This is a genomic window from Pseudoxanthomonas sp. SL93 (assembly GCF_026625825.1).
Taxonomy (GTDB): domain Bacteria; phylum Pseudomonadota; class Gammaproteobacteria; order Xanthomonadales; family Xanthomonadaceae; genus Pseudoxanthomonas_A.
On record NZ_CP113065.1, the window covers coordinates 2,713,000 to 2,770,239 of the forward strand.

At 64.8% G+C, this 57,240-nt stretch carries 52 protein-coding genes (1 of these 52 only partly in view); 40 read left to right on the forward strand and 12 right to left on the reverse strand.

All coding sequences use genetic code 11. The features are described from left to right. From cls to OVA13_RS12920, 15 genes are all read left to right on the forward strand, one after another. Positions 1-607 carry the final stretch of a cardiolipin synthase gene (gene cls / locus OVA13_RS12850; RefSeq protein ID WP_267790859.1) on the forward strand. Its footprint begins 806 nt before the window's first position, so 607 of the gene's 1,413 nt are visible here — the last part of the coding sequence; its start codon lies beyond the left edge, outside the window; it ends in the stop codon at positions 605-607. Positions 608-672: 65 nt separating this feature from the next. Beyond that, positions 673-2,073, forward strand: a complete 1,401-nt coding sequence (locus tag OVA13_RS12855; protein ID WP_267790860.1) for an FAD/NAD(P)-binding protein — start codon at positions 673-675, stop codon at positions 2,071-2,073. 76 nt (positions 2,074-2,149) lie between these two features. Beyond that, positions 2,150-5,647: a hybrid sensor histidine kinase/response regulator gene (locus OVA13_RS12860; RefSeq protein WP_267790861.1), complete on the forward strand. Its 3,498-nt coding sequence runs from the start codon at positions 2,150-2,152 to the stop codon at positions 5,645-5,647. 1,333 nt (positions 5,648-6,980) lie between these two features. Then, the gene (locus OVA13_RS12865) at positions 6,981-7,481 is read left to right on the forward strand and encodes a hypothetical protein (protein ID WP_267790862.1); all 501 of its coding nucleotides are present in this window, start codon (positions 6,981-6,983) and stop codon (positions 7,479-7,481) included. A gap of 71 nt (positions 7,482-7,552) precedes the next feature. Next, positions 7,553-8,026, forward strand: a complete 474-nt coding sequence (locus tag OVA13_RS12870; RefSeq protein ID WP_267790863.1) for a hypothetical protein — start codon at positions 7,553-7,555, stop codon at positions 8,024-8,026. Positions 8,027-8,102: 76 nt separating this feature from the next. Then, the gene (locus OVA13_RS12875; protein ID WP_267790864.1) at positions 8,103-8,552 is read left to right on the forward strand and encodes a hypothetical protein; all 450 of its coding nucleotides are present in this window, start codon (positions 8,103-8,105) and stop codon (positions 8,550-8,552) included. Between the two features lie 408 nt (positions 8,553-8,960). Continuing rightward, the gene (locus tag OVA13_RS12880; RefSeq protein WP_267790865.1) at positions 8,961-9,398 is read left to right on the forward strand and encodes a hypothetical protein; all 438 of its coding nucleotides are present in this window, start codon (positions 8,961-8,963) and stop codon (positions 9,396-9,398) included. Positions 9,399-9,813: 415 nt separating this feature from the next. Further along, the gene (locus OVA13_RS12885) at positions 9,814-10,185 is read left to right on the forward strand and encodes a hypothetical protein (protein ID WP_267790866.1); all 372 of its coding nucleotides are present in this window, start codon (positions 9,814-9,816) and stop codon (positions 10,183-10,185) included. A gap of 521 nt (positions 10,186-10,706) precedes the next feature. After that, on the forward strand, positions 10,707-11,057 hold the full coding sequence (locus tag OVA13_RS12890; RefSeq protein ID WP_267790867.1) for a hypothetical protein: 351 nt from the start codon (positions 10,707-10,709) through the stop codon (positions 11,055-11,057). Between the two features lie 1,577 nt (positions 11,058-12,634). Beyond that, positions 12,635-12,952, forward strand: coding sequence for a hypothetical protein (locus tag OVA13_RS12895; protein WP_267790868.1), 318 nt, complete (start codon positions 12,635-12,637; stop codon positions 12,950-12,952). 627 nt (positions 12,953-13,579) lie between these two features. Then, a complete protein-coding gene (locus OVA13_RS12900) occupies positions 13,580-14,002 on the forward strand; it encodes a DUF7832 domain-containing protein (RefSeq protein ID WP_267790869.1) in 423 nt (140 codons plus the stop codon). Between the two features lie 291 nt (positions 14,003-14,293). Further along, complete coding sequence (locus tag OVA13_RS12905) at positions 14,294-14,674, forward strand: hypothetical protein (protein WP_267790870.1); 381 nt, start codon at positions 14,294-14,296, stop codon at positions 14,672-14,674. 539 nt (positions 14,675-15,213) lie between these two features. Further along, entirely contained in the window at positions 15,214-15,525 is a 312-nt protein-coding gene (locus OVA13_RS12910) for a hypothetical protein (RefSeq protein WP_267790871.1), read from the forward strand. Between the two features lie 3,077 nt (positions 15,526-18,602). Further along, entirely contained in the window at positions 18,603-19,076 is a 474-nt protein-coding gene (locus tag OVA13_RS12915; RefSeq protein ID WP_267790872.1) for a hypothetical protein, read from the forward strand. Between the two features lie 382 nt (positions 19,077-19,458). Continuing rightward, positions 19,459-19,818 carry a hypothetical protein gene (locus tag OVA13_RS12920; RefSeq protein WP_267790873.1) on the forward strand — a complete coding sequence of 120 codons (360 nt, stop codon included), beginning with the start codon at positions 19,459-19,461 and terminating at the stop codon, positions 19,816-19,818. A gap of 665 nt (positions 19,819-20,483) precedes the next feature. Here OVA13_RS12920 and OVA13_RS12925 read toward each other — a convergent pair. Beyond that, positions 20,484-20,639, reverse strand: a complete 156-nt coding sequence (locus tag OVA13_RS12925; protein ID WP_267790874.1) for a hypothetical protein — start codon at positions 20,637-20,639, stop codon at positions 20,484-20,486. Positions 20,640-20,804: 165 nt separating this feature from the next. Between OVA13_RS12925 and OVA13_RS12930 the strand changes: the two genes are divergently transcribed. From OVA13_RS12930 to OVA13_RS12945, 4 genes are all read left to right on the forward strand, one after another. Further along, on the forward strand, positions 20,805-21,104 hold the full coding sequence (locus tag OVA13_RS12930) for a hypothetical protein (protein ID WP_267790875.1): 300 nt from the start codon (positions 20,805-20,807) through the stop codon (positions 21,102-21,104). An 815-nt stretch (positions 21,105-21,919) separates the two neighbouring features. Then, entirely contained in the window at positions 21,920-22,267 is a 348-nt protein-coding gene (locus OVA13_RS12935; protein ID WP_267790876.1) for a TfoX/Sxy family protein, read from the forward strand. A 90-nt stretch (positions 22,268-22,357) separates the two neighbouring features. After that, on the forward strand, positions 22,358-22,741 hold the full coding sequence (locus OVA13_RS12940) for a YbjQ family protein (protein WP_267790877.1): 384 nt from the start codon (positions 22,358-22,360) through the stop codon (positions 22,739-22,741). A gap of 112 nt (positions 22,742-22,853) precedes the next feature. Beyond that, positions 22,854-23,441: a hypothetical protein gene (locus OVA13_RS12945; protein ID WP_267790878.1), complete on the forward strand. Its 588-nt coding sequence runs from the start codon at positions 22,854-22,856 to the stop codon at positions 23,439-23,441. 120 nt (positions 23,442-23,561) lie between these two features. Here OVA13_RS12945 and OVA13_RS12950 read toward each other — a convergent pair whose 3' ends face one another. Continuing rightward, the gene (locus OVA13_RS12950) at positions 23,562-24,230 is read right to left on the reverse strand and encodes a response regulator transcription factor (protein WP_267790879.1); all 669 of its coding nucleotides are present in this window, start codon (positions 24,228-24,230) and stop codon (positions 23,562-23,564) included. 108 nt (positions 24,231-24,338) lie between these two features. Then, positions 24,339-26,282 carry an acetate--CoA ligase gene (acs, locus tag OVA13_RS12955; RefSeq protein WP_267790880.1) on the reverse strand — a complete coding sequence of 648 codons (1,944 nt, stop codon included), beginning with the start codon at positions 26,280-26,282 and terminating at the stop codon, positions 24,339-24,341. Positions 26,283-26,588: 306 nt separating this feature from the next. Between acs and OVA13_RS12960 the strand changes: the two genes are divergently transcribed. The 3 genes from OVA13_RS12960 (at position 26,589) to OVA13_RS12970 (ending at position 30,161) form a co-directional block, all read left to right on the forward strand. Next, the gene (locus tag OVA13_RS12960; protein ID WP_267790881.1) at positions 26,589-27,974 is read left to right on the forward strand and encodes a DcaP family trimeric outer membrane transporter; all 1,386 of its coding nucleotides are present in this window, start codon (positions 26,589-26,591) and stop codon (positions 27,972-27,974) included. 11 nt (positions 27,975-27,985) lie between these two features. Further along, positions 27,986-29,647: an MFS transporter gene (locus tag OVA13_RS12965; protein ID WP_267790882.1), complete on the forward strand. Its 1,662-nt coding sequence runs from the start codon at positions 27,986-27,988 to the stop codon at positions 29,645-29,647. Positions 29,648-29,780: 133 nt separating this feature from the next. Next, positions 29,781-30,161: a tautomerase family protein gene (locus OVA13_RS12970; protein ID WP_267790883.1), complete on the forward strand. Its 381-nt coding sequence runs from the start codon at positions 29,781-29,783 to the stop codon at positions 30,159-30,161. A gap of 3 nt (positions 30,162-30,164) precedes the next feature. On the opposite strand, the gene OVA13_RS12975 is transcribed toward OVA13_RS12970, so the two are convergent. Beyond that, positions 30,165-30,497 carry a calcium-dependent protein kinase 21 gene (locus tag OVA13_RS12975; RefSeq protein WP_267790884.1) on the reverse strand — a complete coding sequence of 111 codons (333 nt, stop codon included), beginning with the start codon at positions 30,495-30,497 and terminating at the stop codon, positions 30,165-30,167. Between the two features lie 122 nt (positions 30,498-30,619). Here OVA13_RS12975 and OVA13_RS12980 point away from each other — a divergent pair, with 122 nt between their 5' ends. From OVA13_RS12980 to OVA13_RS12995, 4 genes are all read left to right on the forward strand, one after another. Then, positions 30,620-31,453 carry an ABC transporter ATP-binding protein gene (locus OVA13_RS12980; RefSeq protein ID WP_267790885.1) on the forward strand — a complete coding sequence of 278 codons (834 nt, stop codon included), beginning with the start codon at positions 30,620-30,622 and terminating at the stop codon, positions 31,451-31,453. Next, positions 31,446-32,273, forward strand: a complete 828-nt coding sequence (mutM, locus tag OVA13_RS12985) for a bifunctional DNA-formamidopyrimidine glycosylase/DNA-(apurinic or apyrimidinic site) lyase (RefSeq protein ID WP_267790886.1) — start codon at positions 31,446-31,448, stop codon at positions 32,271-32,273. Before OVA13_RS12980 ends, mutM begins: the two co-directional genes overlap by 8 nt. Before the next feature lie 84 nt (positions 32,274-32,357). Further along, a complete protein-coding gene (locus OVA13_RS12990) occupies positions 32,358-32,924 on the forward strand; it encodes an ECF-type sigma factor (protein WP_267790887.1) in 567 nt (188 codons plus the stop codon). Between the two features lie 21 nt (positions 32,925-32,945). Next, a complete protein-coding gene (locus tag OVA13_RS12995; RefSeq protein WP_267790888.1) occupies positions 32,946-35,750 on the forward strand; it encodes a serine/threonine-protein kinase in 2,805 nt (934 codons plus the stop codon). A 10-nt stretch (positions 35,751-35,760) separates the two neighbouring features. Here OVA13_RS12995 and OVA13_RS13000 read toward each other — a convergent pair whose 3' ends face one another. The 3 genes from OVA13_RS13000 to OVA13_RS13010 form a co-directional block, all read right to left on the reverse strand. Beyond that, entirely contained in the window at positions 35,761-36,384 is a 624-nt protein-coding gene (locus tag OVA13_RS13000; protein ID WP_267790889.1) for a thymidine kinase, read from the reverse strand. Positions 36,385-36,445: 61 nt separating this feature from the next. Continuing rightward, entirely contained in the window at positions 36,446-37,072 is a 627-nt protein-coding gene (locus tag OVA13_RS13005) for an SEL1-like repeat protein (protein ID WP_267790890.1), read from the reverse strand. 470 nt (positions 37,073-37,542) lie between these two features. Further along, complete coding sequence (locus OVA13_RS13010) at positions 37,543-38,358, reverse strand: SEL1-like repeat protein (protein ID WP_267790891.1); 816 nt, start codon at positions 38,356-38,358, stop codon at positions 37,543-37,545. A gap of 191 nt (positions 38,359-38,549) precedes the next feature. Between OVA13_RS13010 and OVA13_RS13015 the strand changes: the two genes are divergently transcribed. The 3 genes from OVA13_RS13015 to OVA13_RS13025 all read left to right on the forward strand — a co-directional run bounded on the left by OVA13_RS13015 (position 38,550) and on the right by OVA13_RS13025 (position 41,699). Continuing rightward, complete coding sequence (locus OVA13_RS13015; RefSeq protein WP_267790892.1) at positions 38,550-40,526, forward strand: UvrD-helicase domain-containing protein; 1,977 nt, start codon at positions 38,550-38,552, stop codon at positions 40,524-40,526. 53 nt (positions 40,527-40,579) lie between these two features. Next, a complete protein-coding gene (locus tag OVA13_RS13020) occupies positions 40,580-40,960 on the forward strand; it encodes a VOC family protein (protein ID WP_267790893.1) in 381 nt (126 codons plus the stop codon). A gap of 190 nt (positions 40,961-41,150) precedes the next feature. After that, positions 41,151-41,699 carry a DinB family protein gene (locus tag OVA13_RS13025; protein ID WP_267790894.1) on the forward strand — a complete coding sequence of 183 codons (549 nt, stop codon included), beginning with the start codon at positions 41,151-41,153 and terminating at the stop codon, positions 41,697-41,699. A 3-nt stretch (positions 41,700-41,702) separates the two neighbouring features. Here OVA13_RS13025 and OVA13_RS13030 read toward each other — a convergent pair whose 3' ends face one another. After that, positions 41,703-42,368 (reverse strand): YceH family protein, encoded by a 666-nt coding sequence (locus OVA13_RS13030; protein ID WP_267790895.1) that lies wholly within the window; start codon positions 42,366-42,368, stop codon positions 41,703-41,705. Positions 42,369-42,493: 125 nt separating this feature from the next. On the opposite strand from OVA13_RS13030, the gene OVA13_RS13035 reads away from it, so the two are divergent. The 5 genes from OVA13_RS13035 (at position 42,494) to plsB (ending at position 48,435) form a co-directional block, all read left to right on the forward strand. Next, positions 42,494-43,393 (forward strand): 5'-nucleotidase, lipoprotein e(P4) family, encoded by a 900-nt coding sequence (locus tag OVA13_RS13035; RefSeq protein WP_267790896.1) that lies wholly within the window; start codon positions 42,494-42,496, stop codon positions 43,391-43,393. Beyond that, positions 43,390-44,115 carry an orotidine-5'-phosphate decarboxylase gene (gene pyrF / locus OVA13_RS13040; protein WP_267790897.1) on the forward strand — a complete coding sequence of 242 codons (726 nt, stop codon included), beginning with the start codon at positions 43,390-43,392 and terminating at the stop codon, positions 44,113-44,115. Before OVA13_RS13035 ends, pyrF begins: the two co-directional genes overlap by 4 nt. Before the next feature lie 264 nt (positions 44,116-44,379). Then, positions 44,380-45,321: a hypothetical protein gene (locus OVA13_RS13045; protein ID WP_267790898.1), complete on the forward strand. Its 942-nt coding sequence runs from the start codon at positions 44,380-44,382 to the stop codon at positions 45,319-45,321. Next, positions 45,318-45,695 carry an excalibur calcium-binding domain-containing protein gene (locus OVA13_RS13050; RefSeq protein ID WP_267790899.1) on the forward strand — a complete coding sequence of 126 codons (378 nt, stop codon included), beginning with the start codon at positions 45,318-45,320 and terminating at the stop codon, positions 45,693-45,695. Before OVA13_RS13045 ends, OVA13_RS13050 begins: the two co-directional genes overlap by 4 nt. Positions 45,696-45,756: 61 nt before the next feature. Continuing rightward, positions 45,757-48,435, forward strand: coding sequence for a glycerol-3-phosphate 1-O-acyltransferase PlsB (plsB, locus tag OVA13_RS13055; RefSeq protein ID WP_267790900.1), 2,679 nt, complete (start codon positions 45,757-45,759; stop codon positions 48,433-48,435). Between the two features lie 6 nt (positions 48,436-48,441). Here the strand turns inward: plsB and OVA13_RS13060 are convergent, their stop codons facing one another. Further along, positions 48,442-49,164, reverse strand: a complete 723-nt coding sequence (locus OVA13_RS13060) for an N-acyl amino acid synthase FeeM domain-containing protein (RefSeq protein WP_267790901.1) — start codon at positions 49,162-49,164, stop codon at positions 48,442-48,444. A 391-nt stretch (positions 49,165-49,555) separates the two neighbouring features. Between OVA13_RS13060 and OVA13_RS13065 the strand changes: the two genes are divergently transcribed. Next, positions 49,556-50,524, forward strand: a complete 969-nt coding sequence (locus tag OVA13_RS13065; RefSeq protein ID WP_267790902.1) for a HEAT repeat domain-containing protein — start codon at positions 49,556-49,558, stop codon at positions 50,522-50,524. A 55-nt stretch (positions 50,525-50,579) separates the two neighbouring features. Here the strand turns inward: OVA13_RS13065 and OVA13_RS13070 are convergent, their stop codons facing one another. Next, entirely contained in the window at positions 50,580-50,786 is a 207-nt protein-coding gene (locus OVA13_RS13070) for a YdcH family protein (protein WP_267793533.1), read from the reverse strand. 64 nt (positions 50,787-50,850) lie between these two features. Between OVA13_RS13070 and ttcA the strand changes: the two genes are divergently transcribed. From ttcA to OVA13_RS13090, 4 genes are all read left to right on the forward strand, one after another. Then, positions 50,851-51,765, forward strand: a complete 915-nt coding sequence (ttcA, locus tag OVA13_RS13075; RefSeq protein ID WP_267790903.1) for a tRNA 2-thiocytidine(32) synthetase TtcA — start codon at positions 50,851-50,853, stop codon at positions 51,763-51,765. Positions 51,766-51,836: 71 nt separating this feature from the next. Beyond that, positions 51,837-52,742: a recombination-associated protein RdgC gene (locus OVA13_RS13080; RefSeq protein WP_267790904.1), complete on the forward strand. Its 906-nt coding sequence runs from the start codon at positions 51,837-51,839 to the stop codon at positions 52,740-52,742. 49 nt (positions 52,743-52,791) lie between these two features. Then, positions 52,792-53,583: a M48 family metallopeptidase gene (locus OVA13_RS13085; protein WP_267790905.1), complete on the forward strand. Its 792-nt coding sequence runs from the start codon at positions 52,792-52,794 to the stop codon at positions 53,581-53,583. 143 nt (positions 53,584-53,726) lie between these two features. Further along, a complete protein-coding gene (locus OVA13_RS13090) occupies positions 53,727-54,311 on the forward strand; it encodes a hypothetical protein (protein ID WP_267790906.1) in 585 nt (194 codons plus the stop codon). Positions 54,312-54,314: 3 nt separating this feature from the next. On the opposite strand, the gene OVA13_RS13095 is transcribed toward OVA13_RS13090, so the two are convergent. After that, positions 54,315-55,163 (reverse strand): alpha/beta fold hydrolase, encoded by an 849-nt coding sequence (locus OVA13_RS13095; protein WP_267790907.1) that lies wholly within the window; start codon positions 55,161-55,163, stop codon positions 54,315-54,317. After that, positions 55,160-56,122, reverse strand: a complete 963-nt coding sequence (gene hemH / locus OVA13_RS13100) for a ferrochelatase (RefSeq protein ID WP_267790908.1) — start codon at positions 56,120-56,122, stop codon at positions 55,160-55,162. The genes OVA13_RS13095 and hemH overlap by 4 nt, the downstream gene beginning before the upstream one ends. 170 nt (positions 56,123-56,292) lie before the next feature. On the opposite strand from hemH, the gene OVA13_RS13105 reads away from it, so the two are divergent. Beyond that, positions 56,293-57,168 (forward strand): lipid-binding SYLF domain-containing protein, encoded by an 876-nt coding sequence (locus OVA13_RS13105; protein WP_267790909.1) that lies wholly within the window; start codon positions 56,293-56,295, stop codon positions 57,166-57,168. The last annotated feature ends 72 nt before the right edge of the window (positions 57,169-57,240 follow it).

Consider the following 57,240-nt stretch of genomic DNA (forward strand, 5'->3'; position numbering starts at 1 on the left):
GTACATCGAAACCGGCGAACGCCTGGCGGTGCAGCCGGCCTGCGACGTGCAGCCGCCGGACGTCGCCGCGCAGCTCGTGCCCAGCGGGCCGGCGTACCCGTTCGAGAATGCCCGCGACACCGTCAATGCCCTGATCCACCTCGCCCGGCACAGGATCGTGCTGACCACGCCCTACTTCGTGCCGGACGACGCCACGCTCAGCGCGCTGCGCATCGCCGCGCTGTCCGGCGTGGACGTGCAGCTCGTGCTGTCGGCCACCAACAACCAGACGCTGACCGCCTGGGCGCAGCAGTCCTATTACGAGGAACTGCTGGCCTGCGGGGTGAAGATCGCGCTGTACCGGCCGCACTTCCTGCACGCCAAGCACCTGACCGTCGACGATGACATCGCCCTGGTGGGATCGATCAACCTGGACATCCGCTCGTTCGCGCTGAACGCCGAGATCGGCCTGGTCTGCTACGGACCGGACGTGGTGTCGCGCATCCGCGCGGTGGAAGCGGACTACCTGGCCCACGCCGATACCGTCGACGCCGCGGCATGGCGCGCGCGTCCCGGCTGGCAGCGCAGCCGCGAAGGCATCGCGCGGCTGGCCGACTCGCTGATGTAGTCCAGGCTGCCTGCGCCGTGCCGCGGTGCGATGGGATGCCCGACGCCATCGCCTACAATACGGCCATGACCGGTCCGGCCCCAGCAACGCCCCTGCCACCCTGCGACATCGCGATCATCGGCGGCGGCGCGGGTGGCGTGCTCACCGCCATCCACGCGCTGCATGCGGCCACCACGCCGGCCCGCATCGTGATGATCGAACCGCATGCCACGCTCGCGCGCGGCGTCGCCTATGCCACGCCCTATGCCGAGCACCTGCTCAACGTGCCGGCCAAGCGCATGAGCGCTTTCGACGGCGTGCCGGAAGACTTCCTCGATTTCGTCGTCGACACCACACCCGCCGAGGAGGCGGACCGCGACGCGCTTGGCTGCGCCTACATCGAGCGGCGCCGCTACGGCGATTACCTGCGCGACCGCCTTCGACGCGCGATCGAGGCCAGTCCTGCCACTCTGCAGGTCGTGCAGGACCACGTGGACGGCATGGATGTCCGCGATGATGGCGTGACGCTGTTGCTCGCTCACCACGGCACCTTGCAGGCCGCGGGTGCGGTACTCGCCGTCGGCAACACGCCCAAGCCGTTGCCGGCACGTGGGGCGCCGCAACTGCCCGCAGGCACGTCGCTGCCGGCATGGGACTTCGCCGGCGTGAAGGCGATCGCGGCCGATGCGGACATCTGCATCGTCGGCTCCGGCCTGAGCATGGTGGACACCGTGCTGAGCCTGGCCGACCACGGGCATCGCGGCCGCATCCGCGTGCTGTCGCGCCACGCGCTGCTGCCGCTGTCGCACACCGCGCACGCCGTGGCCGATTTCGACGCCGAACCACTGCTGGCCATGGGCCTGCGCCAGCGCATGCGCTTCCTGCGCCAGGCCGCGCGGGATGCCGCCGCGCAAGGCCTGCCCTGGCAGGCGGTGATGGAACGCATCCGCCCGCACGGCCAGGCGCTGTGGCAGTCCATGCCGGTCAGCGACCAGCGCCGCTTCCTGCGCCACGTGGTGCGCCTGTGGGACGTGCATCGCCACCGCATCGCACCGCAGGTGCACGCGCAGCTGCAGGCCATGCTCGACCGCGGCCAGCTGCAGCTGCACCGCGGCCGCCTGGATACCGTGGTCGGCCACGCCGGCCGCGTGCGCGTGACCACCCGCCTGCGCGACGGCCGCGCGGAACAGTTCGACGTGGACTGCGTGGTCAACGCCACCGGCGTGGAACTGCGCGCGCAGACCATGCGCAACCCATTGCTGCACGACCTGCTGGGCAAGGGCCACGCCCAGCCCGGCCCACACGGCATCGGCCTGAAGGCCGCACGCGACGGCCGGCTGGTGGATGCGGACGGCGGGACGCTGCCGCGCGTGTTCGCCATCGGCAGCCTGCGCATTGGCTGCGTGTGGGAAAGCATCGCGGTACCCGAACTGCGCGGGCAGGCCGAGACCGCGGCGCGCGAACTGCTGGCGCTGTCCGGCCACTGAGCCCGGCCCTGCGGCCTTACGCAGGAAGCAGCACGCAGTACACTCGACGGCAGGTTGAGCGCCGGGGGAGAGGGCGTTGGTTTCCAGCTGGATCCTGCTGTTGGTGTCCATCGGCTACGCGGCGCTGCTGTTCGGCGTGGCGTGGTGGGGCGACCGTCGCCCGATGTACCCCGACCGCCCCTGGCTGCGGCCGGTGGTCTACAGCCTGGCGCTGGCGGTGTACTGCTCCTCGTGGACCTTCTACGGCGCGGTCGGCAGCGCGGTGCGCAACGGCCTGGGCTACCTGCCCATCTACCTGGGCCCGGTCCTGCTGCTGCTATTCGGCTGGCGCATCATCGAACGGCTCGCGCTGATCGCGCGCAGCGAGAACACCGTCTCCATCGCCGACTTCATTTCCTCGCGCTACGGCCGCTCGCGCCGGCTCGCCGCGCTGGTCACGGTGATCGCGCTGATCGGCGTGGTGCCGTACCTCGCGTTGCAGTACAAGGCCGTGGCGATGAGCCTGAGCGTGCTCAGCGGCGAAGGTGGTGACAGTGCGCATGGTTTCTTCACCGATCCGGCGCTGTACGTGGCCCTGCTGATGGCGCTGTTCGCCGCGTTGTTCGGCACCCGCCAGGTCGATGCCACCGAGCACCATCACGGCATGATGCTGGCGATCTCGCTGGAGTCGGTGGTCAAGCTGGTGGCGATGATCGCCGTCGGTGTGTTCGCCTACCTGTGGCTGGATGGCAACGCCATCCGCGTGACCGATTCCGCGCGCACGCTGTTCGAGAACGCGCCGCCGGTCGGCTTCATCGCGCAGACGCTGCTCGGTTTCCTGGCCATCGTCTGCCTGCCACGGCAGTTCCACGTGGCCGTGGTGGAATGCAGCGACGTGGGCGACATCCGCAAGGCGCGCTGGCTGTTCGGCGGTTACCTGGTGCTGTTCTCGCTGATGGTGGTGCCCGTCGCGGCCGCCGGCGTGGCGCTGTTCGGCGGGACCGACGTGGCCCACGACAGCTACGTCCTGGCGTTGCCGCTGGCGGAAGGGCGCACGGCGCTGGCGATCATCGCCTACGTGGGCGGCTTCTCGGCGGCCACCGGCATGGTCATCGTGGCCAGCATCGCGCTGGCCACCATGGTCAGCAACGACCTGGTCATGCCGGTGCTGCTGCGGCGTGGCTGGGCCCAGCACCACGCCGAAGCGGACGTCGCTTCGCGGGTGTTGTGGATCCGCCGCCTGGCCATCCTGCTGCTGGCGCTCACCGCGTACAGCTATTACCGCAGCAGCAGCAACGACAGCACGCTGGCGTCGTATGGCCTGATGGCGTTCGCGGCGGTGGCGCAGTTCGCGCCCGCGCTGATCGGCGGCCTGTACTGGCGCGGCGCCAGCCGACGCGGCGTGGAAGTGGGCATGGTGCTGGGCTTCGCCACGTGGATCTACACGCTGCTGCTGCCGACGATGACGCAGGCCGGCTGGTTCGATTCGCACTGGCTGCACGCCGGTCCGTTCGGCATCAGCTGGCTGCGGCCACAGCAACTGTTCGGACTGATCGGCTGGGACACGCTGACCCACGGCACGTTCTGGTCGCTGCTGGTCAACACGGGCGCGATGATGATCGTATCCGCGCGCTCGCGCCCCGGCGTGGACGAACGCCTGCGTGCGGCGCCGTTCCTGGACCCGTACGCGCAGCGCCCGGCACTGATCGCGGGCGAGTGGCCGGGCAGCGTGCGGGTCGGCGACCTGCAGACCCTGGCCGAGCGCGTGGTGGGCGAGCGCCACGCACGCCGCGCCTTCAACGAACATGCACAGGTGCTGGGCCGCGAGCTGCAGCCCAACGCACCGGCGGACCGCGCGTGGGTGCAGTTCACCGAGCGTCTGCTGGCAGCGGCCATCGGCGCGGCCTCCGCGCGCATCGTGCTGACCAGCGTGCTGCGGGGTTCGGGCATGGAACTGGGCGAAGTGGTGGCGGTGCTGGACCAGGCGGGTCAGGAACTGCGCTTCAACCGCGAGATCCTGTCCACCACGCTGGAAAACATCAGCGCCGGCGTCAGCGTGGTCGACCCGGCGATGCGGCTGGTCGCGTGGAACCGGCGCTACCAGCAGATGTTCGGCTATCCCGACGGCATGCTGTACGTGGGTCGCCCGGTCGCCGACCTGATCCGCTACAACGCCGAACGCGGCGAGCTGGGCGAAGGCGATGTCGACGAACAGGTCAACAAGCGCATCCGCTACATGCGCGCGGGCTCACCGCACATCTTCGAGCGCGTGCGCGCCGACGGCCAGGTCATCGAGATGCGCGGGCAGCCGCTGCCGGGTGGCGGTTACGTCACCAGCTACAACGACATCACCGATTTCAAGCACGCCGAAGCGCTGCTGCTGGAAACGAACGAGACGCTGGAGCAGCGCGTGGCCGAGCGCAGCCACGCGGCGGAAACCGCGCAGCAGTCGCGTACGCGCTTCCTGGCCGCGATCAGCCATGACGTACTGCAACCGCTGAATGCGGCGCGCCTGTTCGTCAGCGCCCTGCGCGACAGCGAACAGGGCGCCGACCCGCAGGCGCAGGAGCGCCAGCACTTGGCCGAACGCGTCGATGCCTCGCTGCGCGCGGCCGAAGAGCTGCTGGATGGCCTGCTGGACGTGTCGCGCCTGGATGCAGGCGGCCTGCACACGCAGATCACCGACTTCGACGTGGGCGAGCTGCTGCGCGAACTGGCCGCGCAGTACGCCCCGGTCGCGGCCGGTCGCGGATTGAAGCTGCGCGTGCACGCGCGCGCCATCCCGGTGCGCAGCGACCGCCGCCTGCTGCGCCGGGTGCTGCAGAACTTCCTGGCCAATGCGCTGCGCTACACGCGCGAGGGACGCATCGTCATCGGCATGCGCGTGCACGGCGACGACATCCTCCTGCAGGTCTGGGACACCGGCCCGGGCATTCCCGACAACCACATGCGGCAGATCTACGACGAGTTCCATCGCTACCAGCAGCCGTTTGACTGGGGCGAACGGGGTCTTGGCCTGGGTCTGTCGATCTGCCAGCGCATCTCCCGCTTGCTGCAGCACGAGCTGGATGCGCGCAGCACGGTGGACCGCGGCAGCATGTTCTCCATCGTCGTGCCGCGCGGCGCCCCGCTCAGCGAACGTCGCACGTCGGCGCGCCGTGCCGCGCTTGCCAACGATTCGCTGGCGGGCATGCGCGTGCTGTGCGTGGACAACGACCGCGAGATCATCGACGGCATGCGCGCGTTGCTGGGGCGCTGGCAGGTGGAGGTGATCACCGCCACCACGGTGGACGAGGCGCTGGAGCAGATTGCGCAGGCCCCCACGGTGATGCTGGTGGATTACCACCTGCACGACCGCCTGGATGGCCTGGCCACGCTGGACGCCCTGCGCGCCGCCAGCCCCGGCCCGATCGCCGGCGCCCTGCTCACCGCCGACGGCCGCGACGAACTGAAACGCGAAGCACGAGAGCGCGGCTACCGCTTGCTGACAAAGCCGGTAAAGCCCGCATCACTGCGCGCCTTCCTGGCAGCGCATTACGTGCCGGGGCAGGTGCCGGTGGGTGAGTCGGCCGCCCCGATATTGGGCAATCCGTGATCGTGTTATGCCTGCGAAGCCAGTGAAAGCCGCTGCAACTGTGCCGAACAGGAGGTCTAAATCCCGCAAGCATCGGCGAATTTCGACCATCGCCGGCCATGCCAGCGCACGACCCTGCAGAATGATTAGCACCGCGCATCCGCGGGCGTAACACGCTACGCCACCTCACTCCGCATAACGCATCGGCCCGCCGCGCAAGGATTTCCGCGCTCTATCGCCAAGGCATTGCTTCAGAACGCTTTCTAACCGGTTGACGCAATCGGTAACGCACACCCAGAATCGTGCTACACCCCATTGAGGGGTCTAATAGGTGTTAGGCGGCTATGGAGAGTAGCGACGAGGCTAGTCTGAGAGACATTGCTGAGAGGCTCTTGGCAAACGACTTCCATGCCTATATCAGACATGATGGCGCCACCCCTTTGCTCTTTGCGCTCGGTGCCAAGAAGTCTCATTCCGTTGACTTCCGACGCAGAGACAAGGCTTTAGTAATTGAGTACTGGTATGGACACCCGGACGATGACTTCATCTCAGAGCAGGTGGTACCCACATTTGAGGCGGCCTTTGGTCCCATCAGCGCATGGCTTGCCCGGGACGCCGCCTAACAATTCATTCAAGCCGAACCCGCTTCGCGGGTCGGCTTAATTCTGGTGTTAGCCATCATGCCCACTTCCCCGCAAGTCATTGATGTAAGGCCGCCGACGCCAGATGAGCTTGATGCGCTCAGCACCTTTAGTACGATTAGTCTCGTCGTTGCTGTTCTGGCCTTTCTCTGTGTTGCAGTAGCCGCCTCTCTTGTAGCCGCCAAAACACGCCTCCCTGGGCGGTATGGAGTTCTCGCCAGTATTCTCCTGCTCCCAATTTGGTGGATTTTCGAGCAGTCAATGGGTGGCAGCTTAGAGATGACTTTCGGTCCAGCAGCGCTTCTAGTGGCTGTAATCGTGTACGCACTCTTTGCCACTTTGTTCTCTGTTAGCTTTGTGCGGATGTGCGTGAATTTTCTCAGGCACGCGCCAAGCAGCCATAATGATGGCTAACAATTCATTCAAGCCGAACCCGCTTTGCGGGTCGGCTTAATTCAGGTGTTAGGCCGTTGGGTTGGCGCGTCAAGGTGGCATCGCTTGCCTTCGGCGACGGCGTCGTAGTTCGCCCATCCGGTGCTCTTCGGACGGGTTCCCAGGCAAGCGCCTCACCGGTTGGAGCCCGTGCACCCCACCCCAGCGGCTCGCCTGCATCCGGCGCCTCTTTCTGGTACAACGCTCGCCTAACAATTCATTCAAGCCGAACCCGCTTCGCGGGTCGGCTTAACTCAGGTGTTAGGCCGCTAAGGAACTACATGAGACACTTGATTCTTCTGTCCCTATTGCTGACATCTACCTTTACTTTTGCTCAATCAGTCCCTCCTCATGCCGATGTAAGGCAATACCTCGTCGTCGTTGCACACCAAATGAGGATTGCTCAGAGCTTTAAACACGGAATTAACGCAGAAAAGACCAGATCGGGCTCCATTAGCGGACAAGCACAGGCCGCCCTGCAGATGGATGACAAGCAGCTTGAGGAGCTATTTGCAGACGTCCTGGCCTCCAAAATCTCCATCCAGGAGGCGAGGGAGGCATATGAGTTTCACAGTTCGGTCGCAGGCGAGGCCTTGATAGCGTCGCAAGCAAGAGACCCAATGAATCCCAGTCCGACGCTCAACCTCACCCCACCACAGATTGTTGCAATCAACGCCTATATGAGCAGCCCAACCGGCAAAAAACTGGGTGCCCTTATCTCTAGCTCAGCCACATGGGATGAGTTCTCCACCAAGGTCACAGACGCGCTTGAGCGCCCCTAGCACGCGGCCTAACAATTCATTCAAGCCGAACCCGCTTCGCGGGTCGGCTTAATTCAGGTGTTAGGGCGCACATGAGAGCTGCCGGAATCTCCATAATAACAACCGCGCTACTTGCAACCACCGGGTGTTCTACACTCGTCGGTGAGAAGGATCATCTTTGTGCTGAAATGGCAAGATTTGCCAACGCCACGCAACTTGGTACCGAGAGGTCAGTTGAGCTGAGAACAGACTGGAGCAACTTCAGCAAGTCTTGCGCACACGATGGATATGAGCCTGGCAAGGTCTTCTGCCAATGGCTCATGAGTAACACTTCAACCGAGTTCGCTCACATAAACATTGGTCGTGCTCTGGCTTGCCTTGATCCATCCGCCAACTATGCAAGTACAGGCCGCGCATCTCCCAGCTATCTGACGGGAAAAGTGGAGTCGTATTACGCCAAACACGCGGATGAGAACGTACGCATTGAGATTGAGTATGCTGCTGGCATAGAGGGGGAGTGCCCCACACTCAAGATCACTGCTGAGCGCTGGGAGTTGGACGAGTGATGCGCCCTAACAATTCATTCAAGCCGAACCCGCTTCGCGGGTCGGCTTAATTCAGGCGTTAGGGCGCAGGAGCAACATGACCGCATCTCAACCCTCAAAAGATCAGCTGCACCTGGCAAGCATGCTCGGTATCGACATATCTGCCGACACATTTGACGTGGCGGCGGCCCGCCTGCTTGATCGCGTTGCCTCAGCAATCGGCCACGAGCCAGCCGACCTTTCTAGCGAGCGCCAACGTGCCTTCGCCGAGTCGCTCGGTTATGACGTGGCGCTAGATTCAAAGCGTGTTGCAAGCGCCAAGATTGGCGAGGCCCTGCTTGCAAACAACCTCGGCGCAATCAAGTCGCTGAACCTCCAAGCCGGCGATCGTGTGATCCGCCTAACCCAGTTTGAGCACGCCGGGGAGCTTCGATCCTTTGAGCAAGAGTTCATCGTTTCTTCAATTCAGCCAAATGGCCGGGTATTCTTCAAGGGTGGCAACGGCCAGGGCGCTTGGCCCACTCAGCTCAGAAAGCCTGCGCCCTAACAGTTCATTCAAGCCGAACCCGCTTCGCGGGTCGGCTTAATTCAGGTGTTAGGGCTGCTCATGACCTGCAACGTATGTGACCCAAACGGCACTCACGCCACCGGCGGCTTCACAACGCACGCCCAGTTTCAGACGGAAGAGTCCAGGATCGCCGACCTGACCTCTCGCGGCCTTGCCACTACAGTTCCCGGGGCAACTGGTTTCGAGTTGATCTACAGCTGTAACTCGTGCGGTCAATCCTGGGAGTTGATTGCTCCAGATTGGCCTCTGCGCGGATACCTTCGTAAAATTTCATCAAGGGAGCCGCGGTTAACTGCTCTGCGCGCCAAGTTTGGTCGGACGCAGCCCTAACAATTAATTCAAGCCGAACCCGCTTCGCGGGTCGGCTTAATTCAGGTGTTAGCGCCCATGAGAATCATCGCTGCAACGGTCGCATCCATCCTTGTTGCCGCGGGCTGTTCCGGCCAGGCGCCCCAGCTCCCCCAAGCCGACCGGTCGCCCAACCCGATAGGCTCATTCTTTGTGGGGGTGGATTCTTCCAAGCTGCCTGAGCCTGCTCGATCCGCAGTTGTATCTGCGGAGAGGGACATTGATCTGGTGCTTCGCGGCCATCCGCCTGCCTGCAAGGATTCCCCGGACAGTGGCGAGTCAGATGGCGGCACACTGCACTACAAATGCAAACACTACGACCTCACTGTTATGCGCAGCATCTATCAGGTAGGGGATGTTTATGGGTTTATCTATGGGCCTATCGTCACGTTCCCCGGCGACTATCCGATTTCATACGTTCGTTTTTATAGTAGCCAGGAACTCAGCGCGTTGCTCAAACAGCGGGCTGGGCGCTAACAATTCATTCAAGCCGAAGCCGCTTCGCGGCTCGGCTTAATTCAGGTGTTAGGCGCCATGAAAGCAGTGCGACTACTGCTAATAGTTCTTTTGCTCGCGAGTTGCTCCGGCACAGGCCCCGGCCCCGGCCCCGGCCAAGATCAGCTTCATGCTGACTTCCTTACACTACATCCTGGCTGTCAGCTTCTCTCCTCCTCTGCCGGCGAGGGAGACAGTGACAATGTCTACATCTGGTTAACCTATACCTGCGGCCCGTCCGGGCAGGTCCACCGTACGGAGACGCTGTATCAGCAAGTAGGTGACGAGTGGGTGCTAAATCGAGAGGCGTCGCTTCGGTGATCCGCGTGGCGCCTAACAATTCATTCAAGCCGAACCCGCTTCGCGGGTCGGCTTAATTCAAGGTGTTAGGTGTCGCATGAGCATGCCGCTGCCCATAGATGTTGTAGTCCTCGCCTCGTCAGAGGCTGGGCTTCATTGGGTAAGGACGGTATCTGGACTCAAAAAGCCCGGAGTTTCGCCGCGCTATTTGATGGCCACGATAGAAAGATCAGACAAGTTTCCTAGCTTCTCAAGCATTGATCCAGCTGGCATCGGATTCTGGATTGCGCTGGACCAGCCCTCCAAGCTCAAGTGCCAGGAGACGGTCGCTAGACTCCAGTCAGATACACAGTACAGCCGCGGATTCTATGACGTGCATTTGCCAGATCCTGTTGTAGTTGCAACTGACATGGCTGATCTTCAACGGATCGTTGACGATGTCTGGGAGGCGTTCTGTGCAACATCCTGAGGCGGCACCTAACAATTCATTCAAGCCGAACCCGCTTCGCGGGTCGGCTTAATTCGGGTGTTAGGCCCCATGAAAGAGCACCAAATCTATCTAATCGGCGGGGGCGACGACGAATCCGGCATTCTTACGCCTGATCGTCGGGGTGACGAATGCTGCTTGTCATTCTTATTCCGTGGCAAGCGCATTGATGCGTCTGCTTATGACTTTTTCGATGCATTCTGCGGCATCCGAAGGCTGTTGGAGGCGGACTCGCTTATACCCTTTTGCTACGGTGCAAGTCTCAATGTCTACCCATCCCGCATGTCGCGGCAAATGGCCTCGGGCACAGTTGCGTACGTTTTGACTTTTGGCAAATCGGCTGAGACCCGTGTACACATCTTCGATTCTGGCCCGGACGTAACGCCGGCCTCTGTAGACAATCAAAAGAGCTTCTATGCTGATTGGGTCGCGTCGCTGGGGCCTAACAATTCATTCAATCCGAACCCGCTTCGCGGGTCGGCTTAATTCTGGTGTTAGGCGGCATGAAAGCAGACTCGCTACTGTTGGCTATTGAAATCGGCTGGTGGGTGGTGGCGCTCGGCCTTCCCATACTCCTGCTCGCTGCAATTCGCCTTCCCCGCAAATGGCGATGGCGCGTTCCCGCTGTCGTGCTCGTCTCTTGGTCGGCATTGGTTCTCTACACTAGCGAGGTCTATTTCCCTACCGGCGTCGCACATGCCACTCAACTGGGGATTGATAATCCGTATCAAGGATTCGATAACAATAATTTCGTCCCAGTCCTGGTACTTGGCTGGTTGCTTCCGCTTACGGCCTGCACAATTGCCGCATTCGGACGTTTAGCGCTCCAAAAGCACCGAGGCGGCAAGGAGTGACCCTGCCGCCTAACAATTCATTCAAGCCGAACCCGTTTCGCGGGTCGGCTTAATTCAAGTGTTAGGCCCGTCAGGAAAGATCGTGGCGATTGGTAATAACAACAACCTGGAACTGAAAGACTGCCCGGCATGTCGCGGCACCGGCAACGTCAAATGCCCGGACTGTCACGGCAAGGGAAAGCCTTATGACTGTCAAACTTGTTGGGGTACATCTAGCGAGCCTCGAGAGGGGCGTCACGTTCCATGCTCCAGGTGCCACGGTTCGGGGCAGGTTCGGCGTGTCTAGTCCGGCGGACGTGCCTAACAATTCATTCAAGCCGAACCCGCTTCGCGGGTCGGCTTAACTCAGGTGTTAGGCCGCAGGACAACCTATGGCGCTTTTCGCAGTAATAGGTCTGATTGTCGTCATCGCAGGCGTTGCGCTCTGCTTCTATGGCCATTTGATCGGCCTTATCCTGATCCTAGTTGGGGCATTCCTGGTCGACTTGTTTAAGGATCAAGCTATGGCCGCAGCTGTCTCAAAACATCGCAACAGCAATCGATCCTCATCCAAGCGTGACTGATAAGATGGCAACGTTAGCAACCGGGCTGCGGCCTAACAATTCATTCAAGCCGAACCCGCTTCGCGGGTCGGCTTAATTCAAGGTGTTAGGTGCCGCGAACGGATATGCGAACCCTGCAGGAAATCCTCAAGTCCACTTCGGACGCGTTGTTCCCCGCAGATCTTGGGGAGCGCGAGGTCTCCCTCGACAGCCAAGACTGCAATGGAGATACGCCCCTGCACGTATTGACCTGGCGAGGGGACTCTGCGGGGGCGAAGGCTCTGATTGCGGCAGGAGCCGCACCAAATGGCACTGGCGACATGGGTGAGACCCCTCTGCACGTCGCGGTTCGGCAGGAGAATTCCGAGCTAGTCGAGGCACTTCTTGAGGCAGGTGCCGATCCCGACATCCGGTCGGAGTTTGGCAAGACCCCGCGAGAAATGGCCGTTGCAAAAAGTGGTGCCGTTGCCGAGTTGCTACGGCGGGCGGCACCTAACAATTCATTCAAGCCGAACCCGCTTCGCGGGTCGGCTTAATTCCGGTGTTAGGCGGCTATGGCGAGTACGACGCAACTCAGTACTGGAACCCGAGTCATCGGCTGGCTGTGGCTTCTCATGGCTCCAGCCATTGCGGGAATGGCGTTCATCTCGACAGTTAAGTCGGATACGACCTATTGGATCCAAGTCGCTGCTTTCTCAATTGTGGCGCTAGCCGGCGCGGTCGGAGGCGTAGCAACTGGACTTCGCTACCTCTGGGGGGTTCGCGTGCTTCACCTACTCTCATGGATTGGGTTTACGTATTACGTCGGATCCGGGCTGCTCGGTCTCTTCTTTTCAGCGTCCTCGGGTAAGTTCTCCCCGGTGGTGTTTCTCATCGTAGGGCTGATAATGGCGCCCGGACTCGGCTTTGCCGTGCTTGCAGTGGCGCTGCGCTCCAGCCTTCGAGCTCAGAGTACGCCGCCTAACAATTCGTCCAAGCCGACGCCGCTTCGCGGCGCGGCTTAACTCAGGTGTTAGGCCGCTGATGACAGTTGTAATGATCTACGGGTTCCAAGGTCGCTTTTCCGGTGATTCCAAGTACACCTGGAGCCACCCCGACGTTGGTGCCACTCACAAATGCATGCTCTTCCTTAGGCAGCAATCTGAGGCCCACGACTTCGAGGCAGCGCTAGACGAGTGTGGTCGATACGGCTTTACAAATATTGAAAACATGCGCGGCGGCAAGCTCCAGATTGACGTCCTAAACACGGACCTCTATCGGGGATTCGCTGGCTTCTATGAAGAAGCTCTGAGTTCGGGGGCCGCTCTGGTCTACTATCCTCACAAGGATGCGGCAGATGGCGACGCGGCCTAACAATTCATTCAAGCCGAACCCGCTTCGCGGGTCGGCTTAATTCTGGTGTTAGAGCGCGCAATGAGATCATCTCGCCATTACCCGTACTCGCCAAAATCAGCCCTATCGCTGAGGCAGGGCGAGTTCTGGCCGATACGTTTGAGGGACGGATCATTCGCCTGCGGAGTCGTGGTGCAACCGGCCTCTCGCACCCCCGGAGGATCGCGAGTCATGTTCCTTGCAGGGCTCTTGGATTGGAATGGCCCCACTGCACCATGTGCGAGCGAAATCTGTTCAGCCAATTGTCTAGATCAAGGTGAGCTGCACTACCAATGCATTGGAGACATGGGTAGTGAGATTGTCGGTGTGCGCACTGAAAATCTAGATCTCATTGAACCTTGGCTTTTTCGCCGGGCTGTCTATCATCGCAATAGTGAGCTTATGAAGGGACTAGATCCAGTGCGACCACAGGTCGCATCAGATGAGATATATCCAGTTCTTTTAGTCTGGGGCCACATTGCAATGATTATCCGTGCTGAAATGCATTTCCTAAAGAGCGATAGCGCCTAAACCTCAGCGGGCGCGCTCTAACAATTCATTCAAGCCGAAGCCGCTTCGCGGCTCGGCTTAATTCAGGTGTTAGCCCTCATGAAATATGACGACGCGTCATGGCACTACGGTGGCAACTTCCCATCTGATCTACCAGACTCGGCTGGTGCAACCCATACGGGAATGTTCCTGGTTTGGGCGGTTCTAGCCGGACTGGGCGGTGAATTGTTCACGGTGGAGGAGCCTGAGCTAGTTAGAGAGCTTCGCGGTCGCACAACCACCCCCGGCGCCTTCTTCCTAAAAGTTTGTGACGGTAAGCTCACCAACGAGGATTTTAGCGATCGTGGCAACGAGTTCGCCGTCGCCTACTATGAGGATGGACAGTTTCTGGCGGACTACGAGGCGACGCTGGGCAGCGGCTTAGCCACCCCGTACCACGTGCCGGATACTTGGGAGAGCTTTGATACATTGCGCGCCCGTTTGGACGAGCGCCTTGCCCGTTGGGCAGGTGCTGAGGGCTAACAATTCATTCAAGCCGAACCCGCTTCGCGGGTCGGCTTAATTCAGGTGTTAGGCCGTTGGGTTGGTGCTTCAAAGTGGCAGCACCGGCCTTCGGCAACGAGGTCATAGTTCACCCTTCCGGTCGCTCTTCGGACGGGGTCCCAGGCAAGCGCCTCGCCGGTCAGAGCCCGTGCACCCCACCCCAGCGGCTCGCCTGCATCCGGCGCCTCTTTCTGGTACAACTTTGGCCTAACAATTCATTCAAGCCGAACCCGCTTCGCGGGTCGGCTTAACTCAGGTGTTAGGCATCAAGTGAAAGAGTTCAGCCGTTCACCTAATAAGCGGGAGCGCATAGCCGGCATCAGCGTGAGCACTTTGCTAGCAGCGCTGTTTGGCTCGCTATCCGTCTTTCTTGCAACTCGCGGCGTTTGGCTGGTTGCAGGGATATGCGGCGCTCTGGCTTTAGGATTTCTAGTGATGCTCTATCGCGCCGCATTTGGCGCCCCGCGCAGCCTCAACCACAAGGAGACGCGAGTGGTTGCTTGGGGCTTCGTCGTGCTTGGTTTTTGCGGCTTCGCTATGGCTCTGATGATCAATGGATCGATGACGCACAGACTCATGGTCCTAGGCGCATCGCTCACCTTCTTTTCGGCAGGCATTGCAGGTGCGAGGTCTCGTGGCCATGATGCCTAACAATTCATTCAAGCCGAACCCGCTTCGCGGGTCGGCTTAATTCAGGTGTTAGGCCGCACACGAACATGGTCGATGGCTCAAGAAATCAGTTTCCGCTCTGGAAGGCGTTCTGGATTGTCTGTCCGGCGACGTATCTCATTGCAATCGCGCTATTTGCGCTCACAAACTTCGTCACGGATCGCCTTGGCGGTCACAATGTCGAGATCATTGCTGGGCAAGAGGTGCGTTCTGTCAGTGCGGAGTCGTTCAAGTACGCTTGGTACAACAGCGTAGCGATCCAGGTCATTGCCGCGCTCCACGCTTGCCTATGCACTTTTATCGTTCTTCGTTACAGGCGCAGTACTCGCAGTAGATGGCTTGCAGCCCTCTCCATCGCAGCTGTCCTTATATACCTCGGCTACACCTTGTACTGTACATACGGCTTGTTCCACCCGGATCCTAATCTTTGGCCGATCACTTACTAGTGCAGGTACGGCCTAACAATTCATTCAAGCCGAACCCGCTTCGCGGGTCGGCTTAATTCCGGTGTTAGGCACCACATGAGCCATCCCGACAAGCCACTAAAGATCCTGTTCGGCATCGTTTGCATCGGCTTCCTAATATTGTTCAGCCTGCTGATAGCGTTCTCGATTTCACAACCAGAGGACGTCGGATTCTTCGTCAAGTTAGTCATTGTCGTCGCAACCGTTGGGTGCTACTTCGCGCTCTTCGCTCTTTGGATTTATTGGCTCCGCTACTTCTGGCGGACTTCCCAAACCGGACAGTTCTGGCTTTGCCTTCTTGTGCCGTACTTCCATGCGGCGTACAAAACGGCAAAGTATCTTCGGGCACCGCCCTCGGGTGGCGCCTAACAATTCATTCAAGCCGAAGCCGCTTCGCGGCTCGGCTTGATTCAGGTGTTAGGCCGTTGAGTTGGCGCTTCAGAGTGGCATCGCTGGCCTTCGGCGACGGCGTCGTAGTTCACCCTTCCGGTCGCTCTTCGGACGGGCTCCCAGGCAAGCGCCTCTCCGGTCGGACCCCGCGCACCCCACCCCAGCGGCTCGTCTGCATCCGGCGCCTCTTTCTGGTACAACGCTGGCCTAACAATTCATTCAAGCCGAAGCCGCTTCGCGGCTCGGCATAATTCAGGTGTTAGGCTGCACATGAGCAATCCTTACCAGCCTCCACAAGCGGCGCTGTCACCTGCTCCACGAGCTTGGCGCTTCGGCCATTCGTTCACAGCGTTTGCTTCCGGACTAGTAGTACCGCCCCTAGCCGTCTACCTTACGGCCCGTCTCATATTTCCCGACGTCGCGCTAGCTCGAGGCAACTCAACGTTTTGGGGAGCTGTTATCTTAGGTAGCATGCTAGCTGCGGCGGCTGTCTATCGGCACAAGCGCATTTCCTTGTGGCTCGCTGTCGCAGTTGGACCTGTCATCGTTCTCGTACTTGCTCTCGCGCCTGCGGTATGGTCAGAGGTGCTGGGTGCAGCCTAACAATTCATTCAAGCCGAACCCGCTTCGCGGGTCGGCTTAATTCAGGTGTTAGGCGCCACGGCAGGCATGGCCGATCTTTGGGACTCAATCGCAGCAAATGACTGGCGCGACATACCTTGTGTCGTCGGTCGGCCGGCAACGGAAGCTGACGTCGCTGCTGGTTCCGCAGTCTTCTACGTACCTGGTGAGTCCGCCGCAGCCTCAATGGCTCTCCCTTGCTGTGCCATCCAAGTGCTTGAGGATGGCTCGGAGCAGCCTGTTGTCATTATTCAAGCGGAGCTTGCACCTCACGGCACCGTCTTGGGCGTCCGCCCCCTCTCTGGCGGCAACGGCATTTGCATGGCTACGGAGGTCCGCTTGCTTCCTGCAGGGTTTGGGTCGTAGGGTGGCGCCTAACAATTCATTCAAGCCGAACCCGCTTCGCGGGTCGGCTTAATTCAGGTGTTAGGGCGCACATGAAGCAATCGCGCAGCTCGAAGGTAAAGCAGGTTGCTCTGTTCGCGCTTGCAGGGCCTCCGATTGGAGCGCTTCTCTGGCAGATTGTCGTTGCGATCACTGCCGAGTTCCCACGAGACTATTCGTTGGGGTCGTGGATCTCCACTTGGGCAGGGCTTAGTGTGTTTGCCTACCTCTGGGGCTTTGCTCCCGCATTCCTCACGGGCGTTGTCGCTGTCTACATGCGCAGTACTTCGCCGGGAGTCGGCGCTCGGTCTCGTATCCTCCGTCTCGCGGCCACGGTAGGGAGTGGCGGCCTCCTGAGCTGGACTCTCCCGCAGGTATTCCCTGGCGGAGATGCGGGCGTAACGGAGGCGGCACTGGGGGCGGCAACCGCTTTCGTCTGTGCAGGCTTGGCAGAGTGGTGGGTGCGCCCTAACAATTCATTCAAGCCGAACCCGCTTCGCGGGTCGGCTTAATTCAGGTGTTAGGCCCCATGATATTCGCTGCAGCGACCGACGAGAACACGCTGTTCGTATTCGCTTCAATCTCGGAGGCAATCGCGTACTGCGAGAGTATCGACGTGGAGGATGGCGGCTGGATCTTCTGGGATCACGCAGGCAACGCTTTGAGCGCGGAGTTCCTCACTCCAAACCATCGCGGCAGATTCACCGTTGGTGGGCACATATCGGCTGGTCCAGGTATCGGGCAAGCCCACGCTGACAGAGTCTATTGCCAGCATCCATCACATCAATGGCAACCCATATTTTTCCACTCTTTCTGCGGTCCATGAGCATCTCGCAACCCCGACCCAGGTGCCCCAGCATGGAGCCTAACAATTCATTCAAGCCGAACCCGCTTCGCGGGTCGGCTTAACTCAGGTGTTAGGCCTCAATGAAAGCACCACCTGAAGTTGAGCTTCTTCTTGGAGTATTGTTAGTCGTCAACGCCAGCGTCACAATCTGGGCGGCTGCTTTTCGGCCAAAACTACTGAGCCATTGGCTGCTACGCCCTCGTTGGTTTGGTGCTGGCGGCCCGCGAGCAGGTCGGGTTGGTGCCACATTCGGCGCGCTAGTTTGGCTTGGTATTGGTCTATGGCTTGTGCGGCTTTCCATCAGCCACGCGAGTTGAGGCCTAACATTTCATTCAAGCCGAACCCGCTTCGCGGGTCGGCTTAATTCAGGTGTTAGACCCGTATGGACACATCGCCAAAGTCGACGACTCAGATTGTCCGAGAGGGATTCAATCGTGCCTGCGCTGATTTCACCAAGCGCTCCATGCCATTCGGATTTTCTAGATTCAGGACGAGATTCTGGTCGCGGCAAGCTGATGGCTTCACCGACGTCATCCACTTCCATCGTTCGGGCGTCAGCTATGGAGCGCCACGCAACAACTCTATTGGTATCCGCGTCCACTATGCATCGCACAGGGGACAACTTCCCGATCCGTTAGCCCTCAATGGCCCCTGTAGCGACAAGCTACGAGATAGTAGGGGCTATGCCTACCATTTGAGGTTCAATGCGTTGACATGGAGCACATATGATCGTTGTCTCGATGACCTCGTGCGCGTGCTGCAGGATCACGGCCTGCCTTGGTTTTCCGAGCAACGGGTCTAACAATTCATTCAAGCCGAACCCGCTTCGCGGGTCGGCTTAATTCTGGTGTTAGGCGTCAATGACAGATTGCCTCAACAGAGTTGTCAAATGCGGTACGCACGGCTCGGTGGGGTGTGCTTTCGTTTGTCAGCATTTAGCTGCGGCAGACGCTGGTAGCATTGGTTTCAATGCGCCGGCGCCTGAGCCAGGAGACACCGAACTGATAGCTTGGTGTGATGAGTGCGAAGTGATGGTTGTAGAACAGCAAGGCTGGAGTGACGCAGTTGCAGAGTTCTCAATGTTGGCGGTTATTTGTGAGTTCTGCTTCGTATCCATCAAACAGGCGCAGGTAGTTGACGCCTAACAGTTCATTCAAGCCGAACCCGCTTCGCGGGTCGGCTTAATTCAGGTGTTAGGGCGCACATGAGAGCTGCCGGAATCTCCATAATAACAACCGCGCTACTTGCAACCACCGGGTGTTCTACACTCGTCGGTGAGAAGGATCATCTTTGTACTGAAATGGCAAGATTTGCCAACGCCACGCAACTTGGTACCGAGAGGTCAGTTGAGCTGAGAACAGACTGGAGCAACTTCAGCAAGTCTTGCGCACACGATGGATATGAGCCTGGCAAGGTCTTCTGCCAATGGCTCATGAGTAACACTTCAACCGAGTTCGCTCACATAAACATTGGTCGTGCTCTGGCTTGCCTTGATCCATCCGCCAACTATGCAAGTACAGGCCGCGCATCTCCCAGCTATCTGACGGGAAAAGTGGAGTCGTATTACGCCAAACACGCGGATGAGAACGTACGCATTGAGATTGAGTATGCTGCTGGCATAGAGGGGGAGTGCCCCACACTCAAGATCACTGCTGAGCGCTGGGAGTTGGACGAGTGATGCGCCCTAACAATTCATTCAAGCCGAACCCGCTTCGCGGGTCGGCTTAATTCAGGTGTTAGGCCCCTTATGCGCGATCCCCAACGAATTGAGCAGATCCTTGGAGTGCTGCGAGAGATCTGGGAGCGCGAGCCGGACCTGCGCCTCGGTCAGATCGTTGTAAACGCTATTCTGCCTAGCGATCCCTGCCCTCAAATCTTCAGTGCCGAGGATGATGTGTTGCTTGCTGGGCTGCACGAGTATCGTAGTCGAGTGTTCAGAGCCGACCCAAGTGGCAGCTAGGCGAGTATCGGGCTCCGACTGTACGCGGTCGGGGCCTAACAATTCATTCAAGCCGAACCCGCTTCGCGGGTCGGCTTAATTCTGGTGTTAGGCCTCTCAAATGGATTCCTACCCTTCAGAGTCAGATTTAGTTGCAGCTCTGGATCACCGCGATGGATTAGTGCGGCTATGCGCCGCCGGAAAGCTGTCGTTCTCGGACTTTTGCGATGGATACGACAATTTCTACTGGGCATATGCGCTTGACGGTCACGAGTCGGACTTCCAGGGGCTTGCCCTGCTCGCCAAGTACGCTGGCCGCATTGCCCCGCACCAGGTTGTTGCTGAGACCATCCTTGCCAAGGTCTGTGATGACGCAGACGCAACAAGAGAGAGTTATCGCTTGGCCGGCCGCTTTGGCTCCGCAGAGGCGATCGCAAGACTTAAGCTTGTTGCGGCGGGCCTCCCGGGTGGAGAGGCCTAACAATTCATTCAAGCCGAACCCGCTTCGCGGGTCGGCTTAACTCAGGTGTTAGGTGCCTTATGAAGCTCGCGATGTTGCTCGTAGCGCTGGTGCCTGCCCTCAGCGGTTGCGTTAGCTATCCGCCCGATCCCAATGTTGCCGAGTTACTCCGCGATTGTACGGAGGAGCTCGGGGGCTGGGCCGGTAGACCTGCAATCGACATTCCGCTCGATGAACGCAAGGCCATACTCAATGCAGCAAGCCAATGGGCTATTCGCAATGAGTATCTTCCTTGTAACGTCACAGTTTGTGGTGCCGTGATAGATGCCAATCCTAGCCACGTCTCTGTTTACCTGACCGGATACGGAGACTTGAATCCTTCGGCAGAGGTTAAGTTATCTAGGGGGCGATATACATTGCTTAAGGAGCAGTTCTACCACTCTGCATGTCCTGGTGGTATTTACGGGCCTACACGTGGCGGCACCTAACAATTCATTCAAGCCGAACCGCATCAGGGCGGCGCCTAAGTGCACGCCTTCGGCTATATTCGCACCCAGTCGCCGCCCTGCTGCGGGTCGGCTTAATTCAGGCGTTAGAGGGCGGCAATGAGATCTTTGTCCGTGCAAGTACAACCAGAGCGTTCCCCTGGCATCGATATGGTCGCTCTGACCACATCGTTTCGGACTCTAGTTGGCGGGATTGATCTCGTTCGGAGCCATTCCTTCGACAACGGCAATGACAATGGCGCGTACTACAACTTCACATTCGGCACGGATCGCCCAGCCGAGCTTTGGCGCTTGATCCAAGACTCCGTATTTCAGGCCCCTGAGCATCGCCGTCACCTAGCATCGTCCGCCATGGCTATGTGCTCCAGCGAGGGTGGTTGGCATAGGTACTCTCAGCTCTATCATTGGGATCCAGAGGTGCCCGTTGTCTCCGTTCCCGCCCTCTAACAATTCATTCAAGCCGAACCCGCTTCGCGGCTCGGCTTAATTCAGGTGTTAGGCATGGACGCAGATCACAGCAAACTGACGAAGCCTCCCGTATCGCTTCTTCTCTACTACTTGGCGCTTGGACTCCTACCAGTCTGGATTGTCGCCGGATACATCCTCTACGACTCACAGTACGGACTTACTCTCCCCTGGTTCTTATTGTTCCTGCCCTTCACCATTTTCATGGCGGCCATCGGCTTCGGCGTACACCTTTACCTTCGCCGATCTTGGGACGCCACATCCTGCTACGCTCTTGGGACAACGGTGTTCTTTGCGATCCCTCTGATTGCCCTACTCATCGTGAAGGTCCTCTGAGCCATGCCTAACAATTCATTCAAGCCGAACCCGCTTCGCGGGTCGGCTTAATTCAGGTGTTAGCTGCCATGGAAGATGTAGTTGCAACGGAGCCAGGTGCACGGCTGATGAACCTCTCGCAAGACCGGTTCACTGGGCGGCCTGTCTTTGGCCACCCAGCTGCATACCGTTGCGCCGCGTGCGGCACTTCCACTCGGTTCGAGCTTGGCCGCAAGAACCCCGAGCCCTTTACGTCAAACATCCATGCGGCATTGGATGCCGCGTCCGGCCCGGCAGTGCCGTGGGAGACGGATTACACTGACTTCTGTTGCCTAGGGTGCGGTCTTCCAGTTCGGGTGGCGCACGAGATTCATGAGTTCGCAATGTCGTCTTATCGTTACCTGCCGCTCCGCGTGTATGAGTACGTCGGTGGCAGCTAACAATTCATTCAAGCCGAACCCGCTTCGCGGGTCGGCTTAATTCAGGTGTTAGATGGCTATGAGAGAAAATCACCGACCAAGCATACGAAACCCGGCAATTCTCTTTGCATGGATCGCGGCTCTTGCGGCTCTACTTTGGCGGGCATACTACGAGCGGTATCACAAGTACGCTGACTGCATTGATGCGCTAACCAACTCGAGCTGCATCACTCCAGACGGCGCCAATGTGACTTCCGGGGGTGTTTTCTGGGGGTTCCTAGCGCTCCCTTTCAGTTTTGCAGCAGCCATTCTCCTTTGTGTGATTGTTTTTCGTTTGGTGCGCAGGCGATCGCGTGGCGCCATCTAACAATTCATTCAAGCCGAACCCGCTTCGCGGCATGACTTAATTCAGGCGACATGGCCACCGATCGCGACTTCATCGACTACGTAGCGGAGCAGATCGCGCTTGGCAGCCGGCTGACCTACAGGAAGATGTTCGGCGAGTACGCGCTTTATGTGGACGAGAAGGTGGTGGCGTTCGTCTGCGACAACAGCGTCTTCATCAAGCCTTCCGCTGCCGTGGCTCTCCTGGGCGCGGAGCTGCCGAAGCGGCCGCCGTATCCGGGTGCCAAGGACTACCCGGTTGTGGATGAACTGCTGGATGACACCGACGCGATCCGTGCGCTGATGCTCGAGACGGCCGCGCTGATGCCCGCGCCGAAACCGAAGAAGGCCGCCGCCGCACCGCGCAAGCCACACAAGTAGCGCCGCCCGTGCCCGCCCCGCTGCGTGCCGATGCGCCGTCACGACATGTTTCAATGCGGGCCTGACACCACACTCCACCCGGGACCCCCCATGGCAGACCCCTACAATTCTTCGACCTCCCGCACCACGGCCGTGCTGCTGAATGACGCGATGGTCACGACCGCGCTGGAACTTCCCGGCTACCGCACCACGCGCAGCCTGGGCGTGGTGCGTGGCATCACCGTGCGCTCCCGCTCGATCGTCGGCAACTTCCTGGGTGGGCTGCAGACGCTGTTCGGGGGCAACATCACCATCTATACGGAGCTGTGCGAACAGGCGCGCTACGACACGTACCGCGACATGGTGCAGCACGCCAGGCAGCTTGGCGCCAACGCCATCATCGCCGTGCGGTACGACGCCACGGAGCTGATGTCCGGCCTGACCGAGGTGCTGTGCTATGGCACTGCGGTGGTGGTGGAGTCGCAGGATGACTGACGGTGCATTCCCGTCGGAACCTCCTTGCGGATGCATCGATCACGCGACCCCAGCCGCAGGAAGTGGATTTCGGTTGCGCTGGGGCACGGCGCTTCCGTTGTTGGTGGCCGTCATGTCCGCCTGCAGCAGCAACGCCTTCCAGAGAGATGGCGTCAGCCAGGACGCTTGCACCTTCGACAGGGCCGCCATGCTCGCGCTGGACGAGCAGAAGTTCGATCAGGATCTCAGCGTTGGCGGCGGTGGCTGGCGTGCGCTCGCCTCAAGGCAGACGTGTGAACTGGCAGCGGCGGACCTGATTGCAGACTATCGGTCTGCGCATGGATCGGTATCCCCGCTGCTGTTCTGGCACGAGGGACAGCTCAGAGCGTTCTCGGGGCAGTACACGCAGGCCATCGCCCTTTTCAAACAGTCGTACAAGCCCAGGCAACAAGACTTCGGCTGGAACGCCTATGCGGATGCGACCATCGCGTTCCTGCGCGGCGACCGCCTGGCACTGGACGCGGCACTGGTCGAGATGAAGGCAACGCCCGCGCCGCCCGGCGAAACCCTGAAGGAAGGAAAGCTGGAAATGACGCTGCCCGATGGAACGAAGACCACGATGCCCTGGCCCTTGAATGTGGAGGTCGTGGAAGGCTTGCAGCGCTGCCTGGGAAAACCATATCGGGAAGCTTATGGACCTGCCTGCCGACGGGAAGAATGAAGCGCGTTGGTATTTGCGTGAGAAAGCGGGTCTTTTGACTCACTCATCGGATTCTGTATGAGTGGCGCAGCCTGTTCCGTCGGTCACGGCGTCGGTTAGAGCACCGCCCAAGGCCTGGCCTCAGCCATCCTCGTCCGGCGGCAGCACGATGCCGTCCGGCTCCACGGCCAGGCGGCCGGCGGCGAGCACGGCCTGGGTGCGGTTGGTGACGCCCAGCTTGCGGAGGATGGCGGTGACGTGCGCCTTGATGGTGGCTTCGGACACGCCCAGGTCGTAGGCGATCTGCTTGTTGAGGCGGCCGGCGCCGAGCATCTGCAGCACCTTGAACTGCTGCGGCGTCAGGTCGCGCAGGCGCTGCGCGATCTCCTGTTCGTCGCGTGAGGTCGCCGGCGCGTTGTGCGCCTCATCCGGCGCCCAACGCTCGCCTTCCAGCACCGCACCGATGGCTTCGCCGATGGTGTCCGAATCGGCCGACTTGGGGATGAACCCAAGCGCGCCGTGGTCCAGTGCACGTCGCATCACCGCGGGCTCTTCGCGTGCCGACACGATGACCACCGGCAGCTGCGGGTGCAGCGCGCGCAGGTGCACCAGCGCGTTGAAGCCATGCGCGCCCGGCATGTTGAGGTCCATCAGCAGCAGGTCCGCGTCCGGGTGCGCATCGACCAGCACGTACAGCGCATCGACGCTGTCGGCTTCGTGCAGCTTGACGCCCGGCAGCACGCGCTGCACGGCCCCGCGAAGTGCTTCACGGAACAGCGGGTGGTCGTCGGCGATCAGCAGGGTCGGCATGGCATGGCGTTCCATCGGGGGAGAAAGGGTAGTCCGTACTGCGTTGTCTGCACAGGGCGGACGGCCGTCCGTCCTGTGCGCCTCCATCCGCCCTCCCCTGCGGATGGCTTACTTCACCTTGCGCTCTTCCACCAGCGAGGCGACGACGGAGGGGTCCGCCAGCGTCGACGTATCGCCGAGCTGGTCGGGCGCGTTCTCGGCGATCTTGCGCAGGATGCGGCGCATGATCTTGCCCGAGCGCGTCTTCGGCAGGCCGGGCGCCCACTGCAGGTGGTCGGGCGTGGCGATGGGGCCGATTTCCTTGCGCACCCACGCGACGAGTTCCTTCAGCAGCTCGTCGCTCTGCGTTTCGCCGGCCTTGAGGGTGACGTAGGCGTAGATGCCCTGCCCCTTGATGTCGTGCGGGAAGCCGACCACGGCCGCTTCGGCGACCTTGGGATGCGCGACCAGTGCGCTTTCCACCTCGGCGGTACCGATGCGATGGCCGGAGACGTTGATGACGTCATCGACGCGGCCGGTGATCCAGTAATAGCCGTCGGCGTCGCGACGGCAGCCGTCGCCGGTGAAGTAGGTGCCGGGGTAGGTGCGGAAATACGTGTCGATGAAGCGCTGGTGGTCGCCGTACACGGAGCGCATCTGGCCCGGCCAGGAATCCAGCAGCACCAGATTGCCTTCGGTGGCGCCTTCCAGCTGCTCGCCATTGGCATCGACCAGCGCCGGGCGCACGCCGAAGAACGGCAGCGTGGCCGAGCCGGGCTTGAGGTCGATGGCGCCGGCCAGCGGGGTGATCAGGATGCCGCCGGTCTCGGTCTGCCACCAGGTATCGACGATCGGGCAGCGGCCATCGCCGACCACGTCGTAGTACCAGCGCCAGGCTTCCGGATTGATCGGCTCGCCCACGCTGCCCAGCAGGCGCAGCGAGGCGCGCGAGGTCTTCTTCACCGGCGCCTCGCCTTCGCGCATCAGCGCGCGGATCGCGGTGGGCGCGGTGTAGAAGATGGTGACCTTGTGCTTGTCGATGACGTCCCAGAAGCGCGACACGTTGGGATAGTTGGGTACGCCTTCGAACATCACCGCGGTGGCGCCGTTGGCCAGCGGGCCGTAGACGATGTAACTGTGGCCGGTGACCCAGCCCACGTCGGCGGTGCACCAGTAGATGTCGTCCTCGCGCAGGTCGAACACGGCTTCGTGCGTGTACGCCGCGTACAGCAGGTAGCCGCCGGTGGTATGCAGCACGCCCTTCGGCTTACCCGTGGAACCGGAGGTGTAGAGGATGAAGAGCGGGTCTTCGGCATTCATGCGCTCGGGCTCGCACTCGGCCGGCTGCGCGTCGACGACGGCATCGAACCAGCGGTCGCGCGGCATCTGCATGTCCACCGCGCCGCCGGTGTGGCGCACGACCAGGACGGTCTCGACGGAGTTGGTGCCCGGCAGCTTCAGTGCGGCGTCGACGTTCGCCTTCAACGGCACTTTCTTGCCGCCGCGCAGGCCCTCATCGGCGGTGATGATCAGCTTGCTGCCGCAGTCGGCCACGCGGTCGGCGATGGAATTGGGCGCGAACCCGCCGAACACCACCGAGTGGATGGCGCCGATGCGCGCGCAGGCCAGCATGGCCACCGCCGCATCCGGGATCATCGGCAGGTAGATGGTGACGCGGTCGCCCTTCTGCACGCCCAGCGCGCGCAGCGCGTTGGCCAGCCTGCAGGTGCGCTCGTACAGCTCGCGGTAGGTGACGCCATAGGACGGCGTGTCCGGACCATCCGGTTCGAACAGCAGCGCGACCTTGTCCCCGCGCTCGGCCAGCTGGCGGTCGAGGCAGTTGACGCTGGCATTGAGTTCACCGTCGGCGAACCAGCGGATGCGGAATTCGTCCAGGGCGTAGCTGACATCCTTGATCTGCGTCGGCTTCCTGAACCACTCAAGGCGTTCCGCGGCCTTGCCCCAGAACGCCTCCGGATCGTCGATCGAGGCCTGGTAGTCGCGCTGATACTGCTCGCGCGTGATGCGCGCGCTGGCGGCGAATTCCGGATTGACCGGATACAGATCAGTCATGGCGTCCTCCCGAAGACGTTCAAGTGAAGCAGGTGATTCTGACAGCAAGGCACGATGGGCCGCGAGACCCGGGGGCAGGCCGCGAGTTTGACGCATTCCACCGTGCGGCATTGCAGCAACCGGCTTAGACCTTGGTCTTAAATCCATGGCCCTTGCCACGCCGGTCGCGCCGGAGAGCGCGCAACGGCGGGAATCGGGGCCGACGGGGATGCACTTACGACTAATGGCGAATAGGCGACAGCGAGGCTCTGGCGCAAGTCTGCGGTCCAGCCGCGCAACGCGGCCATTAGCCTTTCGGGAGGGGTTATGACCAAACGTTCCGCACTCATGGTGCGACGGCCACTGGCCGCCGCGCTCTTCGTCGCACTGATCGCGCCGGGCATGGCCTTCGCACAGACCGCCAAGGAGAAAGCCCTGGAGGCCCGCGTGGCCGAACTGGAGCGGCAGGTGCAGTTGCTGCTCTCGTCGCAGCAACAGCAGCAGACCCTGATCACCACCACTCAGGAACAGGTGACGCAGGTGCAGGCCAAGCAGGCGGCGCTGCCGGCGCCCGTGCCGGCCGGCAAGCAACCGATCCAGAACACCACCATCATGACCGCCGCCAATCCGGGCACGGCGTTCTCGTACGGTGGCTTCATCAAGATGGACGCCATGGTGACCGACACCAGCGACGGCCGCATCGCCGATGGTTCGTCCGGCCGCCTGTTCTACGTGCCCAGCACGATTCCCGTCGGCGGCGCGACCGCGGATGGCGGCGACCCGTACACCGATTTCCACGCGCAGTTCTCGCGCTTCTGGTTGAGCGCGGACCACGTGACCGACAGCGGTGACAAGTTCAAGGGCTACGTGGAAATGGACTTCTTCGGTGGCGGCAGCAATGCGCTGGCCGGCAACGAAGTGGCCACCAACACCTACGCGGTGAGCCTGCGCCAGGCCTACGTGACCTGGAACAACTGGCTGGCCGGCCAGACCTGGTCCAACTTCATGGACGTGGCCGCGCTGCCGGATGCGGTGGACTTCGTCGGTCCCACCGACGGCACGGTCTTCGTGCGGCAGGCGCAGTTGCGCTACACCAAGGGCCCGTGGTCGGTGTCGGTGGAGAACCCGCAGACCACCGTCACGCCCTACCTGGGCGGCACGCGCTTCAACAGCGGCGACAACGTCATGCCTGACGTCACCGCCCGCTGGCAGGCCAAGGGCGACTGGGGTCATTTCAGCGTGGCCGGCCTGCTGCGCCAGTTCAAGGCACTGGAGGAAACCGACACCGGTGCGGCGGTCAGCGTGTCGGGCAAGTTCAACCTGGGCAAGAGCGACGACCTGCGCTACGCGGTCAACGCCGGCCAGGGCATCGGCCGCTACCTGGGCTTCGGCATCGGCAGCGACGTGGTCACCGATGCCGGTGGCGACATCGAGGCGCTGGATGGCTACGGCGGCTTCGTCGCCTGGCGCCATGTGTTCAGCCCGAAAGTCCGCACCAACGTGATGTACTCGGCGGCGCATTTCGACAACGACATCGCCATCACCGGGTTCGGCGTCACCGAGCGCACGCAGTCGATGCACGCCAACATCATCTATTCGCCGTTCCCGAAACTGGACATCGGCGCGGAGCTGATCTACGGACAACGTTCGCTTGAGGATGAGCGCGAAGGCGACCTGAAGCGCCTGCACACCCACGTCAAGTACACCTTCTGAGGGGAATCCACATGAGCTCCACCAGCATTCCGCAAGCCGGCGGCAGCGAGCTGACGCAAGGCCATAAAAAGGTCATTTTCGCGTCGAGCCTCGGCACCGTGTTCGAGTGGTACGACTTCTATCTTTACGGGTCGTTGGCCGTCATCATCGCCAAGCAGTTCTTCAGCGGTGTCAACGAAACCACCGGCATGATCTTCGCGCTGCTGGCGTTCGCCGCGGGCTTCTTCGTGCGTCCGTTCGGCGCGGCGTTCTTCGGCAGCCTGGGCGACCGCATCGGCCGCAAGTACACGTTCCTGGTCACCATCCTGATCATGGGCATCTCGACCTTCCTGGTCGGCGTGCTGCCCAACTACGCGACGATAGGCTTCGCAGCGCCGGTGATCCTGATCATCCTGCGCCTGGCACAGGGCCTGGCGATGGGCGGCGAATACGGTGGCGCGGCCACCTACGTGGCCGAGCATGCACCACCGGGCAAGCGTGGCCTGTACACCAGCTTCATCCAGACCACCGCCACGCTGGGGCTGTTCCTGTCGCTGGCGGTGATCCTGGCCTGCCGTCTGTCGCTGGGCACCGAGGCGTTCGAGGACTGGGGCTGGCGCATTCCGTTCCTGGGTTCCATCGTGCTGCTGGGCGTCTCCGTGTGGATCCGCCTGCAGCTGGCCGAGTCGCCCTTGTTCCAGCAGATGAAGGCCGAGGGCAAGGGCTCGAAGAAGCCCTTCCGCGACAGCCTGCAGGGCGGCAACCTGAAGCTGATGCTGCTGGTGCTGTTCGGCGCCACCGCCGGCCAGGCCGTGGTGTGGTACGGCGGCCAGTTCTACGCGCTGTTCTTCCTGCAGAGCATGATCAAGGTGGACCCGACCGTGTCCTACCTGCTCATCGCCGGTGCGCTGCTGCTGGCCACGCCATTCTTCCTGTTCTTCGGCTGGCTGTCGGACAAGATCGGCCGCAAGAAGATCATCATGGCCGGCTGCCTGCTGGCCGCGCTGACCTACTTCCCGATCTTCAAGGGCATCACCCACTACGCCAACCCGGCCATCGCAGAAGCCCGCAGTTCGTCGCCCGCCATCGTCATCGCCGATCCGGAGACCTGCAGCTTCCAGTTCGATCCGGTCGGCATCCGCAAGTTCACCAGCTCGTGCGACGTGGCCACGGCCGCGCTGACGAAGGCCGGCGTACCGCATGAAATCCAGCCGGGTCCGGCAGGTCAGATCGCGCAGGTGCAGGTGGGCGGCAACCAGGTGCAGTCCTACGAGGCCGCCGGGCTCTCGAAGGATGACGCCAAGGCCAAGTCCGGCGAATTCGGCACGGCGCTTAAGGGCGCGCTGACGTCGGCCGGCTATCCGGAGAAGGCGGACACCGCGCGCATCAACATCCCGATGACGCTGTTCCTGCTGTGGGTGCTGGTGATCTACGTGACCATGGTCTACGGCCCGATCGCCGCGTACCTGGTGGAACTGTTCCCCACGCGCATCCGCTACACCTCCATGTCGCTGCCGTACCACATCGGCAACGGCTGGTTCGGTGGCTTCCTGCCGGCGATCTCCTTCGCGCTGGTGGCGGGCACGGGCAACCTGTACTACGGCCTGTGGTATCCGATCGGCATCGCGGTGATGACGCTGATCATCGGCACGCTGTTCCTGCGCGAGACCAACCAGGTCGACATCACCAAGTAGGCCATGTTCCTCCCCCGCGCCGGACGCTGTCCGGCGCACCCCCGACGCCGGCCCTCGTGGCCGGCGTTTTCTTGTGCGCCACGCCGCCGCGGCCTGCGTACCATGGACCCCCGACGACCCACCGGAGCATGCAATGCCGCTGATCACCCTGACTGTGCGCAAGCCCAAGGACGACGCCTTCAAGTCCGCCGTGCTGGAGGCCGTGCATGCGGCGCTGGTGGCGTCCGGCGTTCCCGCCACGGATCGGTTCCAGCGCGTGCTGGAACTGTCCGCCGAAGACTTCCGTTACGACCCCTCGTACCCCGACGTCGCCACCGCGCGCGACGAGGACTTCGTGCTGATCGAGATCCTGTGGTCGGCCGGCCGCAGCGTGAAGGTGAAGCGGGCGCTGCTGGCCGACCTGATGCAACGCCTGGGCGCAGGCGGCTTCGACCCGGAGAACGTCATGGTCTGCTTCAAGGAAACCACATGGGAGAACTGGGCATTCGCCGGTGGACGGCTGCTGCACACCTGACCGTTATTGCGGCGGCGCGGCCAGTTCCTTCGCGCTGAGATGGCCGTCGCGGTTGGTGTCCTGCTTGCGGAACGTGGCGGCCAGGCGCTCGCGGTGCTGTTCGCGGGTGATCGGCTGGCCCTTGCCGCCGGGCTGTTCGGCGGAAGACAGCACGCCGTCCTTGTCGCCATCGCGCGCGTCGAAGGCGTAGGTCATCCAGTCCTGGAATTCCAGCAGGCTGACCCGGCCATCGGCGTCGGTGTCCATCCGCGCGAGGTACTCGCTGGTGGCATTGACCTGCGCCTGCGCAAGGAGCGGCAGGCAGGCGATGGCGGGCAGGAGGCGTCGGAAGCGCATGAGGGCATTGTAGGGCGCGCGTGATCCGCAGGGTGCCTTCGAGGGCCGGATGCCGCGGTTTGTTCATCGAAGGCGCGCGGGTATTCAGGTACGCTGCGAGCGCTTGTGCAACCACCCCCACGATGAACCTGCCCGCCTCGCCCGATACCGCGGCCTGCGCCGCTCCCTTGTTCGAACTGGACCGCGCCACGGTCGTGCGCGGCCCCTCGCGCGTGCTGCACAACCTGTCGCTGCGCATCCCGCTGGGCCAGCACACGGCCATCCTGGGGCCGAACGGCTGCGGCAAGTCCACCTTCATCAAGCTCATCAACCGCGAGCTGTATCCGCTGGCGCGCGAAGGCGATGCCGCGGTGAAAGTGTTCGGCCTGCGCCGCTGGAACGTCAACGAACTGCGCAACCGCCTGGGCGTGGTCACCAGCGACCTGACCCTCGACCTGCAGCAGATGCCTTTCCTGCGCGTGGAAGACGCGGTGGTCACCGGCTTCTTCTCCAGCTTGGTGGTGCCGCCGCATCGCGACGTCAGCGACGAGATGCGCGAACGCGCGCGCCGGGCGCTGGCCGAGGTGCGTGCCCTGCCGCTGGCCGACCGGCAGGTGGCCGAGCTGTCCACCGGCGAGATGCGCCGCGTGCTGATCGCGCGCGCGCTGGTGCACGCGCCGCAGGCACTGCTGCTGGATGAGCCGACCGCCGGCCTGGACCTGGTGGCGCGCCAGCATTTCCTCGGCCTGATGCGCAGCCTGGCGCAGCGCGGGATCACGCTGGTGCTGGTGACGCACCACATCGAGGAAGTCATTCCAGAGATCGACCGCGTGCTGCTGCTGCGCGAGGGCACGATCTACGCCGACGGCGACCGTGCCGGCACGCTGACCGACGCCCACCTCAGCCATGCCTTCGGCGGTCCGGTGCAGGTACGCCGCGATGGCGATTACTACGGAGCCGGTCCCGGCCATGCCTGAATTGCCCGAGGTCGAGACCACCCGACGCGGCCTGGCGCCGCACGTGGAAGGCCGGCGCATCCAGGCGGTGACGCTGCGCCGGCCCGACCTGCGCTGGCCGATCCCGGCGGAAGTGGCGCGCGAACTGCCGGGCCAGCGCATCGATGCCGTCCGCCGCCGCGCCAAGTACCTGCTGATGGATACCGCCGCGGGCAGTGCGCTGCTGCACCTGGGCATGTCCGGCAGCCTGCGCGTGCTGCCCGCCGACACGCCGGTGACGGCGCACGATCATGTCGACATCGCCCTGGCGGACGCGGCCGGCGGGCCCGGCCGGGTGCTGCGCTTCAACGATCCGCGGCGGTTCGGCAGCCTGCTCTGGCAGCCGGTCGGCGAGGTGCACGCCCTGCTGCAGGGGCTGGGCCCGGAACCACTGTCGGACGCGTTCGATGGCGACTACCTGTTCGAACTGAGCCGCGGCCGGAAAGCGCCGGTGAAGGCCTTCCTGATGGACCAGGCGGTGGTGGTGGGGGTGGGAAACATCTACGCCGCCGAGAGCCTGTTCCGGGCGGGCATCTCGCCGCTGCGCGCGGCGGGCAAGGTCTCGCGCGAGCGGTACGTGGCGCTGGCCGGTGCCGTGAAGGCGATCCTGGCCTACGCGATCACCCGCGGCGGCACCACGCTGCGCGACTTCCTGAGCCCGGACGGCGCGCCGGGCTACTTCGAGCAGGAGCTGTCGGCCTACGGCCGCGGCGGCGAGCCGTGCCCGCGCTGCGGCCGGCCCATGAAGCAGGCGAGCATCGGCCAGCGCGCGACCGTATGGTGCGGCCACTGCCAGCGCTGACCCCGCGTCCCGTGCCATCCGTCGTATACGCCGGCGCCGCGGAATAGGGCTATATTCGCGACCTTGGCATCATGGGGAAAACGGATGGCCGACGCACCCGACATCACGCTGTGGCTGGACTCGGCCCGCAGCGGCGACCGCGCCGCGCTGGACCGCGTGCTGGCCACGCTGTACCAGGAACTGCACACCATGGCCCGCCGCCAGTTGTCGGGCCAGCACGGCTACACGCTGGACGCCACGGCGCTGGTGCACGAGTCGTACCTGAAGCTCATCGGCAGCGGCGGCAACGCCAAGTTCGAGGACCGGGCGCACTTCTTCGCCTACGCTGCATCATCGATGCGCAGCGTGGTGGTGGACTATGCCCGCAGCCGCCTGGCGCGCAAGCGCGGCGGCGACCTGAAGCGCGTGGCCGACATTCCCGAGGAAGTCGAAGGCAGCCTGCGCCTGGACGAGGACATGCTGGCGCTGAACGATGCGCTGGACAAACTCTCCGCCGCCGACGAACGCCTGGCGCAGGTTGTCGAGATGCGCTATTTCGCCGGCCTGTCCGAGCTGGAGATCGCCGAACTGCTGCAGCGTTCCGAACGCAGCATCCGTCGCGACTGGCAGAAGGCGCGGCTGTTCCTGCTGTCCGCGATGCAGGAAGACTGAAGCCCTCCTCCGGCCTTCGCGATGGACGCCGAACGCTGGCAACGCCTGTCCCCGCTGCTGGACATCCTGCTCGAACTGGAGCCGGAAGCGCGCGCGCAGCAGCTTGAGATCCTGCGCGCCGACGACCCGGCGCTGGCGCGCGACCTGGAACAGCTGCTCGCGCTGGAAGACGACAACGACAGCTTCATGGACCAGCCCCTGCTGGACAAGCCGGGGCAACTGAAGCCGGGCACGCTGATGGGGCCCTACCGCCTGGAGTCGATGCTGGGCGAAGGCGGCATGGGCATGGTCTGGCTGGCCTCGCGCGCGGACGGCCTGTACCAGCGCCGCGTCGCCCTGAAGCTGCTTCGCCCCGGCCTGGCCGACCCCAACCTGCGCCTGCGCTTCACCCGCGAGCGCGAGATCCTGGCGCGGCTGGAACACCCCAACATCGCGCGCCTGCTGGATGCCGGCGTGGGCAGCGAAGGGCAGCCTTACCTGGCGCTGGAATACGTCGAAGGCGTGTCCATCACCGAGTACTGCGCCGCCAACAACATCCTGCTGGATGGCCGGCTGAAGCTGTTCCTGCAGGTCTGCGAAGCGGTCAGCCATGCGCACGCCAACCTGATCGTCCACCGCGACCTGAAGCCGTCCAACATCCTGGTGACGCCCAACGGCGACGTGCGCCTGCTCGACTTCGGCATCGCCAAGCTGCTGGACGATCCCGAACCCGCCCCCGTGCACCCCCGCACCGAAGTGCGTGCCTTCACCCTGCACTACGCCGCACCCGAACAGGTCCGCGGCGAGCTGGTCACCACCATGACCGACGTGTATTCGCTCGGCGTGGTGCTGTACGAGCTGCTGGCGGACACCAAGCCCTACCGCCTGCGTCGGCAGACCGATGCGGAGTGGGAGGAAGCCATCCTGGCGGTGGAACCGCTGAAACCTTCCGTCGCCACGCTGCGCACCACCGACGGCAGCCGTGCGCGTTGCCCGGAGACGCGCCGCAACGCGCGCAAGCTGGTCGGCGACCTGGACAACATCGCGCTCAAGGCCCTGGCCAAGCAACCGGAGCAGCGCTACCCGTCGGTGGAAGCGTTGTCGCTGGACCTGCAGCGGCACATGGATGGACGCCCCGTGCACGCACGGCCGCAGAGCCTGGGCTACCGCATGCGCAAGTACGCGTCGCGGCACCGCTGGACCCTGGCGGCCGGCAGCGTGGTGGGCCTGCTGCTGGTGGCGGCGCTTGCGGCCAGCGTCTGGCAGGGACGCCAGGCCGTGCGCGAGGCCGCGCGCGCGCAGGCGATGCAGGATTTCGTGATCGGGCTGTTCGACAACGCCAGCGCTTCGCAGCAGGGCAGCACGTTCGATGCCCGAGAACTGCTGGCGGCCGGCGAGCGCCGCGGACAACGCGAACTGGGCGCCCAGCCACTGGCGCACGCCGAACTGCTGGGACTGATCGCACGCCTGCGCCTGGGCCTGGGCGACTACCGCCAGTCGCTGGCGCTGCTGGAAAAACAATCGCGCCTGCTGGCCGTGGTGGACGATGCCCCCGACAGCCTGCGGCTGGAGTCGGCCACGCAGCACGGGCGCGTGCTGCGCCTGCTGGGCCAGTCGCGGCAATGCCTGGTGGTGATGTCGCCAATGTCGCCCCGGCTGCAGGCGCTGCAGTCGCGGTTTCCGCTGCCGGTGGCGGAGTTCATGTCGCAGAGCGGGCGCTGCCATGCCGATGCCGGCGAACGCCAGGTGGCGCGACAGATGTACGAACGCTCGCTGGATATCCGCCGCTCGCTGAAGGACGAAGCGGGCGTGGCGGAGAACCTGCGCGACATGGCCACGCTGGATGCGGAGCTGGGCAACGCGGATGCCGCCGTGCGCGGCTACCGTGCCGCGCTGGCGCACCTGCAGGCACACGGGCATGCACGGCATCCGCTGGCGGTGGAGATCCAGCGCAGCTTGGCCATGCTGTACCGCAATCGCGGCGAGACCGATGCCGCGCTGGCGAACTACCAGCGCGCGGGGGCACTGGCCCGCGAGATCCTGGGCCCACAGCATCCGACCACGCAGGCCCTGCGCCGGCACGTTGCCGCCATCCACGTGGACCTGGGCGAGCTGCGCATCGCCGACGAGGAGCTGCGCACCCTGCACGCGTTGACCCTGGAATCGATGGGCCCGGCCCACCGCGACACCGCATCCAGCTGGAATTCGATGGGCATCGTCGCGTGGGAGCGGGGAGATTACTCGGCCGCCGTGGACTACGTGGCGCGCGCGGTCCGGATCTGGCGGGCACCGGACAGCGCCCAGATCCTGCCCGGCGGCCTGTTCAACTACGGCATGGTGCTGCACAGCGCGGGCCGGTATGGCGACGCCCTGGCGGCGCTGGAAGAGGCGCGCCAGCTGCGCGCGGCCACCATCGGCGCCAGTCATCCCCTGGTGGGTGAGACGGACCGCATGATCGGCGAAGTCCTCGCCTCCCAGGGCGACCTGGCCGCGGCGAGCGAACGCTTCGATCGCGCGGTACGGCTGACCCAGGTCGGCTTCGGACCCGATCATCCGCGCACCTGGTTCGCCCAGCTGTCGATGGCACACCACCAGACGCGCCTTGGAAAGCCCGCCGATGCCATCGCGCCGCTGCAGGCACTGGCGCAACACCCCGGCGAAGGCAGCGAAGCCCCCAAGTTGCGCTGGCTGGCACGCGCCTACCTGGGCGAGGCGCGCTGCCGCTTGGGGCAGGGTGAAGAGGCGCGTCGGGAGCTGGACGCGCTGATCAGCGAACTGCGCGTTCGGCAACCCGACGGCGGCACCATTCCGCGCGAGGCGCAGGCCATCCGCACGGCGTGCCGGTGACGGGCGCGGCTCACTCCAGCGGCAGCGATGCCTGCAGCGGGTCGATGCGGCCTTCACCACGCGCGATCTTCTTGAATTCGGCGCGGCTGACCGACACGTAGCGCTCGTTGCCGCCGATCTCGACCTGCGGACCGTCCTGCACGGCATGGCCCTGCGCGTTGACGCGCACGGTCATGGTCGCCTTCTTGCCGGTGTGGCAGATGGTCTTGATCTCGGTGAGCTCATCGGCCCAGGCCAGCAGATACTGGCTGCCTTCGAACAGCTCGCCGCGGAAATCCGTGCGCAGCCCGTAGCAGAGCACCGGGATGCGCAGCGCATCCACCACCTCGCTGAGCTGCCATACCTGCGACCGGGTCAGGAACTGCGCCTCGTCCACCAGCACGCAGTCCAGCCGGCCATGCGCGGCAATGTCGCGGCGGATCCAGGTTTCCAGGTCGTCGCCGCGCTCGAAGGCGGTCGCTTCGGACCGCAGGCCGATGCGGGACGCCACCACGCCCGCCCCGGCACGGTCATCCAGCCGCGGCGTCAGGATCGCCACCCGCATCCCGCGCTCGCGGTAGTTGTGCGCGGACTGCAGCAGCGTGGTGGTCTTCCCGGCGTTCATCGCCGAATAGTAGAAGTAGAGTTTGGCCATGCGGGGATTCTAGCGGGCCGCCCCGCAGGCGGCATCGCGCATCGCGCAGCGCGCGTGCGCTTCAGGGTTTGCCGCGCACCGCCTCTGCGGGCTTGGCCGTCACGCAGCCGCTGTAGGCGTCCTTCCGCGCCCCGACGCAGACATCCACGTTGCTGTCCCAGCCGACGCGGCTCCCCACGATCTGGTACTTCTCGCGCCGTTGTTCCTGGGCCACGCGCGGTTGCGCGGCCGCATCGCCGTAGACGGCATACAACGTCGCCCCCAACGCGGGCACCCGCGTGCGCTCGTCCGCCGTCAGGCCCTGCCAATAGGCTTCGCGCAGTGCGATCAGGGCCGGCGCGCCCCGCTCGGCGGCCAAGTCCATCCAGATGTATCCCAGCACGCGGTCGGCGTCCACGCCCTGCCCCTGCCAGTACTGCTCGGCGATGGCCGCCTGCGACAGCTTGTCAGCCAGGCGGGCGGCACGCAGGAAATGCTCATGCGCGCGCTGCTGGCGGCCTTCGCGCTGCGCCTCGACGCCGAGCTCGCGGAAATACTGCGCAAGATCCGACCCTTCTTGTCCGCTCAGCCCGTGTTCGGCGGCAGCGTCCTGGGGCTGGCCGGAGGCGCCACCGGCTTGCGCCGGCGGGGAAGACGCCGCGGCTACCAACAGCAGGAGGATCGCAAGGCAGTGACTTGAAGTCGTCATGAAGAAACTCCGGCACGGATGATCGTGTGGACAATCGGGTATGCGACGCACGCCTCGTGAACGCACCTGTCTGGTCTCGGGCGGCAACCGACTGCATGCGCGGCCGATTCGGGCCGACAGGACAGCGGCCTGCATGGGGCGCACCCCGCATCCGGAACCGCCACCCGCCAACAGACGTTCTGAGCCAGACTGCACCCACGCCACCGGCACCGTCAAGCAGGCAACGGCCCGTACTGTCAAGCGGGCCGGGCCCTTCGCTCCGCCGTTACAATGCCCGCCCAACGGAAGCCCCCATGCACGGCCTCAATCCCCCACAACGCGCTGCCGTCCGGTCGTCAGGCGGCGGCATCACGCTCGCGAGGGGTGCGCTCACTGGAACAGCGTGGTGGTCTTGCGGGCGTTCATGGCTGAATATTCGAAATGGAGTTTCGCCATGCGCGGAATTCCAGCTTCCGCGCACGGCACCGTGCTCAAGGCTTGGTGGGAACGATCACACCGGGGAGCGAGACCGGCTCTTCCGGCACGTCCGGCTCTTGGGCGTCCAGATCGGGACGCGTCTCGCGGATACGTGAGTCGACGGCCTCCGTCTCGTTGACCTGCTCCGCGTCACCCACGCTCACACGACCGATCCGCGGCTTAGCCCATACTTGGTCCGTGTAGGCCCAGTACTTCTTGGCATCCCAGTAGCGCTCGTCGTAGAACTTGGAACCGTCGATACTCTGCCCACCTTCGGGGCCGGGAATCAGGATCTGCACATTGCCGGCGAATCCGGTGCGGCTTCCGGTTAACTGCATGCGTCCACGACGCAGCTGCGCCTCATACCGCGGCTTCGCCGCCGCATCACCAAAGCGCGCATAGACTTCTTCGCCCAGTTGCAGGGCACGGGTGCGTTCCTCTCGCGTGAGCGTATTCCAATAGCGTTCCCGCATGCCGAGGAATCCCGCATAAGCGCGCTCCGCCGCCAGGTCCATCCACGCGTAAGCAAGCGGACGATCCTGGGGCGTGCCCTCGCCGTTCCAGAGCATCTCCGCCACCATGCCCTGCGATGGCTTGTCGGCATAAAAACTGGCACGCCGGAAGAAGCGCAGCGCGTCCTCATGACGCTTTTCCTTGTAAGCCTCCATGCCCAGCAGACGGTATTTCATGTCCGGGTGGTGGGTCAGGAATCCCGCGCTGATCAACAAGGAATCCGCCGTCGGATCCGGCGGTGGCTTGTCGTCCTTGGCCTGCGCAACCGACGCAGCAACAGACAAGAGTAGGAGTAGCCACCAACGCGTGCCGATCATCTTGACGTCCCTGGAGAGTGTGGATCTCCCGACATGCTACCGCACCCCATCGGTGACCTGATCCCAACCTATGGCCTATGTCACGCACGCCACCGGACTTGCACCCGCCGCTCTCCAGAATGCAGCATGCAGGGGGTTGGAAGGTTTCCCGGTTTCACCTCCGCTAGAATGGCGAGCCAACGGAAGCCCCCATGCACGGCCTCAATCCCCCACAACGCGCTGCCGTCCTTCACAGCCAGGGCCCCCTGCTGGTGCTCGCGGGCGCTGGCAGCGGCAAGACCCGCGTGATCGTGGAAAAGATCGCCCACCTGATCGGTGCCGGGCATTTCCCCGCCAAGCGCATCGCCGCCATCACCTTCACCAACAAGTCGGCGAAGGAAATGCGCGAGCGCGTGGCCAAGCGGATCAAGGGCGACGCGGCCGAAGGCCTGACCATCTGCACCTTCCATGCACTGGGATTGAAGTTCCTGCAGATCGAGCACGCCGCCGTGGGCCTGAAGCGCGGCTTCTCCATCTTCGACGCCGACGACGCCACCGCGCAGGTCAAGGACCTGATGTACGGCGCCAAGCCCGACGACATCGAGATGGCCAAGAACCTGATCTCGCGCGCGAAGAACGCCGGCCTGTCGCCCGAAGAAGCGCTCGCCGAAGCCCGCAGCAACCGCGAGAAGGAAGCCGCGCTGCTGTACCAGCGCTACCAGGCGCGGCTGACCACCTTCAATGCGGTCGACTTCGACGACCTGATCCGCCTGCCGGTGCAGGTGCTGGAGAACAATCCCGACATCGTGGCCGCGTGGCGCGAACGCATCGGCTACCTGCTGGTGGACGAATGCCAGGACACCAACGATGCGCAGTACCGCCTGTTGAAGGCGATCGCCGGCGAGCGCGGCGACTTCACCTGCGTGGGCGACGACGACCAGAGCATCTATGCCTGGCGTGGCGCCAACCCGGACAACCTGCTGCAGATGGCGAAGGACTACCCGAAGCTGCAGATCATCAAGCTGGAACAGAACTACCGTTGCAGCAACCGCGTGCTGCGTGCCGCCAATGCGTTGATCGCCAACAATCCGCACGAGCACCCGAAGAAGCTGTGGAGCGACCAGGCCGATGGTGACCGCATCCGCGTGTGGGAGTGCCGCGACAACGACCACGAGGCGGAAAAGGTTGCCGCCGAGATCTCCTTCCTGCAGGCGGCCCGCGGCGCGGCGTGGAGCGACTTCTGTATCCTGTTCCGCGGCAATCACCAGTCGCGACCGCTGGAAAAGGCGATGCAGCTGCTGCGCATTCCCTACCATCTGACCGGTGGCACCGCGTTCCTGGAGCGCCAGGAAGTGAAGGACGCGCTGTCGTGGCTGCGCCTGCTGGTCAATCCGGACGACGATGCCGCCTTCCTGCGCGCGGTGCAGTCGCCCAAGCGCGAAGTCGGTGCCACGTCGCTGGCCAAGCTGGCCGAGATGGCGCAGCACGCGCACCTGCCGATGTCGCGCGCCGCCGAATCGATGGGCGCACTGAAGGCGTTGCCACCGCGCGCGGCCAACGGCCTCAGCGCCTTCGTCGACATCGTGCGCGACCTGCGCCAGCACGCGGAAACCCTCTCGCCAGCCGAACTGGTGCGTCGCCTGAGCGAGCGCTCCGGGCTGCTGGCCGACCTGCGCGCGCAGTGCAAGGACGAAGCCTCGTTCCAGCGCCGTCGCGCCAACCTGGACGAACTGGCGGACTGGTTCGAAGGCGGCCCGCGCGGCAGCTCGGCGGGCGACCTCGCCGCGCAGCTGGCCCTGCTGTCGCGCAACGACAAGGATGATGGAGGCAACCAGGTGCGGTTGATGAGCCTGCATGCGGCCAAGGGATTGGAGTTCCGTTACGTCTTCATCATCGGCTGCGAAGACGGCACGCTGCCGCACGAGACCAGCGTGGAGGAAGGCAACCTGCAGGAAGAGCGCCGGCTGATGTACGTGGGCATCACCCGGGCGAAGGAAGCGTTGTGGCTCAGCCACAACCGCGAGACGCGGCGCTTCGGTGAACGCATGCGACTGCAGCCCAGCCGTTTCATCGACGAACTCCCGGCCGACGAACTGCAGCGCGACGGTGCGGATCCGGTGGCGGACGCCGAACGCAAGAAGGAGCGCGCCAGCGCAGGACTGGCGGCGATCCAGGCGCTGTTCGACTGACACGCCTCCCGGGGGCGTAAGCTCCGTCACAGGCCGCCAACCACGGACACCGCATGGATACCGCTCCCTCGCTTTCCCGCATCGGCCAGATTGCGATCACGGTCAGCAGCGTCGACGTGGCGCTCGACTTCTACCGCGATGCGCTGGGGCTGGAATTCCTGTTCCAGGCCGGGCCGGATCTGGCGTTCTTGGATGCCGGCGGCACCCGTCTGATGCTGACCACGCCGCAAGGCGCAGGTACCGTTGGCGCGAACTCGGTGCTCTACTTCAAGGTAAGCGACATCGCCACCGTGCAGGCCGCGCTGGTCGCCCGTGGCGCACGCGAGGAGCGGCCGCCACAGCTGGCCGCGCGGATGCCCGACCATGAACTCTGGATCGGCTTCCTGCGTGACCCGGACAACAACCTGGTCGGTCTGATGGAAGAGAAGCGCTGACGCGCCCCGGGCGCGCTCATCGAACCAGCGCGGAGGGTTCGCGGGCGGGTTCGACGCCGACGTTAGCGCGGACCGCCCTTGCCTGCAATCGAGCGACGAAGGCATTCACATGAGCACGCTCTCTCATTTCTCTCTCACCCGATGATGCGATCGATGCGAAAGTACGAATGTGAACTGCAGGGAGGAACACATGGATAGAGCGGGCAATGCGCGATTCACCCTGCTGGCGTCGTACAACCAGTGGATGAACCGACGCCTCTACGATGCGGCGGCAACGCTGTCCCACGATGCCTTGGTTGCGGATCGCGGTGCGTTCTTCGGGTCCATCCTCGGCACGCTCAACCACCTGGTGGTGACGGACACCATCTGGCTCAAGCGATTCGCCGCTGCGCCGGATGCTGCCGCCGTGCTTGCCGCACTGGAAGACACGCCGATGCCGTCGGCATTGGATGCCATGCTCTATCCGGAGCTTCCGCCCTTGCGCGAACGCCGCGAATGGCTGGACGCGCTGATCCTGCGATGGGTGGACACGCTCACGTCTGCGGAGTTGTCAGCCCGCCTGGCGTACCTCAACACGAAGGGTACGGCCTTCGTGCGCAGCGTCGAGGGACTGCTCACGCACCTGTTCAATCACCAGACCCACCATCGCGGACAGGTCACCACGCTGCTGTCGCAGGCGGGCGTGGACGTCGGCGTGACCGACCTGCTGATGCTGGTGCCGGACGAAAGCGGACGCTGAGGCTCAGTTATCGCGCGTGCTGAGCAGGTGTTCCACCTGTTCGCGCAACGCCGCGACCTCGGCTTCCAGCGCAGTGATGCGCGTTTCCAGTTCGGCAGTCGCCGGCTCGCCCGACGGCGATGCAGGCAGCCGTGCCGCGATCGCAGCCACGTCCACCGGGCCAGCGAGCAGGTGCATGTAACGGTCTTCACGCTGGCCGGGCCCGCGCGGGATCTGCACGACCAGTGCAGGCACGCGCTGGATCAGGCGATCGAGATGGTGGCGCACGTCGTCCGCGTCGGCGAACTTGAACAGCCGCTCGCTGCGTGCCAGCAGTTCATGCATGGTCTGCGCGCCGCGCAGCAGCAGCAGTCCCAGCAACACCACCTGCTGCTGGGGCAGGCTGAAGAACGCGGCGGTGCGGTGCTCATAGCGTTCGGCGCGCGACGAGAACACCTGCCGTGCCAGTCCACGCTGTTCCAGCTGCCTCAAGGCATGGTTCACCGCGCCGGTGTCCAGCGCCATCACCGGCTCGCGCGCGGTCTTCTGGTTGGCTGCGGTCTGCGCCGCGTTCACGGTCAGCGGGTAGGTCTCCGGCGTGGTCGCTTCCTTCTCGATCAGGCAGCCCAGCAGGCGCGCCTCGGCGGTGTTCAGCAGGGGCAGCGCGGCCGTGTCGTCTTGGGTATCCATGCGGAGGGAAGCCAGGGGAGCAGGGGCGCGCAGGATACTACGTGTGCCCGCCCCGCCCGCTGCGCTGACATGCCCGGGCAACAGGCGTCGGCTAGAATCACGGCACACCGAAAGATGGATGTCCGATGCGCGTTTCCCTGCTTGCCGCCTGCCTGGCGGCGTCCCTGCTGACCCTTTCCGCCTGCAAGCGCACCGAGCCGGCCGCCGCACCCGACACGGCCGCGACGGCGGCCACGCCGGCAAGTGCCGCCACCACCCACGACAACCTCAACGCGGTGGCGTGGGTGCAGACTTCGGTGGAATACCGCGCGCTGACCACGCAGACCTTCCGCGCCGCCGCCGACCACCTGGATGCCGCGCTGAAGGAAAAGAACTGGGACGCCCTGGTGCCCGACGAACGCGGCAATGCCGCCACCGGGCTGAAGCCCGCCGTGGTGATGGACGTGGACGAGACCGTGCTGGACAACTCGCCGTACCAGGCGCGCCTGATCCGCGACGGCAAGGAATACGACGAGATCAGCTGGGACCAGTGGGTGGCCGAGAAGAAGGCCAAGCCGCTGCCGGGCGTGGTGGACTTCGCCAAGGCGGCCGCCGCCAAGGGCGTGACCATCCTGTACATCTCCAACCGCGCGGTGCACCTGAAGGAAGCGACGCTGGCCAACCTCCGCGACGCGGGCCTGCCGGTGGCCGACGACAGCGTGTTCCTGGGCCTGGGCACGGTGCTGCAGGGCTGCGAGCAGAACGGCTCCGAGAAGAACTGCCGCCGCCGCCTGGCGGGGCAGCAGTACCGCGTGCTGATGCAGTTCGGCGACCAGATCGGTGACTTCGTCCAGGTGGAGGCCAACACGCGCGAAGGTCGCCAGGCCTTGTTCGACGAATACGACGACTGGTTCGGCGAGCGCTGGTGGATGCTGCCCAACCCGACCTACGGCTCGTGGGAGCCGGCGCTGTTCAACAACGCCTGGGACCAGCCCGCCGCCGCGCGCAGCCAGGCCAAGCGCGACGCGCTGGACTACGCGCCGTGAGCGGTCGCGGACCGGTCGCACTGACCGCACGCGAACGCCTCATCTTCGCGCTGGACGCGCCGTCGGGCGCGGACGCGCTGGCGTGGGTGGACCGGCTGGGCGATGCGGTGCAGTTCTACAAGATCGGCATGGAGCTTCTGGCCAGCGGCGATTACTTCACCGTGCTGGATGAGCTGGCCCGCCGCGACAAGCGCGTGTTCGTGGACCTGAAGTTCTTCGACATTCCTGCCACCGTGGGCGGCGTGATCCGCGGCCTGTCGCGCTGGCCGGTGACCTACGCGACCATCCACGGCTGGCACGCCGGGATGATGGAAGCCGCCGCCGCGGCGCGTGGCGGCGACCTGCGCCTGTTGGCGGTGACCGTGCTGACCTCGATGGACGGCGACGATCTGCGCGCAATGGGCATAAATAATGCCGAACCGGCTGACATCGTCGTGCAACGCGCGCTGGCCGCCCAGGCCGCCGGCATCGATGGCGTGATCTGCTCGGGGCAGGAGGCGGGGATCATCCGCGCCGCCGCCGGTGCCGGTTTCTCCATTGTCTGCCCCGGCATCCGCCCCGGCGGCCCGGTCGGCGACGACCAGAAGCGCACGGTCGGCGTGGCGCAGGCCTTCGCGCTGGGGGCCGATGCCATCGTGGTCGGCCGCCCGATCAGCCAGACGGCCGACCCGCGCGCCGCGGCCGAGGCGATCCAGGTCGAGATCCGTGCATCATTCAAGTAAAATCAAACACTTGGATTGATCTATTTCAGGTATTGCCTTAGCTTCGGGGCACAGGTAGGCTGTGCGCATCCGGTCTCTGGCCGGAGATGTGCCACAACACTTCGTCCTCCGGCTTCGGCCGGACTTCAGGAGGCCCGCTACATTCGAAAGAATGCACGGCCTCCTTTTTTATGGCCGGCGGACCACCCCGACTTGCGACGTCCGTACTTGCTGCCCGGCCCGGCGAGCCGCGAAGATGCGGGGCGACTGGGGAGTCACCACCACATGCTGCCGATGCCGTCCGGATTCTCGCTGCGGGTCCTCGCCGCGCCCTTGCTGGCCGGCGCGCTGCTGGCCGGCTGCAAGGACGCGCCCGAAGAACTGGCCGGCGCCGCCAGCGAGCCCGCCGCCGCCGTCCGCCAGCTGGCCGGCCACCTGCAACGCAACGATCTGGCCGCCTATGTGCGCGACGCCGTGCCGCCCGACCTGCACGCGCCGCTGGAAGCCGCCTGGCGTGACGGCCACAGCCGCTGGCCGCTGACGGAGTTGCCGCTCGACGACCAGTTGGTGCCGATGCTGGCCGCCCTGGCGCGGAAGGATTCGGAAAAGACCCTGCAACGCAGCTTCGAACGCCAGTTCGCCCGCCAGGATCGCGACCTGAAGGAAGCCGCGCGCACGCTGGGCCTGTTCGGCGTGCAGTACGTGAAGAACGAGGGTGACTACACGCCCGAGGAGCGCGATCACTACGCGCAGGTCATCACCGCGCTGGGCGAGTGGGCCCAGCGCGCGCCGCTGGGCGACCCGGCGCTGGCCCGCACCACCCTCGCCCGCATGGCCAAGGCCACGCGCGCCAGCGGCATCACCAGTGACGAGGCCCTGCGCGAGGCGGGCATGACCGGCAGCCTGCAACGGCTCGCGCCGGTGTTCGCCGAAGCCAAGGCCACCTTCACCCGATACGGCCTGCCGCTGGACGCCGCGTTCGCCGACCTGCGTACCGGACTGGTCGAGCAGAAGGGCGACACCGCGACCGTCCGCATCCACTACCCGCTGGGCGAGCGCCGGATCGACACCGTGGTCACGCTGGAGCGCCGCAGCGGTAACTGGTATCTGCGGGACACGCTGAAACATGTCGAAACCACCCTGGCGCAGGTGCCCATCGCCGCGCCGCCAACGGCTCCCGAAAGCCCGCCATCCGCTGCGCCGCGCCAAGACACGCCGGAGCCGTGAGCGCCCGCCATCCCGCAGGCCGTCGCCTTGCCTGGGTGGCAGGCATGCTCTGCCTGTCCGCCGCGCTTCCCGGCACAGCCCATCCCGGCGGCCTGGACAAGACGGGCTGCCACCACAACCGCACGACGGGCGACTACCACTGTCACCGGAAGGCCACGCCGGCACCCTCGCCGGCGGCGCAGAAAAACCGGTCTTCGCTGGCCCCTGACGCACCCGAGCCGCGCAATCCGTCATTCGGGGGTCCGATCTTCCGCAACTGCGATGCGGCGCGTGCCGCCGGCGCCGCGCCCGTCCGCAGGGGCGACCCCGGCTACGGACCCCACCTGGACCGCGACAACGACGGCGTGGGGTGCGAGCCCTACCGGGGACGCTGACGCCGGCGTGGGCCAGCCGGGATTGGAACCGCTTCCCAGCCCGGCACAGCGCTGGGCCATAATGCGGCCGATGCCTGAACAGAATTCCCTACCGTTCCCGGACGGCCAGACGCCCCCACCGCCGGAAGCGCAGAAGCCGACGCCCCGGGCGACGCCCGGACCGGACGCCGCGGGCGACGCGCCGGCGCCTGCCGCCGCGCAGACGCTGCCGGTGCCCATGGCCCCGCCCCTGCGCCAGACACGCCGCCCCCTGTGGGCGCGCCTGATGAGCAAGCTGGCCGATCCCTGGCTGGCACTGAACATCGAACCCGAGGTGCCGGCCGAACTGCTCGACGGCCGCCCGGTGTGCTACGTGCTGGAAGACTACGGCCTGTCCAACGCGCTGATCCTGGACCGCGCCTGCCGCGACGCCGGCCTGCCCTCGCCGCTGGTGCCCGTGCCGGTGCCCGGCAATCCGCTGGGCCGCAAGCGCGCCTACGTGGCATTGTCGCGCCGCAACGCCAGCACGCTGATCCCCGACCAGATCAGCGCCAAGACCCACTCAGGCTCCCTGGCCCGCCTGCTGGAGGCGCACCGCGCCAGTCCGGGCCTGGACGTTCAGCTGGTCCCGGTATCGATCTTCGTCGGCCGCGCACCGGACAAGCAGAGTGGGTGGTTTTCGGTGCTGTTCTCCGAAAACTGGGCCATCGTCGGGCGCTTCCGCCGCCTGCTCGCCATCCTGTTGAACGGCCGCGGCACCATCGTGCGGTTCGCGCCCCCGGTATCGCTGCGCGGCACGGTCGATGAAGGGCTGGAGCCGGAACGCACCGTCCGCAAGCTGTCACGCGTGCTGCGCACGCACTTCCACCGCATCCGCGAAGCGGTCATCGGCCCCGACCTGTCCACGCGGCGCCTGCTGGTGGACCAGGTGCTCGCCGCCGAGCCGGTGAAGGAAGCCATCGCCGAGCAGGCCAAGCGTGACAAGTCGAAGCCCGAGGACGCGTGGAAGAAAGCCCATGCCTATGCCTGGGAGATCGCAGCCGACTACTCCAATCCGGTGGTGCGCTCGGCCAGTTTTTTGCTGAGCCATGTGTGGAACCAGATCTACGACGGCGTGCTGGTCCACCACCTGGACAAGTTCAAGGAAGCCGCGCCCGGCCACGAAGTGGTCTACGTGCCCTGCCACCGCAGCCACATGGACTACCTGCTGCTGTCGTACCTGCTGTACGAGCGCGGCATCGTGCCGCCGCACATCGCCGCGGGCATCAACCTCAACCTGCCGGTGGTCGGCACGTTGCTGCGCAAGGGCGGTGCGTTCTTCATGCGCCGCAGCTTCCGCGGCAATCCGCTGTATTCGGCCGTGTTTACCGAGTACGTCGCGCAGCTGGTCTCCGGCGGCTACTCGCTTGAATACTTCATCGAGGGCGGGCGCTCGCGCACCGGCCGCCTGCTGGCGCCGAAGGGCGGCATGATCTCGATGACCGTGCGCGCGTTCCTGCGCCAGCCGCGCAAGCCGGTGCTGTTCCAGCCGGTCTACATCGGCTACGAGAAGTTGCTGGAAGGCAACAGCTACCTGGACGAACTGAGCGGGCGGCCGAAGGAGAAGGAATCCATCTGGGCCGTGCTGTGGGGCATCCCCAAGGTGCTGCGACAGAACTATGGCCAGGTCGTCGTGAACTTCGGCGAGCCCATCCCGTTGAACGAAGCGCTGGCGCAGCACGCGCCGGAATGGGACGGCTCGCCGGTCGGCGAAGAGGAAAAGCCCGCGTGGCTGTCCGACACCGTCGATGCGCTGGCGCAGCAGATCCACGTCAACATCAATCGCGCCGCCGACGTGAACCCGATCAACCTGCTGGCGCTGGCGCTGCTCTCGACGCCCAAGCACGCGATGGGCGAAGCGGACCTGATCGCGCAGATCGAACTGTCCAAGAAGGTACTGGCCGAACTGCCGTACTCCGACCGCGTCACCGTCACCCCGCACACGCCGGAACGCATCATCGGCCATGGCGAGGAAATCAACATGCTGCAGCGGATCAAGCATCCGCTGGGCGACGTGCTCAGCGTGGACGGCGATACCGCCGTGCTGATGAGCTACTACCGCAACAACGTACTGCACCTGTTCACCGCCTCGGCCTGGGTCGCGTGCTGCTTCCAGAACAACCGCCGCATGAGCCGCGCCGGCGTGCTGCGCCTGGGCCGCGGGCTGTATCCGTTCCTGCAGGCGGAGCTGTTCCTGCCGTGGACCGAGGATGAGTTCGCCGAGCGCATGGACCGCACCATCGAGATGTTCATCCGCGAGGGCCTGCTGCAGCAGGTCAACGACGACGATGGCGGCATCCTGGCGCGCAGCGCGGGGCAGACCGACGAGGTGTTCCGCCTGCGCGCGATCGGTCATTCGCTGCAGCAGGCGTTCGAGCGCTACTACATCGCCATCTCGGTGCTGGTGAAGAACGGCCCCGGCACGCTGGGCGCGGCGGAGCTGGAAAGCCTCTGCCAGCAGGCGGCACAGCGTCTGAGCCTGCTGTACGCACCGGCGGCGCCGGAGTTCTTCGACCGCACGCTGTTCCGCGGCTTCATCCAGAAGCTGCGCGAGCTGAAGCTGGTCTGGCCGGACGAGAACAGCAAGCTGCTGTTCGACGAACGGCTGGATGCGTGGGCACGCGATGCCAAGGCGATCCTCGGCCGTGAGCTGCGCCACACCATCGAAAAGGTCAGCCCGGAAGCCGCCAAGCCCGAGCAGGACACCACGCCGCAGGAATGAGCGGCCTCAGTCGGCGACGTTGAAGGTGCGGGTCAGCCACGCCTTCGCCGGCTGCGCGCGCGCCGGTTCGCGCACCAGGCGGTGCAGGGGCGAGTTGCATTCGGACAGATGCGGCTCGTCTTCCAGCACCAGCACCATCCGCAGCAGATCGACGCCGCCGGGCAGGATGGCCGGCGGCAGGTATTCGCGGAACCCGTAGTGCTCGAACACGCCGTGCAGGAACGGCTCGCAGGCCAGCAGGCAGAACTGGATGCGCGCTTCCTGCGCCCAGCGGTAGGCCTCGTCCATCAGGCGGTCGACGACCGGCTTGCTGCGCTGGTCGGCCTGCACCGCGAAACGCGTGCCCACCGCCACCTGTGGCAATGACCACGCGCGCGCGAACGGATCGATCTGGAACAGGTGGCCGTATTCCACCTGCACCGCCGGCGAGCCGAAATCGTGCAGCCGCAGGGTGGCGATGGCCTGTGCGCCCGCTTCCACCACCACCGTGGTGCCGCAGCCGTCCAGCCCGTCGGCCACGCGCTTGCTGCGGTCGCTGTACTGGCCACCCTGTTCGTGGAAATACACCTCGCGGCGCAGGCGCTGCACGTCGCCCAGGCTCTCGCCGGGACCGATGCGGCGCACCCGCAGTCCGAGGCCTTCGACGGCGCGCTCGGAAGACGCGGCGACGGCCGCAGCGTCGCGCGGCGACAACGGTGTCCGCTGGATCATCGGTTTGCCCTGCTCCATGCCGCTACCTCGCCGTGCAGGCACCCGCGCCCACGGCAGATCGAGTTGGGAGCCGCGGCGCCGGCAGGACGGCATGCGGTCGTCGTAGGGGAATCCCCCACAGCCAGGAACGAAGCAAACATCGGGCCAACCCCGGAAACGCGGCTGGACCCGCCCTGACACGCGGTTTCAGCCGCCGGACGGAGCGGAATCGGGGCCGAACGGAGGGTGCGGCACCATGGCCGGTCGTGCGCGACGGCGACGGGTGACGTGCTGCGTCAGATTTCGTCTGCACGGGAACGGCGCGCCACCCTCGTCCGCACCGGAGGACGCGTGCGGACCCGTCGCTATACTCGCCACGGCGGCAGGGGGAGCCAGCCGCCTCGGAATTTCACTTCAACAGGGGAACTCAATGCGTCTGAACCATCTGGCCCGCATGGCGACATGCGTGGCGATGCTTGTCCTGCTTGCGGGCTGTGCGCCCAAGTCCTACTCCGTGCGCCACCCGGTGCCGTCGGAAAACCTGGTCTTCGGCACTGCACCGCCGGCGACCGCCATCACGCTGGTGGACGCCCGCGCGCCAAGCGATCGCGTCTTCTCCAGCGGCGTCCTGCCTGCCTCACTCACGGTGGAGGGCGCACCGCTCGACCCCAGTGGCTATCTGGCCAGGAACCTGCAGGCAGAGTTGGTATCGCGGGGCCTGCAGACCCAGGTCGGCAATGCCGGTGACGCGCTGCCGAAGCTGGAAATGACCACCTTCCGCGTGCAGAACCACCGCGCCAACGGATTCAGCCCGTTTGTCACCCTGACATTCCTCGGCGGCGACCTGGTCACGCCCGCGGGCAAGCAGCGCCTGGGCGTGTTCGTGAAGCGCGGCAAGGTGCCGGTGTGGAGCTTCGATGAAGTCATCGAGCCCACCTTCAACCAGCCCCTGTCGCTGGCGACCAAGGAACTGGCCGCGAAGATCGCCGCCCGCCTGCATGGCGCGCGCAGCAGCGACGCCGACGTGGACCGCCTGACCGCGAAGATCGCCACGCGCGGTGATGACAGCTATCTCGACGTCTACGCCCTGGGGTTCACCAACAATCCGAAAGCTGTCGCTCCGCTTGCCGGCCTGGCACGCGACCCCGACGAATACGTCCGCCTGGCGGCCATTTCATCGCTGGGCACGCTGGGCGCGAACGACCAGCTGGACCTGCTGAAGTCCATCTACCGTGACGGCAACCTGTGGCAGGACCGCGCCATGGCGCTCAAGGCCATCGGCGACCTGGACTCCACCGAGGCGGATGCCTTCCTGGCGGAGCAGCAGGCGGCACTGCAGGCCAAGGCCGGCGACAAGGAAGCCGACTGGACGCTGCAGATCGTGCGCCTCTACCTGTAAACCGCGGCTTGCCGTTCACGATGGCCCGCCCCGGCGGGCCATCGTGCTGTCCGGTTCAGGCCGGCTCGTCGGGGATCAGCGCGCTTTCCAGCCGCGAGATGCAGTCCTTGAGCCACAGCTTGCGCTTTTTCAAGCGCTTGATGGCCACCTCGTCGGCGTCCAGGTCGGCGACCAGGCGCGCGATGGCCTCGTCCAGCTCGCGGTGTTCGAGCTTGAGTTCCGCGACCTTCTGGCTGACTTCGGCGGGGTTGGTGGTGTCCACCCGTCCAGCGTACACCGGGCGCGGCGAGGCCGTCATCGCGACGGGCCGGTACAATGCCGGACCTATGAATGCCGTCCTTCCCCTGCCCGACCCGATCCTCCGCCGCGCCCCCGCCGACCCGCGCCGCGTCCAGCACGAGCACGCCAAGCTGGCCAAGCGCCTGCGCCGCCAGGTGGGCCAGGCGATCGCCGACTTCGGCATGATCGAGGAAGGCGACAAGGTGATGGTCTGCCTGTCCGGCGGCAAGGACAGCTACACGATGCTGGACATCCTGCTGCAGCTGCAGAAGAAGGCGCCGGTCCGCTTCGAGCTGGTGGCGGTCAACCTGGACCAGAAGCAGCCGGACTTTCCCGAGCATGTGCTGCCGGCGTACCTGGAGCGCGTGGGCGTGCCGTTCCACATCATCGAGCAGGACACGTATTCGGTGGTCAGCCGGGTGATTCCCGAAGGCAAGACCATGTGCTCGTTGTGCTCGCGCCTGCGCCGCGGCGCGCTCTACAGCTACGCCGAGGAGAACGGCTTCACCAAGATCGCATTGGGCCATCACCGCGACGACCTGGTGGCGACGTTCTTCCTGAACATGTTCTTCCACGCCAAGCTCTCGGGCATGCCGCCCAAGCTGCTGTCCGACAACGGCAAGCACGTGGTGATCCGTCCGCTGGCCTACGTGCGCGAAGACGACATCACGGCGTATGCGCAGGCGCGCGAGTTCCCCATCATTCCGTGCAACCTGTGCGGCAGCCAGGAAAACCTGCAGCGCAAGCAGGTGAAGAAGATGATGGATGCGTGGGAACGTGAAACACCCGGCCGCATCGAGACCATCGCGCGCTCACTCGGCGACATCCGCCCGTCGCAGCTGAGCGATCCAGCGCTGTTCGATTTCCGTTCGCTGGGCCACCGCGACGGCGCCGCCTTGCCCGATGCGCAGGCATGGCTGGCGGGCGAACCGCACGGCGACGCCAGCCCCACGCACGACTGACCCATCCCTCCGCAGCGGCCCGGCCTTGCGCCGGGCACGTCGCACCTCTGCCCCACTTTTCCGGATATTCGATGTTCTTTCGCAACCTGACGCTGTTCCGCTTCCCCACCTCGCTGGATTTCTCCCAACTCGACGAACTGCTGCCCGAAGCCGTGCTCAAGCCGGTCGGTCCGCTCGAACTGTCCTCGCGCGGCTTCATCTCGCCGTGCGGCCGCGGCGAAGAGGCGCTGTCCCACCGCATCAACGATGCCATCTGGCTGAGCGTCGGTGGCGAGGACAAGATCCTGCCGGGCGCGGTGGTCAACGACCTGCTGCAGAAGAAACTGCAGGAAATCGAGGCGAAGGAAGGCCGCAAGCCCGGCGGCAAGACCCGCAAGCGGCTGAAGGACGACCTGCTGCATGAACTGCTGCCGCGCGCCTTCGTCAAACCGTCGCGTACCGATGCGCTGATCGACCTGGAGCATGGCTTCATCGCCGTGGATGCCTCCTCGCGCAAGACCGGCGAGAACGTGGTGTCGGAAGTACGCCGCGCGCTGGGCACCTTCCCGGCCCTGCCGCTGAATGCCGAAGTCGCGCCGCGCAACGTGCTGACCGCCTGGATCGCCGGCGAGCCGTTGCCCGAGGGGCTGTCGCTGGGCGAGGAGTGCGAGCTGAAGGATGCGATGGACGGCGGCGCGGTGGTGAAGTGCCAGAACCAGGACCTGCAGAGTGACGAGATCACCAAGCACCTGGAGGCCGGCAAGCAGGTCTCCAAGCTGGCGCTGGTGCTGGATGACCACGTGTCGTTCGTGCTGGGCGAAGACCTGATCGTGCGCAAGCTGAAGTTCCTCGATGGCGCGGTGGACCAGTTGGAGAACACCGAGCACGACGACCTGCGCGCCGAACTGGATGCACGCTTCGCGCTGATGGCCGGCGAGGTGAAGCGGCTGTTCCTGGTGCTGGAAAACGCGCTGAAGCTCAGCAAGGCCGACGCGTAGGCCACAGGCAGGTCTGCGGAATCCGCGTTTTGCCCTTACCATCGATGCCATGACCGGCCTGTTCCGTCGCCTGATCGCCCCCGCCCCGCGTGGCATCGAGCGCGACACGGTGACGCTGCCACTCGCCAATGGCGACACCATCGACGTTCAGCGCGTGCGCGACCCGCGCGCCAAGCGCTTGAAGCTGAGCGTCGATGAACGTGGCGCACGGCTGACGCTGCCGCTGCGCGCCAGCCTGGTGTCGGGCGAGCGTTTCCTGCACCAGCATCGGGACTGGCTGGCCGCGCAGCTCGCGAAGCAGCAGCCCGAAGACGACAGCCCGCAGGCATGGGTGCCGGGTGATACCGCGCACTTGCCCCTGCGCGGCGAATCCGTGCCACTGCACTGGCACGAGGGGCGTTTCACCCGCGTTGAACGGCTCGACGACGGGATCCATTTCCATCGGCCCGCGCGGGCGACACCCGCCACCCTGCGACGTGCCCTGCGTGCGTTCTACGAGGCCGAGGCACGGGCGGACATCGGCCACTGGCTGCCCGGCTATCTGGCGACGCTGCCGCGTGCGCCGCGCCAGATCCGGTTGAAGGTGATGTCCTCCCAATGGGGGTCGCTGAGTCCGGATGGCACGTTGTCCCTGGATCTTGCACTCGTGCTCGGACGCCCCTCCGCCTTCGAATACGTGCTGGTCCACGAACTGTGCCACCTGCTGCAGGCCAACCATTCCCCTGCCTTCTGGCGCGAAGTGGAGCAGCGCTTCCCGGCCTGGCGCGATGAGCGCGGCTATTTCCATGCCGAAGGCCGGCGCCTGAAAGCCCGTCTGCACCGGCTGCTCGCCGACGCCTGACTTCCGCAGGCCGCACACCGCCGACGGCGCGGGCATGTCCCGTTTGTGATCGTCATCACGAAACTGATTGTGAACTTCGCCCTCTTGCCCGTCGCTGGTCGTCCAGACGGTGGACGGGGCGGATCACTTTCCAGAGAGCATCGATGACACGTCCTGCGCTGCGCCCTGCCGTCTCCGATCCCACTCCTGCACCCTCGCCGTCCACCGTCCCGCTGACGCGCTTCATGCTGTATGCGCCGGACACGGCGGAGAACGCCGCCACCATCGCGGCGCGTCGTGCATTGATGAGTCGCAAAGGCGTCGCGGTGGACGAAATGAACCAGCGCGCCAGGCTCCGGCGCGAACAGGCATCCCGTCTCCGCCGGGTACGCTGGCCCCAGCTGGTCCTGGCATCCGCGCTGGTCGCGGGGATCGGGACGGCCTGGTGGGGCAGCCAACAACAGTCGCAGGCGGTGTTGCTGGGCGGCTATGCCATGGCCGGCGTCGCCGTGGTGGCGCTGATCGCACGGATAGCCAGGCAGCCCGCGCTTTCCCGCCGCCCGCTGGAACACGACTACCTGCCCGACGAGCACCTCGCCACGGCCGATGACATCGCCCTGCTGCGCCGCCTGGCGCAGGCCGACAAGGAAATCGAGATCGCGATCGCCGCGTGGTGGCGTGATGCCAACCCGATCCGCAAGGGCGATGTGCGGCTGGCGCTGGACGTGCAGCGCGCGAAGCTGGGTTGAAGCTCAGTCCCGCAGGAAATCCGCGACCACGGCGGCGACGGTGGCGGGATCCTCCATGTGCAGGTGGTGGGTGCCGGCGATGACATGCAGGCGGCCATTGGGCAGCAGCTGCGCACGCTGCGTGCGCAGGGGCTCGGGGAAGTAGGCCTGTGGCGGATCGGCATAGACCACGGTGGTGGGGCATGCGATCGCCGCCACCAGCTGGCTGAGCTGCGCTTCGCCCAGACGCTGTGGCGTGGGCAGGGTCAGGCGGGGATCGCTGCTCCAGACATAACCACCGGGGACCTGTCGCACGCCGCGCTCGACCAGCAGCCGCGCCGCCGCTTCGCTCAACTGGTTCGCCTGCATGCGTGCCCGCACGGGTGCAGCAAGGTCGGGGAACACGCGCAACTGCTTGCCGCGCAGCGCGCGCGCCGCGGCGATGGCTTCACGCCAGCGATCGGCCGTGCGTTCGACGGTTTCGGCCAGGCCGCCCAATGCTTCGATGGCGACCAGCTTGCGCACCCGCTGCGGCACGGACGCCGCCACCAGGCTGGCGATGCCGGCGCCCATCGAATGGCCCAGCAGACAGAACGTGTCCCAACCCAGCGCATCGGCGACGTCCAGCACGGCATTGACCGCCACCCCGCTGGTGTACTCGGCGCCGGGTGCCAGATGTGCGCTATGGCCATGCCCCGGCAGGTCGGGAGCGACCACCTGCACGCCGGGAAGGTGGTCCGCCAGCGGAACGAAACTGGCGGCATTGTCCAGCCAGCCATGCAGCGCGATCATGCGCACGCCGTCCCCGTCGCCGCCCCGCAGGCCGGCGATGCGGCCGATGGGGGTTTCCACGTCGAACTCGTGCAGGGTCACGCCTGCTCCCCGGCGTGGTGGCGAGCCAGTGCCGCCAGCGCGTCGGCATGCATTGCCCCATCGTTGAGACAGGGGATGTAGCGCAGTTCGCCGCCGGCGTGGGCGAATTCCTCGGCAAACCCGATGCCCACTTCCTCAAGCGTTTCCAGGCAGTCCACGGCAAAGCCCGGGCACACCACGTCGACCTTGCGCACGCCGCGCGCGGCAAGTTCCCGCAGCGTCACGTCGGTGGCGGGTTCCAGCCAGCGCTCCTTGCCGAAGCGGGACTGGTAGGTGAGCGTCCATTCGTCATCGCGCAGTCCCAGCAGGCCCACGATGGCGCGGGTGCTTGCCTCGCACCGCTGGGGATACGGATCGCCGTTGCGCGCCAGCCGTTGCGGCAGTCCGTGATAGGAGAACAGAAGGTGCTCGCCCGCGCCATGCGCTGCGCGCCAGTCGCGGATCGACCCCACCACCGCCGCCAGCCAGCCGGCATCGGTGGAATAGTCCTCGATGAAGCGCACGTCCAGACCCGCCGCCTCGCGCGTGACCACGTCGCGCACGGATTCGGTAGTGGTGGTGGAGTACTGCGGGTATAGCGGCAGTACGACCACGCGCCGCACGCCGTCGGCGCGCAGGGCCTTGAGGCGTTCGCCGACGGAAGGCTGGCCATAACGCATCGCGTCGACCACCCGCCACGCCGGCAGGCGCGCCTGCAGCGCCCCCGCCAGCCGCCGCGTGTAGACCGCCAGCGGTGAGCCCTCCGGCAGCCAGATGCTGGCGTACTTGGCCGCGGCCTTGGGCCCACGCAGGGGCAGGATGAGGAAATGCAGCAACGGGCACCACAGCCAGCGGGTCAGCTGGACCACGCGGTGGTCGTGGAGGAATTCGGCCAGGTAACGCCGCACGGCGGGCGCCGTGGGCGCTTCCGGGGTACCCAGGTTCACCGCCAGCAGCGCAACAGGAGAGGTCTCGGTCATCCCGCTATTGTGGCAGAGCGCCGGCGTTGGACTTGCACGGCGTCTGCCTTGCCGGCATACCGCTCGTGGCCGTGCATTGTGGCCGTCCGGCGTCAGCCTCGATTCATGCGTTCACGCCTATTTTCAAGCGGTTGCAGTAACTTGCTGCCAATCCGCATTCGGAGCCCGCCATGAACCGCACCTCGCGTCGCCTGCTGCCGCCCACCGCCCTCGCCTTGGCGGCCGCCCTGTTCACCGGCCACGCCATTGCCGGGCCGAAGGAAGACGAACGCGCCACCAACGCCGTGCGCGTGTTGAGCGAGATCCAGAAGATTCCCGAGAACGGCATCCCCGACAAGCTGCTGGACGAAGGCAAGGCGATCGTCGTCATCCCCGATACGCTGAAGGCAGGGCTGGTCATCGGCGGCCGCCGCGGCCACGGGCTGATGTCGGTGAAGAACCCCGACGGCAGCTGGTCGCAGCCGGTGTTCGTCAAGCTGACCGGCGGCAGCATCGGTTTCCAGGCGGGCGTGCAGTCGTCCGACGTGGTGCTGGTGTTCCGCAACGACCGCAACCTGGAAAACATCGTCAACGGCAAGTTCACCCTGGGTGCGGACGCGGGCGTCGCGGCCGGTCCGGTGGGCCGCAACGCCGCCGCCGCCACCGACGGCCAGCTGAAAGCGGAAATCTGGTCGTGGTCGCGCGCGCGCGGCCTGTTCGCCGGTGTCGCGCTCGACGGTGCCGTGTTGCAGATCGATGACGACGCCAATGTCGCCGTCTACGGCAGCGCCGCCACCCCGCGCGCCATTTTCGAGGGCCGCGCTGGCCATCCCTCCGACGCGGTGGTGGTGTTCCGCGACCAGTTGGAAGAAGCCACCGAGATCGCCCGCAGCACGCGTGGCACGCGTGGCACGCAGGGCACGGCGGCACGCAGTGCTCCCGTTGCGGCGCCGTCCGACGGATCGGTGATCGCGCCGGTCGTGGTGGAAGCCCCGGCGCAGACGCAGGGTTTCGAGCCGGTGCAGGAAGGCGAGGTCCGCACCGAACCGCTCAACGGCACCCCGTAACGGAAGTAATGGGCCCGGGATCGCCATTCCCGGGGCCTGCCTGCGTTATCCTGAGCCCCCCGAATTCACCTG

Coding starts and splice junctions, on each gene's coding strand:
- OVA13_RS12855 (WP_267790860.1), top strand. CDS start 673: ATGACCGGTCCGGCCCCAGCAACGCCCCTGCCACCCTGCGACATCGCG.
- OVA13_RS12865 (WP_267790862.1), top strand. CDS start 6,981: ATGAGACACTTGATTCTTCTGTCCCTATTGCTGACATCTACCTTTACT.
- OVA13_RS12870 (WP_267790863.1), top strand. CDS start 7,553: ATGAGAGCTGCCGGAATCTCCATAATAACAACCGCGCTACTTGCAACC.
- OVA13_RS12875 (WP_267790864.1), top strand. CDS start 8,103: ATGACCGCATCTCAACCCTCAAAAGATCAGCTGCACCTGGCAAGCATG.
- OVA13_RS12880 (WP_267790865.1), top strand. CDS start 8,961: ATGAGAATCATCGCTGCAACGGTCGCATCCATCCTTGTTGCCGCGGGC.
- OVA13_RS12885 (WP_267790866.1), top strand. CDS start 9,814: ATGAGCATGCCGCTGCCCATAGATGTTGTAGTCCTCGCCTCGTCAGAG.
- OVA13_RS12890 (WP_267790867.1), top strand. CDS start 10,707: ATGAAAGCAGACTCGCTACTGTTGGCTATTGAAATCGGCTGGTGGGTG.
- OVA13_RS12895 (WP_267790868.1), top strand. CDS start 12,635: ATGATCTACGGGTTCCAAGGTCGCTTTTCCGGTGATTCCAAGTACACC.
- OVA13_RS12900 (WP_267790869.1), top strand. CDS start 13,580: ATGAAATATGACGACGCGTCATGGCACTACGGTGGCAACTTCCCATCT.
- OVA13_RS12910 (WP_267790871.1), top strand. CDS start 15,214: ATGAGCCATCCCGACAAGCCACTAAAGATCCTGTTCGGCATCGTTTGC.
- OVA13_RS12915 (WP_267790872.1), top strand. CDS start 18,603: ATGAGAGCTGCCGGAATCTCCATAATAACAACCGCGCTACTTGCAACC.
- OVA13_RS12920 (WP_267790873.1), top strand. CDS start 19,459: ATGGATTCCTACCCTTCAGAGTCAGATTTAGTTGCAGCTCTGGATCAC.
- OVA13_RS12930 (WP_267790875.1), top strand. CDS start 20,805: ATGGACGCAGATCACAGCAAACTGACGAAGCCTCCCGTATCGCTTCTT.
- OVA13_RS12935 (WP_267790876.1), top strand. CDS start 21,920: ATGGCCACCGATCGCGACTTCATCGACTACGTAGCGGAGCAGATCGCG.
- OVA13_RS12940 (WP_267790877.1), top strand. CDS start 22,358: ATGGCAGACCCCTACAATTCTTCGACCTCCCGCACCACGGCCGTGCTG.
- OVA13_RS12945 (WP_267790878.1), top strand. CDS start 22,854: ATGTCCGCCTGCAGCAGCAACGCCTTCCAGAGAGATGGCGTCAGCCAG.
- OVA13_RS12950 (WP_267790879.1), bottom strand. CDS start 24,230: ATGCCGACCCTGCTGATCGCCGACGACCACCCGCTGTTCCGTGAAGCA.
- acs (WP_267790880.1), bottom strand. CDS start 26,282: ATGACTGATCTGTATCCGGTCAATCCGGAATTCGCCGCCAGCGCGCGC.
- OVA13_RS12960 (WP_267790881.1), top strand. CDS start 26,589: ATGACCAAACGTTCCGCACTCATGGTGCGACGGCCACTGGCCGCCGCG.
- OVA13_RS12965 (WP_267790882.1), top strand. CDS start 27,986: ATGAGCTCCACCAGCATTCCGCAAGCCGGCGGCAGCGAGCTGACGCAA.
- OVA13_RS12970 (WP_267790883.1), top strand. CDS start 29,781: ATGCCGCTGATCACCCTGACTGTGCGCAAGCCCAAGGACGACGCCTTC.
- OVA13_RS12975 (WP_267790884.1), bottom strand. CDS start 30,497: ATGCGCTTCCGACGCCTCCTGCCCGCCATCGCCTGCCTGCCGCTCCTT.
- OVA13_RS12980 (WP_267790885.1), top strand. CDS start 30,620: ATGAACCTGCCCGCCTCGCCCGATACCGCGGCCTGCGCCGCTCCCTTG.
- mutM (WP_267790886.1), top strand. CDS start 31,446: ATGCCTGAATTGCCCGAGGTCGAGACCACCCGACGCGGCCTGGCGCCG.
- OVA13_RS12990 (WP_267790887.1), top strand. CDS start 32,358: ATGGCCGACGCACCCGACATCACGCTGTGGCTGGACTCGGCCCGCAGC.
- OVA13_RS12995 (WP_267790888.1), top strand. CDS start 32,946: ATGGACGCCGAACGCTGGCAACGCCTGTCCCCGCTGCTGGACATCCTG.
- OVA13_RS13000 (WP_267790889.1), bottom strand. CDS start 36,384: ATGGCCAAACTCTACTTCTACTATTCGGCGATGAACGCCGGGAAGACC.
- OVA13_RS13005 (WP_267790890.1), bottom strand. CDS start 37,072: ATGACGACTTCAAGTCACTGCCTTGCGATCCTCCTGCTGTTGGTAGCC.
- OVA13_RS13010 (WP_267790891.1), bottom strand. CDS start 38,358: ATGATCGGCACGCGTTGGTGGCTACTCCTACTCTTGTCTGTTGCTGCG.
- OVA13_RS13015 (WP_267790892.1), top strand. CDS start 38,550: ATGCACGGCCTCAATCCCCCACAACGCGCTGCCGTCCTTCACAGCCAG.
- OVA13_RS13020 (WP_267790893.1), top strand. CDS start 40,580: ATGGATACCGCTCCCTCGCTTTCCCGCATCGGCCAGATTGCGATCACG.
- OVA13_RS13025 (WP_267790894.1), top strand. CDS start 41,151: ATGGATAGAGCGGGCAATGCGCGATTCACCCTGCTGGCGTCGTACAAC.
- OVA13_RS13030 (WP_267790895.1), bottom strand. CDS start 42,368: ATGGATACCCAAGACGACACGGCCGCGCTGCCCCTGCTGAACACCGCC.
- OVA13_RS13035 (WP_267790896.1), top strand. CDS start 42,494: ATGCGCGTTTCCCTGCTTGCCGCCTGCCTGGCGGCGTCCCTGCTGACC.
- OVA13_RS13045 (WP_267790898.1), top strand. CDS start 44,380: ATGCTGCCGATGCCGTCCGGATTCTCGCTGCGGGTCCTCGCCGCGCCC.
- plsB (WP_267790900.1), top strand. CDS start 45,757: ATGCGGCCGATGCCTGAACAGAATTCCCTACCGTTCCCGGACGGCCAG.
- OVA13_RS13060 (WP_267790901.1), bottom strand. CDS start 49,164: ATGGAGCAGGGCAAACCGATGATCCAGCGGACACCGTTGTCGCCGCGC.
- OVA13_RS13065 (WP_267790902.1), top strand. CDS start 49,556: ATGCGTCTGAACCATCTGGCCCGCATGGCGACATGCGTGGCGATGCTT.
- ttcA (WP_267790903.1), top strand. CDS start 50,851: ATGAATGCCGTCCTTCCCCTGCCCGACCCGATCCTCCGCCGCGCCCCC.
- OVA13_RS13080 (WP_267790904.1), top strand. CDS start 51,837: ATGTTCTTTCGCAACCTGACGCTGTTCCGCTTCCCCACCTCGCTGGAT.
- OVA13_RS13085 (WP_267790905.1), top strand. CDS start 52,792: ATGACCGGCCTGTTCCGTCGCCTGATCGCCCCCGCCCCGCGTGGCATC.
- OVA13_RS13090 (WP_267790906.1), top strand. CDS start 53,727: ATGACACGTCCTGCGCTGCGCCCTGCCGTCTCCGATCCCACTCCTGCA.
- hemH (WP_267790908.1), bottom strand. CDS start 56,122: ATGACCGAGACCTCTCCTGTTGCGCTGCTGGCGGTGAACCTGGGTACC.
- OVA13_RS13105 (WP_267790909.1), top strand. CDS start 56,293: ATGAACCGCACCTCGCGTCGCCTGCTGCCGCCCACCGCCCTCGCCTTG.